Source organism: Alteromonas sp. (genome assembly GCF_984505615.1).
Genome location: NZ_CFHOXV010000018.1, coordinates 1 through 57,671, shown reverse-complemented (window position 1 = coordinate 57,671; position 57,671 = coordinate 1). Strand labels below are relative to the sequence as shown.

The following is a 57,671-nucleotide window of genomic DNA, read 5'->3' as shown; positions in this document are numbered from 1 at the left end:
TTGTTTGCAGCTACAAGCCAGTATTTATCTAGGGAAACAACATCACGAATGAATCCGGGGCCGGAATTTTTCATCCCAGCGTCACCTGACATTAAATCTTTAAAGAGGAATCCGTTACCTGATGTACCGATTAGTAAACTTTCATTATCAGAATAAATAGATGTATATACCTGATATTGGTGAGATATTCCGAAGTCAATTTGCTTTATCCCGGAGTTACCTGCAATCTCGAAAATCCCCACTCCGTCGACGGTCAGGATTAAAGAATCATTTGTCGTTCTTCGTATATTTGAAATGAAATAAGGTAATACTTCTTTGTAGCCATGGCTGAGATTAAGCAACTTGTTCCCTTCTGAATCCTGAACCAGCGCGTAGATTATCCCGCCTACCTCAAATGCCTCTAAAACACTCTTAAAAACTACTTCGTCGATTTTTCCTGATATGCCTGAAGGAGAATAGTTTTCGTTTACTTTTACGTCTAACGGGTAAAGGTTAAACTCTTCATCAAACAGATTTACAGCCTCATGCCCATAGAGCACCCTTCTCCCTTCAACCTGGAAAATAGTATTCTCCATTTCGCTATCTTCCGAAATGTTCGTAACAGCAACTTGAGAATTATTTCTTGAAAGCAGAGTATCTGAATTAGCCATGGATTCTACAGACATTACCTCCTGCCCGGTGAATGGCAGGTTCGTAGCGGAGATGGATTTGATTAAATCAGAAAGGACAACCAGGCCATGGGTTGTATCAACTGCAAATAAATTCCCATATCTGTCTTCAGCCATATCTGTGACTATAAGAAGCTCATTTTCAGCTTGCAAAAATTCGTGTGCTATCAGTTGTTCCTGTTTCGAATCCAGATAATATAAATTTTCTGCTGCCACCCATACCTTCTCATTCTTATCGATGAAAATTGAACGGACTGGTTGTGAATCCTCGTCGGAAATATTTTTGGAACTGACTAATCTCACACCTTTTGTCATCTTATTAAAAATAAGCACACCACTATCTGCGCCAATGTACAGGTGTTCTTCGTCAATGGTCAGTGTATGCAGTTTTTGAGAAGGCTCGATTGAGAGATTAAACTGTGCCCACGATTCGCTAGCAAAAGAATAGAAAAAAAGTCCTTCATCTCTGTCAATCCACCATATTCCGTCTGATGAATCGTCCACTGCCAAATCAACGACCTGGTCACCAATGACAATTCCTTTACCCCTTAAATTTGAACTCTCCTGCATTGTCGCAATATTATAAATGTGGATGTTAGAGAGTGTACTAACGATGATTTTGTCGCGGCCGATATCTGTTTTCCAAAAACCTCTGTTCTTAATACCTGATGTGTTAACAGGCCTTACTTCGTTGCTACTTGTATCCATTAAGTACAAGCCATTTCCATAAACACTTATGAGCAAATAGCGATTATTCAGGCGGTCGATATCAGTCACCCATGTCGATATCCCTGCACTATTTTTTGCCTTTGAGAATTTTAATAATTCTCCGGCCCTTATATCCATTAACCCATTCTCACCGCCGGTCCAGATACCGTCTTCCGATACGATTATCGCAGAGGGAATACCTATGGTCAGGTCAGGAGATTCGTAGGAATAGTCAAGTTCAGACTGGAAACCGGAGGCAATTACACCTAATGAGACATTTAATATACAAAATAGGACAAATAAACCAAAAAACTTCATTTTGGACACTCCATGACCTTTTAAGACAATCCATTGCTCTGGAAAACGAGATAATCATCACGCTTTTAATGAGTTCTTATTTATATTAATCATAAACATGGAGAAGATTACAATGGAAATATTGTATAAAATTAACGCATCGGATGAGTTGGGTAATGCCGATATTTTAGAGTTTATCAGTGGAGGAACGTTACCTGAGACAAATACAATGGAGCAGACTTCGGCCGTAGTGCCAAAGGCTCCGCCTAAGTTACCTGTTTATCCTTCAAGTTTAGATTAAACCAACAACCACTGCATGCCCGCATTTTCTGCGGCCTGCTGATCGTAGATATAGTCTCCCACATAAAGGATATGTGCGGGGGCTATTTGCCATTGTCCGGCAATCATAAGTAGTGCCGTGGGATCGGGCTTGGCAGGGGCGCATTCGCGGGTGAGCACGGTTGAAATGGGGATTTGGTTATTGCTGATTTTAAGCGCTGTGGCCTGTTTGCAGTTGCGGGTAACAATGGCAACGGGCAGATCTGCTTTGATGACGGCATCTACCATGGATTTTCCTGCCGGCAGCCATTTCGCATTCTCAGCATCGGCCATTTCATGATCCAGAATAACCTGATGTGCCGATGCTCTTGAGGTTTCATCAGGCAGGTTATCGATAAAGGTAAGGATATCTTCGCCGGCAGGGCAACCTATTTCCCGGCGCATTTGAGAAAAGTCGAGGACAGACTCCACCAGCGTACCGTCTAAATCAAATATCACTCCGCTGACATTCGTCAAATCTAACTTCATCTCTGTTCTCTCCTTTGTTGCCCGGCATCTGCTGCATCTCTAGTGTAACGAACCATGTCGCTTTTGAATCTAACATTTATGTCATCAACACTGACATTGGGGTAAATGCCGCCAGTTAGTTGTGTACTGAGGAGACAAATACGCCCGCTTCATTCGCCAGGGTTGATGGTCACCTTTCGCCGCGATGCCAATGGTACTGCTGCCGTATTTTCTGTTAATGGCGTCCATGCATGCCATCAGCTTTGTATTCCCTTCGCTTTGTGCGAACAAATCCGGCTGCTTTACATCTTCATCCTGAATTTCAATTGCTCCCACGCCGCACTTATGAAACAACACGCCTTCTTTATATAATGTATCAGCTGCATTACCGGCGGCTTCTGACAGCATTCGCGTGTCAGCGGTGGCAATAGCAAAACGGTGCTGTACAGCTTTATGATAATGCCCGCTGGCAGCGAAAGGGTTCGCATGGGCAAACAGGGTGAGTGTTTTCACGGTACAATTTTGCTTCCTGAGCTTTTCAGCTACCCGCTCAGCATGCCAGCAAAGTGCCTGCCGTAAACTCTGATGGTCCGTAACCGGATGGCCAAAAGCGCGGGTAGCATAGATTTGCTGTTTTTTAGGACGATGACTTTCCCATTCGATGCAGGTAACACCGTTAAGCTCCCGCACGGTACGTTCAATCTCTACAGAGAATTGCTTGCGGATACTTTTAGGCGCTGCGCAGGCAAGCTCCCACGCAGAGCGCACACCACTGCTTTCCAGCTTTTCCGCAATACGCCGGCCAATCCCCCACACATCCTGCGGCGACATTTCCTGTAAGGTGCGCTGGATCTGTGTCTTTTCAGCAAGCACCGCAATGCCGGATTGATCTCCCAGTCTTTTACCCGCATGGCTGGCTACCTTCGCCAGCGTCGGCGTAAGCCCGAAACCCACTCCTACAGGCAGGCGTAACTGCTGCCAGACAGCACGCCTGATAGTTTCACCGTAGGCGTGCCATCCTTCCGGCGGTTGCCAGTTATCAAAATACAAAAAGCACTCGTCGATAGAATACACATGCTGGTGAGGCGCAAAACCGCCAACAATATTCATCATCTGGTTGGACAAATAGTCATACAGTTCATAATTAGACGACCTGATCACTGCCCCTTTTTGTTCCAGCAGTTTCTGTACCTTGTAGTACGGGCCGAATTTCTTTACGCCGAGAGCTTTGGCCTTATCGCACAACGCACAAATGCAGCCATCGTTGTTTGTCAGTACCACCACGGGTTTGTCACGGATAGCGGGGTCAAACACCTTTTCGGCGGACGCATAAAAGCCGTTGGCATCGACTAACGCAAACATTGTCTTAACTGCCTGGTATAGCGATGCATTCTGACAGAACGGACAACAATGCCTTCTTCTTCGAAGGTATCTCCCTCCCCCAACACGTAAGGCTGCTGATGTTTGCCGGGCGATACCAGAACCATAGCTTTGCGATCGAACAGCTTACACACAAACACACCATTCAAATTAGCCACTACTACATCCAGCGAAGTGGGTGCAGCAGCGCGGTCGACAATGAGTAAATCGCCATCGAATATGCCCACGCCGGTCATCGACTCTCCCTGTGCCTGGCCAATAAATGTAGCAGTGGGATGGTCGATAAGCAGCTCGTCGAGATCAAGCCCAAGCTGACGGTATTCGGCAGCCGGGGACTCGAAGCCGGTGATACCAGCCTGTGCAATAACCGGAATAATTCTCAACATAGTACAAAAAACAGTTGCCTCAGATACTGTTTATTTATACAGTAATTATGAATCAGGTTAAAATTAAATTTCATTTTACGTTCGACATCGGAGAACCATCATGGCTATTACAGTGCAATATGTTGTTTCGCATAAAGGGGTAGAAAAGTTGGTCACTACAGACAAGAAGGAAGCTGATCAGTATGACAAAATGCTGGATGCGGCAGACAATCTGGCTGCTTACATCGGTGCGAAAGGTATCAAGCTGGAAGACGACGTGATTGAGAATCTGTCTGTCATGCTGGCAAAGAATAAAGATGCCGTCGGCAAATTGCTCAAAGGCGCTTCTGCTGATGACGTCCTCGACGCCGAATCAGCAGAAGTGGTAAAGCTACAGGCAAACAGTAAGAACTAAAAGCGGGTTACACCACATTCCGCTTATTGGTAAAGCGGGTGATAACCGAGTGAACTTCGTTAACGGTTTTACGCAGACGCTGGCTGGCATCTAAAGATGATTCAGATGCCCGCTGGGTATCTTTGGCACCATCGGCAATTTCTACGACTTGCTGATTGATGTGTTCTGCAACAGAACTTTGCTGCTCTACTGCGGAGGCCATTTCGAAGGTTTGATCTGCAATAACACTCACGGCCTGATTAATATCTGCCAGTGTTTTACGGGTATCTTCGACAATGGCCGTGCCCTGCTCGGCTGACGCCATACCGTCATTGGATACTCTAACAGCACGTTCTGACCGCTCAGCCAGAACATGGATAATATTATGAATTTTATCTGTGGACTCTCTGGTTTTTGACGCCAGTGACCGTACTTCATCAGCGACCACAGCGAAGCCTCGTCCCTGCTCGCCGGCGCGGGCAGCTTCAATGGCAGCGTTCAGTGCCAGCAGATTTGTCTGTTCAGCAATGGTCGATATCAAACTGGCAGCTTCACCAATATCATTCGTGGACTGCGCCAGTTCCTGCACGGTGACCGAAATAGAACTGACCGCTTCTTTCAGTGCCATGATGGCAGATAACGCTTCATCCGCTTTCTGATTACCGGCTTCCACATTTTTAGAAGCAGAGCGGGCGCTGTCTGCATTCATATCAACCCGCTCTGATACGCTTTGAATAGCCTGCGACATCTCGTTAACGGCTGAAGCAATGTTTTGCGTTGCCTCGTTTTGCTGCACGACAGCCGTACTGGTGATTTCGGCCTGCTGATGAGTGGTGTTAGCAATCGTATCCAGCCCCGCGGCAGCATCCTGAATGCGGGCAAGGGCTGTACGGCTGCGCGCAAGCTCGCATCCCAGAACCAGTTTGGCACGTGACCGGTTACCGAAGTCGGCAAAATAGGTTTGCGATACCACCGGATTCGAATAGCTGTCCGGAGAAATATCAATAAGCGCCTGCCAGTCACCTTTAATTTTAGAGGCCATCCAGAAACTACACAGCGCGAAACCTGCGGCAGCGATAACAGCAGGCAACACACCCGTTGTGGCGAATAAAGCCGCTACGGTAATAAGCCCCATTACGATAAATGGCAGGTAATTTTTCATGTAGTGAACGGCCAGTTCACCGGTTGACGTACTGGACTTACCTTCACGTAGCCGCTCGTAACGGTATTCTGCACGGGCAATTTCGTCCGGCAAGGCCGGCACACGAACTGATTCATAACCCGTGATCTGAGAATTTTCAAAAACCGGGGTCACGAAAGCCGAAACCCAGTAATGATCTCCGTTCTTGCGCCGGTTTTTTACCAGTCCCATCCAGATATTGCCGGCAGATAAGGTATCCCACATTTCGCCGAACACACCCGGCGGCATGTCCGGATGACGTACAATATTATGGTTTTTTCCAATCAGTTCATCACGGCTGAAACCACTGACTTCAACGAACTCATCATTGCAGTGCGAGATCACACCACGTTTATCGGTAGATGAAATGAGCCGGTAGTGCTGAGGAATGTTATAAAGCTTCTGGGTAACCGGTTGATTATTTCGCATATAATTGACTCACATCCCTGCTTTCTCAGAAATTGGTTAAGGGTCACCTTAACCTTAGCCTATATTTAGACTTTCGAGTAATTGACCTTTAAAAAAAGAGGGAAGGGAGTTTACAGCCCGGAACTGAGTTTGAAAAGTCAGCATTTACTAATGTAAATACACAGAGTTATCACTGCAGAGGGAAATTGAGGGTCACAGTGGTTCCGGAACCGGTATCGCTCTGAATATCTATCCAGCCATTATGAGATTCCATCAAAGCCTGGGCCACAGAAAGGCCAAGACCTGTGCCGCTGCCGGGAGGGCGGGTAGTGAAGAAAGGCGTAAAGATTAATGGCATGTGCTCAGGCTTTATTCCTTCACCATTGTCTTTTATAAACACTTTAACTGCGCCCGGCAGATCAGCTACAGCGATACTGATTGTGCCGCCGGATACACAGGCATCAATTGCGTTTTCAACTACTGCCTCAAGCACCTGCCTGATTTGCTTCCTGTTAACCAGTACCTGTGAGCGGGAATCCGACGCATCGAAATTAAGAGAAACATTTGCAGGAATTCGCCTGATGATTTCCTCCAGACCAAACTCAAGAAGATCATCTAAATCTTCCCAGTTACGTTCCACGGTAACCGGAGAAGAAAAAATCTGCAGTGAGGAAACAATTTCAGCAATACGGTTAGCGCCTTCCAGAGAGGATTTTTGCATGTCTGAAAGCATTTCTCTCACATCCCGCAGCAAGTATTTCAACTCCATGTCAGCGGGTAATTTAGCTGCAGAGGTGCCGCCCTTTTTTAACTCATCCTTAAGTTCATCCCAGGCATCGAACACATCCTTCAGCATATATTCCTGAATTTCACAGTTACTTTTGATAAAGCCGATGGGGTTATTAATTTCATGAGCAATACCTGCAGCAAGCTGGCTAAGCAGTGTCATACGGTCCACCATGGCTATGCTGTCAGAGGAAGGTTTGGCTGACTGTTTAAATGTATCAGCCTCACTGTCAGGAAGTTGAGACAGCAACTGATGATATATAGCGCGGGTTTCGCTGAGAGCACGACGCAGGTTTTGATTTGCCAGATAGGCATCGCGGGAGTAATTATTGAGCATGTCTTCAGCCGCCGTACGCGCCAGCTGCTCACGACTCAATTTTCTCTGCAACAATGCAATTTGCTGCTGCAACTTCTGAATATCTGAACTCACATTAATCTCCGGCAGCCGGACGCCAAATCCGCGCGTTCAACGGATTTCACAGTCTGCTCTGAAATCATATACAAACCCTGAACTAAAGCATAGCTCCGGGTTGTCCAAACTACCCGGCCTGAACATCGAATTTATTCCAAAGTACACACCGGGATCACAATCAGCCGCGAAAACATTTGGCCTCCGCTTTGATCCAAAGATCGCTTTGATCATTTTTACCCGCAAATCAAGTCTTTTTTATGCACAAGGCTGTGGATAACTTTGTGCATTGTTTGTATACATGGCGTTGATGACTGTATTACCAGTCCCCTCCGGCGCCAACAGATTAAAGCCTTTGATACCATCGCAGCGCAGAAACCGTACGGTGTCTATCAATTCGACAATAATAAATAGTCAACTCTTTTTTGATTGCTTTCCACCAATACCACAAAAGTTTGGCTTGTGGAAATAATCCTACTAATCCTGATCCACAAACAAGGAGATCCGGCAAATACATACCGTCCGGGAGGATCGCTCCCGATCCCGTACCCCCCTATCCGCCACATCAAATAACACTATTGATAATTCCAAATTTCCAATATCCATGCGGCGCCGCAGACTGGTTATGGTTAACAAACCATTAACTTAACAGCCGTCTTAATCCCAGCTTAATGGAACAGGGCGTAACGTTGCATTTAACACAAATGTAACAACGCCTGACAAGAGGAGCAACTAATGAGAATACTTCTTGTAGAAGATGAAGAACTGCTATGCAGCAGTCTTTCACGGGCGTTATGTGAAGAGTGTTACGCCGTAGATACTGCCAGCGACGGAGACAGCGCCGTCTATCATGCCGAAAACTGGAGTTACGATGCAGTCATTCTGGACATTATGCTGCCCGGTTGCTCCGGCTGGAAAGTGCTGGAGCGAATCCGTCGCTTCAGTCATGTACCGGTAATTATGTTAACGGCACTGGACGGACTGAAAGAACGTATTACGGGGCTGGACAGCGGAGCCGATGACTATATCACTAAACCCTTTGATTTATACGAACTGCTGGCAAGACTGCGGGCTGTAATACGGCGGTCTCAGGGTCATTCATCACAAATCATAGAAATAAATGATGTTTGTCTGGACACACAGGCCAAACGCGTCACCCGTTCCGGTGAAGAAATTCACCTCACTGCCAGGGAATATGTGATTTTCGCGCACCTCGCCTGCCGTAAAGGTCACACCGTTACACGAACAGAACTCTATGAACACCTGTTCGACGAAAAAGACGACACGATTTCCAATCTGATTGACGTACATATCTCCAGTTTGCGCAAAAAACTGGGAGCTGAACTGATACGAACCCGCAGAGGACTGGGTTACTTCATCGGAGATGACTTGTGATGGGCCATTCTATCCGGTTTCGTCTTCAGCTATGGATGTCGTGCCTGTTTACCATCATTCTTCTGGTAGCGGGTATCAGTCTTTGCATTATTGATGATAAGGCAAGAATGAACAGCATAGACTCGTCTTTGACCCATAAACTTGCCGCCGTTCACTTCGCAGCCAGAGACAGCCTTGAGTTCAACAAACCTAAAGCTGACTGGCAAGTGCCCCCACATAAAACGGCAAAAGTTTATGATTCCAGAACCCAGAGCCTTAACGATCTGCTTCTTGGCCCCGGCAGCGAACAGTTTTCTGAAGGCTGGGTACAGGAGAAAGCTTACTTCATCGTCTGGGATTCAAAAGGAAAGCGCCTGGTAGCGAGCCGGAATGTCCCCGCTACAGCATCATTGCCAGAAGTCACAGACAAAGGACCGGTTATGTTCAGATGGCAGGAAAGCGACAGAGAAGCGTATCAGGTAACGGCGTCTGATGACATTGTGCTGGTCGGTCAGTCATCAGAGCCTGTCTATGCTGAACAGATAGCATGGATCCAACAGTTAGTGATGTTAGGTACTGCATTGCTTGTCGCTGTTATCTGGGGTGTAAGACGCATTACGGATACGATTATTTCCCCGCTGGAATCCCTGGCTTGTCAGGCTTCAGCTATATCAGCAGATACCATCAGCCGCCATATCAGCGTAGATAACACGAAAGATGAAATAGGTAAGCTTGCCGGCGTACTTAACGAGACTTTCGCCAGACTGGACACTGCTTTTTGCAAGCAAAAGCAATTTGTTGCTGATGCGGCGCATGAACTGAGAACACCGCTGGCAGCGATACGCACCAGCATTCAAACGTCGCTTTCCCGTCCGCGTTCTGCTGATGAATACAGAATGACCCTGGAGGACATATCTAGCAGAACAGATCGCCTGTGCACCCTGAGCGAGTCACTATTGTCTCTGGCAAAACTGGACGAGTCACAGGAACGCCGGCAGGAAACCCCGGCCCTGTGCGCCGCTACGGTTGACCAGTGTATATTCCAGTTGCAGGAGCAGGCTGCGCTCAAAGGTATGCAACTTATCAATGTGACTGCCGGCACCTTACTGGAAATTGATGCAATTCCACTTCAGCAACTCTTTACCAACTTACTCAGTAACGCGATTACCTACGGGGAACCTGATACTGACATCGTCATTCAGTCCTCAGCCTGCGCTTCATTGCCGGGTCAGCTCGTCATTGATGTCATTAATGCCGGGCCAACACTGTCCGCAGAAACTCTGCGCTGCATGTTTGACCGTTTCTACAGAGCCGACCCGGCCCGAGACACCACTAACAGTCATGCCGGTCTGGGACTGACAATCGTTAAAAAAATCGTCGCAGAGTACAAAGGCGCTGTCAGCGTCCGCAGTCACGACAACATCACCACCTTTACCGTCACTTTGCCAGTGGCACAACAAAACACAGTAACTACCGCATCAAAGAACAACAAGGAACACATCCATGACGCACTTATTTAAGCCGCCCTGCCTGACCTTAACGCTGCTTGCTTCAGCGATAACCTGTGCCTTTACTCAGGCGCACGCACAAACTTCCCCTGAAAATTCAGGCGAAATTGAAACCATCATTGTCACGTCGTCCAAAACCGTGAAGTCCATACAGGAAGTGCCTGCCAGTATGGCAGTCGTAGATGAAGAACAAATTTCACAGGCTGCGAGGGTCTCTGCCAGCGATATTCTGTCGAATGTGGCCGGTGTGGAAGTACAGGGCGCAGCGCGGGGTCAGGTGATCGCCATTCGCGGCCTGGGCTCAGACTTACCGCCGGGCGTCGGGGAAAGTTCGGTTTCTACCAATTATGACGAAGTGTACTCCATCCGTGCGGAAGCCGGCCTGCTGGGCTTTTACGACCTTGACCGTGTGGAGGTAATGCGCGGCCCCCAGGGAACATTGTATGGAAGAAATGCCACTGCAGGCGTCGTTAACTTTATTTCCAAAGATCCCACTCTGGATGAAGTAAAAGGTCATGTCACCGGGAGCCTGGGAAATTACAGCTTTAAACGGGCTGAAGGCGCCATCAATATCCCCCTGTCAGACACTCTGGCTGTCCGCGTTGCCGCAACAGGCGTTGACCGCGATGGTTATTTATCTAACGGGCATGCGGATATGAGCGGCAATGGTCAACGTATCAAGCTGCTTTATCAACCGAATGATGACCTGCGCATTCTGGCAGGATACGACCGCATTCATCTGGGTGGTATGGGAAGTGGCGGTGTGGAAGACAGTAACTGGGACGCCGGGCTTTACTACACAACAGCCGATCCGGACATTGGTGACGGACAGGACTACACGGCAGACAAATACTACCTGAAAGCCGACTGGAAACTGGGAGCAGGAACACTCACTATTCTGCCATCCTATCAGGAGGCTTCGGGGACTAATGAGGGCTTTTTCGGCGGACGTGGTTCAAGTGGTTATGACCCGAAAAATGTAGAACAGAATGCGCTGGAAATTCGTTACGCCAGCTTACCCGGCGCACCGGTTGAATGGGTATTTGGCTACTATCATTATGATTATGAACAGTACACAGAAGCATTTGTACTGAACACCGATGGCTCTGTTGCTGACACCGCTGAGTTCAGCAATAACACCGGCGATTCGGATGCTATTTTTGCACAGGCAACATTCCCTTTAAGTGACGACTGGCGGCTGACCACCGGCGCCCGTTACACCAAAGACTCACGGGAGGCTCAGGGCACAGCTCCGCCGCCGGTAAACCTGTATACCGGCGTACGGGAAGATAACTTTTTCGACTGGAAACTGGGTATCGAGCATAACGTGTCTGAAGATACGTTACTGTTTGCTCAGGCAGCTACCGGATTCAGGCCCGGCGGGGTAAATCCGTTTAACGGCGACACCATCGTGCCAGAGGATCTGTTGTCTTATGAAGGCGGCATAAAAACACGGCTTATGGACAACAGATTACAGTTGAATTCCAGCCTGTTTTATTACGACTACGAAGACTTCCAGATCGTCGATTTCTTTATCACAGCCACCGGGTCGAATCTCGTTTTTTACAATGCTGATGCTACGAACTGGGGCGGGGAATTTGAATTGCTGGCGGCTCCGACAGAATACAGCACACTGAATCTGTCGCTGGCTTACCTTAATTCTGAAATTACCTCAGATCTCTGCCTGAATCCTTTCGGCTATGCCGGTGAAGCAGACGCAGCCTGTGCTGCACTCAGTGCCACAGCACTGAATTTCAACGGAGAACGACTCCCCCACTCTCCTGAATGGACACTGAAAGGTGGCTATGAATTACTGCTGGAAGGAGAAGGAGGCTGGTATGTCGTCCCGCGCCTGGACATCAGATATGTATCAGAACAATACGTGGCTCCCAGCAATCAGCCTGCTGCATTGCAGGAGGGCTATCTCACCGGAGACTTCACAGTGACCTGGCATAGCGCAGACGACAACCTGTCCGTTTCTGCCTTCGTCAAAAACATCGCGGATGAAGCCATCAAAACCGCCTATTTCGTTGGTTATTCCATTCCGGGTGCACCAAGAGAATTCGGTATTACGGCGAATTACCGCTTCTGATTTCACTTTCCGGCCTGCCGGCGCGGGCCATCGTTTTCAACAAGGAATTACTATGCTCTCTTCTGAATCAGGATTTTCGCGACGTTTAGCCGCTGCTGCGCTCTCACTGGCGCTGGCGACCACGGCGTTCAACGGCACAGCTCAGGAAGCCATGCCCGGCCCGCCGCCTGCCATGCCTTCAATTAAAGATACGCAGTATCAGTCCATACTGCATATAGACAATGACCGTCTTACCGTTACCGGACGCATAAACAAAGGAAGCGATACCTCGCTATCACAAAATACGGTTTCACATCTGTCCGTGTCGAATAGCAAAGCGGATGTGAACCCGGTGCTGGTTACCGGCGTTAAATCGAATGTCACCATCCGCGATATGACCATTTCTTCAGATGGCGGTGGCAGCAATGACTTTCTGGCCAAAGGAGCAGGACTACTCGCCGCAGAGGGAATCGTCTCAATATACGACTCAAGCATTGAAACCTCAGGCGTGATTTCCAGCGCACTGGTTTCCGCTGAACGGGCCACACTAAAAGCTTTCAACAGCCATTTTGTTTCCCATGGCGGCAAACTGCCTGATGATTATGTTCCTGTTATTGGTCCGGGCATGAAAGAGCCTCCGGCACCGCTGGGCATTAAGGGAACTGCCAGAACTCATCTCACAATGAGTAACGCCCGCAGTTATTTTTATAATTGCACGTTCGAAGCCGATGGCTGGGGAGCTTTGTCCACCGATGCTTCCGGCGGAGAAGCTTACCTGGAGGTGAATGACAGTATCGTCAAGGTAAATAACTCCGGATACGGAGCCTATGCGGATTTCGGAGCGAGAGTGGTTATCAATTCATCCGAACTTCACTCAGCCACTTATACGGGAGTTATTGCCGGTGCAGCAGAAATGCAACTTAACGCCTCAACATCTTCGTCGGGCGCTAATGTGATGATGATTCATTCGGTAATGGGCAACCCCATGGAGCAAGGCAAGCTGATCATAGAAGGCGGCAAACACGTCAGTCAGGGAACGGCACTTTTGATAAAAAGTGCCAATGCAGACATCACCCTCACCGGTACGGAAATCATCGCCGGTGACGGAAAACTGATACAGGCAAAAATTAACGACGACCCGCACAGAACGCGAACCGGAGGTAAACCTGTCCCCGGCTCAGCGGTAACCATTTCTGCCAGCCAGCTTAGCGGAAATATCATCAATGAAGATTCAGAACGATCACTGGCAGTCAGCTTAAAGGCCGGCAGCAGCATCCATGGCGCGATGCAAAATGTCACGCTTTCTGTCAATGAAGACAGCCTGTGGCATGCTACAGAAGACAGTACCGTTGTAATCACAGACCCCGCTGTGCTGGACAGAATAGCGCCGCAACCCGGTGTCAAAGTGATGGCCACCGTGCTGTCTGACTCACCGTCAGTTCCGCGCATTATCAGGAAAGAAAATAACAGCGAAATTATTGTCGCAGCCGCTACCTCAACGAAAGGAATCTTATAATGCATTACGCACTCAAAACGGCACTGACAGGTGCGGCCTTCTTCACGATGTCTTGCATTGCCCTTGAGCAAACTGCGGATTCACTCGTTCTCAAAGCCGGTGAAGTAAAGCCGGTGTTTCAAAATACCCGCTTAAGTACACTGACTATCGCGCCCGGGGCGCAAATTATCAGGCCGGGGAAAGCAGTTACGATGCTCGCTAACGGTGTTGAGACGGCAATGAAGCCCGGCACGTATAAAAATGTCGAACTCGTTATCACATCCCGCTTTCATCACAGCCCCGCAGGTGAGACTGACCGGGGCGTTGATAACTTCCGCACTGCGCTTCTGATAAACGGTGACGGCATGGATACCGGCCGCTCGGTAACACAAGCAATTTCCGCTGGCAGCTATGACGCAAAATCAGCGACTGGCCTGGTGATTGAATCTGACAGCGGTAATTTTAATGGCATCATGGCAGACGGTGATATTGAATACCATGTATCAAATGCCGTATTTAAATTTAACTCAAACAGTAACGGTCTGGACAGCAGTGATTTCAGTGGATACGGAGCCGCATTAGCCGCTTACAATGGCGCGAAACTCACTGTCACGGATTCTGAAATTGAAGTAGGCGGCGTCGCCAGACTCGCTTTTTATGCCTTTGGCGGGGCGGATATTCTTATTGAGGACTCGGAATTTTCAGTCCACGGTGGCAACCTGTACGAAGACTATCCGAACAGTGCCGATTTTTCGGCTATGGTTGCGCCCCCCTGGGTACTGGGTATAACAGGGAGTGCGCGGGGTACCAACATGATGGGAAATAAAACAACCTTCACCATGGTGAGAACCCGTGCAGAAGCAGCAAACTGGGGAGTATTGTCTACCGACCTGGGCGCAGCAATGCTGCTGACCGTTGTAGACTCTTCATTGACCCTCACCGGTGAGAAAACCCCGTTAAGCCCAAAGTATGGCAGCGGTTACGGTACATATATTCTCGGTTCAGAGCACTTCTACTATGGCGTCACGATTAATGCCGGCACCTATGCCGGAATTATCCGCGACGGTGATGCTTACTACGGAGCTTCAAATTTCAAAGAGCCGCTGGCCATTTACCCCAGAGAGCAAATTCCCACCGGCAAAACTGTCAAAGACTTCTTTGGTAATGACAAGCCTGTTTTTGACGTAAAGCCTTCTGAAACTGCAGTGTTCACTGATATAAAGGGTCAGGGTAAAACATCAACGATTTCTTCTGATTTCGCCGGCTGGATGTCTCATGGCGACGGAAAACTGGTTCTGGATGGCAGGACAAGGGTGAAAACAGGAAACGCTGTTTTTTTACTGAAAGACGGCAACGTGGATATTACAGTTAAAGGCGACAGCACACTTGAACCGGCAAACGGCGTGCTGCTGCAGATGATAGATAATGACGATATGCTGGTTGGTCTGCAACAGGACTCTCAGGTCGCAATCCACTTCAATACGGTATTCAATGAACCGGCAGGGTATCCGGGCATTGATTACGAAACAGCGGCTCCATCCACAGATAAACGCCAGCAGGTTTCTCTGACACTGGAAGATACAAAGCTGACCGGTGATATATTTAATGCCACCGGATATGCCGGAGGTCAGCCCGGAGACCATCTGAACATAGCGCTTAATAAGAATGCCAGTTTAACCGGCACGGTCAGTGCCACCAGCGCGATCCATGTTGATGAACACGGAAGCCAGAAAACACACATCCCCATGGAAGAATATTACTACCTTGGCAACGTTGCTAACCGGCAGCATTACAACGGCGTGAATGATATCAAAGTATCGCTGAAATCAGGTTCTGTATGGAAGGTAACATCCCCGGCACTGGTATCAGAGCTGCAAATCGAAAAAGGAGCTTCAATTCTGTCCGCTGGCGGTTCGCCTGCCAGCATTTCAGTGAATGGTAAGCCGGTGAGTCCGGAAGCCGGTCACTACACCGGTGTTATCACTATCCGGTAGACACTAAAAAGCCCGGCGAACCGGGCTTTTTCAATCTGCGGAAAGAAGGGCTTATTTGCCTTCTTCGTAACGCTTGGCGCTGGATACGATTTCAGCTTTCGCTGCTTCTGCATCTGCCCAGCCGTCGATCTTAACCCACTTGCCAGGCTCCAGATCTTTATAGTGAGAGAAGAAGTGCTCAATTTGCTGTTTAGTCAGCTCTGGCACGTCGTTGATGTCTTTCACGTCGCGGTAAATAGTAGACAGCTTGTCTACCGGCACTGCCAGAACTTTCGCATCAGTACCTGACTCGTCAGTCATGTTCAGAACGCCAACAGGACGACACTTGATCACGGAACCGCTGATAATAGGGAACGGCGTCATAACCAGTACGTCAACCGGGTCACCGTCTAAAGACAGTGTGTTATTCACGTAGCCGTAGTTTACCGGATAGTGCATGCAGGTAGCCATGAAACGGTCAACAAACATTGCACCGGTGTCTTTGTCTACTTCATATTTTACCGGGTCAGCGTGAGCTGGGATTTCGATGATGACATTCACCACTTCTGGCATATCTTTACCAGCAGGAACGTTGTTAAGGCTCATGAAATAATCCTTTGATTTGTTAAATTAAAAACGGGATTTGTCCGGGAAAACAAACACACTGTATTCCCTTTCACGGCAAAATCGCGCCTAAGTATACGGTGACTACCGTAAAATAAAAACTGCTTAAGACCCAAGTCTTAAGCAGTCTTCAGTATTTTTGTGCTGAATGTGCGCTATTTCGCTTTAGCGTGATAGTTCAGGCACGTTTCCACTTCTTCTTTGGAACCTAAAATCACCGGTACACGTTGATGAATTTCGGTGGGCATCACTTCCATGATACGACCTGTCCCCGTATCGGCCAGGCCACCGGCCTGTTCCATCAGAAATGCCATCGGGTTGGCTTCGTATAATAAACGCAGTTTACCGGCTTTAGACGGGTTACGGTTGTCATAGGGATACATAAAAATACCGCCCCGGCAAAGCAGACGGTGAATATCCCCCACCATCGCCGCCACCCAGCGCATGTTGAAGTTCTTTTCACGGGGACCGTCTGTGCCCGCCAGCAAGTCAGCAATATAAGCTTTCATCGGCGCTTCCCAATGGCGCTGATTAGACGCGTTGATTGAAAACTCGGATGTTTGCTCAGGCACCTGCACATTAGGGTGCGTTAACAGGAAACCACCGTGGGTTTTATCCAGTGTATAAATATGCGTGCCACGGCCGGTAGTCAGCGCCATCATGGTTGACGGACCATACAGTACATAACCGGCAGCAACCATTTGTGTACCGGGCTGTAAAAACGCAGACGGGTCGTCCGGCTCCATCCACTGCGGTGCATGGGCGATAGAGAAAATAGTACCAATCAGGCTGTTGATTTCAGTATTCGACGAGCCATCCAGCGGGTCAAAACTCACCAGGTAGTTACCTTCAGGGTTACACGGTACCACCGTGTCTTCTTCTTCAGAAGAAATGGCTTTTACATAGCCAGAATCCCGTAAGGTATCTTTCAATATCTGGTTAGAAATCACGTCCAGCTTCTTTTGGGTTTCCCCCTGAACGTTTTCACTCAACGTCGAACCTAATACCCCCGCCAAAGCGCCCTGACTGACACGGAAAGAAATTTCCTTACAGCCCGCCAGCAATGTACGGATAAGCAAAATAAGCTCAAGAGGAGCGCCGTCTTGTTGTAGTTGAGAATTTAAACGTTTCATTGTGTGCAATAGCCTTGTTTATTTATGTAGGGTAATGATTCGCTTTGCGCCGGCATTCCCGCCAGTGTCCAAAAGCCAATCTGAATCACTTTGCTTTATTATTGTATGCCGGTGTTTTCGTTCCACTGGCTGGTAGCAAATGTAATTAAAACGATTGTAACCGCGAATGGACCACAGGGAAACGGCTTATTCTTACATTGCCGCGTACTCTGGTATTGGCGTGCACACCGGGAGTTCTGCTAAAGTAGCCACCTTAATCGTACACAGGATTCTTATGCACGTTCACATTCTCGGCATTTGCGGCAGCTTTATGGGTGGTATTGCCGCAATCGCCAAATCGCTAGGCCACAAGGTGACCGGTTCCGACCGTAATGTTTATCCGCCAATGAGCACTCAGCTGGAAGCGCTGGGCATTGAGTTAACAGAGGGCTATGACCCCGCTCAGTTCGAACCGGCACCGGATATGGTTATCATCGGCAATGCCATGTCCCGGGGCAATCCTGCTGTTGAGTATGTTTTAAACCGCAATCTTCCCTATACCAGCGGTCCTCAATGGCTGTTAGACAACCTGCTTACCTCCCGGTGGGTGATTGGAATCGCCGGCACCCATGGTAAAACCACCACCTCCAGCATGGTAGCGTGGATCCTTGAACATGCAGGCCTGGCGCCCGGTTTTCTGATTGGTGGTATTCCGGAAAACTTCGGCGTGTCGGCACGCATTGGCGAAAGTCCATTCTTTGTCATCGAAGCGGACGAATACGACAGTGCCTTTTTCGATAAACGCTCTAAGTTTGTTCACTACCGTCCGCGTACGCTGATCCTGAACAACCTTGAGTTCGATCATGCGGATATTTTCCCTGATCTTGCAGCCATTCAAACCCAGTTCCATCACTTAGTTCGTATGGTGCCGGAAAATGGTCTGATCCTGTCACCACAAAAAGACAAACCGCTGAAGGCCACACTGGAAAAAGGCTGCTGGTCAGAACAACAATTTACCGGAAAAGACTGGGAAGCCAATCTGCTGACTCCTGATGGCAGTGCTTTTGAGGTACTTTTCCGTGGAGAAAAAGCAGGTACTGTTAACTGGTCTCTGGTGGGCCAGCATAACGTGAATAACGCCCTGATGGCTATTGCAGCAGCGCACCATGCCGGAGTGGCAACAGCGCAGGCTATCGAAGCCCTCGCCACATTTAAAAACGTGAAGCGCCGTATGGAAACCAAAGGTACCGTGAATGAAATTACGGTATACGATGACTTTGCCCATCACCCCACGGCCATCACTACCACCATTCAGGGTTTACGGAACAAAGTGGGTAAAGCCCGCATTATCGCAATTCTGGAACCCCGTTCGAACACCATGAAAATGGGCGTACACGAACATACGCTGGGCAACAGCTGGCAACAGGCTGACGAAGTGCTGCTGTTTGAGCCTGCCGGGATGAAATGGTCACTGGCAGAGACCGCCAAACACAGTGACACACCGGCTTACTGCTATCATGACGTAGAGAGTATTGTCCAGCAGGTGAAATCCATCAGCCGGCCGGGCGACCATGTACTGGTGATGAGCAACGGTGGTTTTGAAGGCATTCACCAACGACTGCTGGATGCACTGGCCAGTGCTGACGTCACACATTCCTGAGGAAGCAGAAAACGCTATGACAAATAAAACCATCACTCTGGCGATTACCGGTGCGTCCGGTGCACCGTATGCCATGCGCCTGCTGGAAATACTGGTCAAAGCCGATTACGACATTTTTGTGCTGATTTCGTCAGCCGCGAAAGTTGTTTTTGCTACCGAAGAAGAAGTGAAAATCCCGTCGAAGCCGGATGCCGCCAGTGCATTTTTCAGTGAACGCTTCGGAGCCCGTGAAAACCAGATCCGTGTGTGTGGCAAGGAAGAATGGTTTTCACCTGTGGCATCGGGTTCTGCAGCACCTAAACAGATGGTGGTGTGCCCGTGTTCAACCGGCACATTGTCAGCTATAGCAACAGGGGCCAGCGACAACCTTATCGAACGTGCTGCCGACGTGGTGTTAAAAGAACGGGGACAACTTATTCTTGTTACCCGTGAGATGCCGCTTTCGTCTATCCATCTGGAAAATATGTTAAAACTGTCACAAACCGGTGCGACAATCATGCCCGCTTCGCCCGGCTTCTATCATAATCCAAAACAAATCAGCGACCTGGTCGACTTCGTGGTAGCCAGAATTCTGGATCACCTGGGCGTCGATCAGACATTAATGATGCGCTGGGGCTATCAACACCATAACGACAAATAAAAGAGGAACTTTCATGCAGGCGTTTGCTAAACGGACTATTGCACTTTCTTTCTGCCTGGCATCGACCATGATGACGAGCCTGCCCGCCTTTGGCTGGGGACAAACCGGTCACCGTGTTACCGGCGCAATTGCAGAAAAACATCTGACTCCCGCTGCCAAAGCGGCCATTGTTAAGCTTCTGCCAAATGAATCACTGGCTGAAGCGTCTACGTATCCTGACGAAATGCGTTCAGACCCCAGTGAATTCTGGCGTAAAACTTCGCCCCCCTGGCACTATGTCACTGTGCCGGAAGGTCATGAATATCATGAAGTAGGAGCGCCCGAACAGGGAGATGCGTACACGGCACTTCAGCATTTCACCACGGTACTGAAAGACACCAAAGCCAGCAGAGAAGATCGTCAGGTCGCACTGCGCTTTATTGTGCATATCATTGGCGATCTCCATCAGCCTTTGCACGCCGGTAACGGGACTGACAGAGGCGGCAACTCGGTCAAGGTACGCTTCTTCTGGCAAGACAGCAACCTGCATACCGTGTGGGACTCAAAAATGCTGGACTCAAAGCAGTTGTCCTACACGGAGTGGACAGACTGGCTGGATAAGAAAATCACCACGAAGAACCTGAAAGACTGGCAGGCGCTTGATGCCAACGTGTGGATAAAGGAAAGCACGGAAATCCGCGATACTATTTATCCTGAAGACGCCAACGACATGTCTTATGACTATGTGTACGACTTTCTGCCCGTAGCAAAAACCCGTTTGCAGCAGGCCGGTGTCCGCATTGCCGCGTACCTGAACAACGTGTTTGCAAACACGAAATAAGTCCATAAAAAAACCTTCCCGGCCAAACCGGGAAGGTTTCTTTTGAAAACTCTGTGAAGCCCGCAGGCTTAGTCTAAATCCAGCGGCTCCGGCGATAATATAACGCCTGTGCTGTCGGCATACAGATGATCTTCCGGCAGGAAGGTTACACCGCCGAAATTAACCGGCACATCCACCTCACCGGTACTTTCCGTTTCCGCGTTCACCGGGATAGACGCCACTGCCAGAATACCAATGTCTAAATCTGCCAGAGTATCCACTTCACGGACACTGCCGTAACAAACAATGCCTTCCCAGTCGTTATCGATTGCAAGCTGGGCTGAAGCGGCATCAAGTAATGCACGGCGGGTAGAACCGCCACCATCAATTAGCAAGACTTTTCCTGCACCGGGCTGCGCCAGTACGCGGTCTATCAACCCGCGATCTTCAAAACACTTAATGGTTGTGACTTCACCACCAAACGAATAACGTCCGCCATAACTGACAAACATGGGGTCGACCACATCTACGCTGTCTGCAAATAAATCGCATAATTCAGAAGTGTTATAGTCCATCACTGTGCCTTAATTACCGGAAAAGAAACACTGACCCGCGATTCCGCCAATACCCTCACAGCCCCCGTTTTTAAAACGGCATGGAAGTTTACTAAGGTGATTGATTGGAAAGAGAAGATGCGTTGTCAGAACTGTTGTTAGCATAGCACTAATTACCATAATAAAAATACCTCGCTTCCGCTTATTTCGGTAAATCTCTGCGGCCTGTCATAAAGGTTTCTTTTTTTTGTCACGGCAGATTCACACATGCTGATTAGCTTATATTGTAATCAATTGTAATGAGGCCAGGGCCGTGCTGAACCGGAAATCCTTGACCAAAGCTGATACTGATTTGTTTTTTTGGCTTTACCGACTCACACAAAAGCGTAACTGTACCGGCGTTATCTGGTTGTCAAAAACCGGAGACGGCTATCTGTACTTCATCATCGGTATGCTGCTGTGGGCTTTCGAGCCTGAACACGGCGAGCTGTTCCTGTATACCGCACTGATGGCCTACGGACTCGAACTGCCGGTATATGTAGTGCTGAAACGTATGTTCAAGCGTCCCCGCCCCTGCGATTTATTGAATAACTTCACGGCCCACGTTACGCCGTCAGATAAATTCAGTCTGCCATCCGGGCACACCGCCGCAGCCTGGCTGATGGCCAGCATCGTAGCGCATTTTTATCCGCCTTTTGCCATTCTGGCTTACAGTTGGGCAGCGCTGATTGGCCTGTCCCGTATTTTGCTTGGTGTGCACTACCCTACCGACGTGATAGCCGGTGCACTTCTGGGCTTAACCATTGCTTCTGCGAGCTTAATGATACTGGGGTAGTATGAGAATTCTTTATGGCGTGCAGGGGACCGGCAACGGTCATATTGCCCGCGCACGCATCATGGCGGCAGCTTTTGCACAGCGCGACGACTTTACCGTTGATTTTGTATTTTCCGGACGGGATGAAGACAAGTACTTCGACATGGAAGTATTTGGTCCGTACCGCACCTTCCGTGGTCTTACTTTTATTACCAGTCACGGTCAGGTAGACCGCATTGCAACACTCAAAGCAAACCGCCCCGGTCAGTTCTGGCAGGATGTGCGTAACTTTGATGTCACCGGCTATGATCTCCTGATCAACGACTTTGAACCGGTCACCGCCTGGGCAGCAAAACGTGCGGGATTACCGTCTATCTCTATCAGCCATCAGGCATGTTTCACTTATACCGTCCCGAAAGCCGGCGACGGTATAATCAATAAGCTCATCCTGAAATACTTTGCTCCCACGCAGGTACAGCTGGGCGTACACTGGTTTCACTTTAACCAGCCCATCGTACCGCCGTTTGTCGCAGATGAGCGTCTGGCCTCACCGTCAAAGAGTCATGTTCTGGTTTATCTGCCTTTTGAACACGTGGATGACATCCGCCTGATGCTGGAGCCGTTAACCGACCAGCAATTTGTGTGCTACCACCCGTCAATCAAGGGCCATTACGAAAGTGGCCATATCAGTTGGAATCCCCCTTCCAAGGCAGGCTTTCAGCATCACTTACAGCATTGTAATGGTGTGATTGCCAACGGCGGCTTTGAGCTGTCCAGTGAAGCATTACATCTGGGCAAAAAGCTGTTGATTAAGCCGTTACACGGCCAGTTTGAACAATTATCGAACGTACTCACGTTAGATAAAATGGGACTATGTCATTCCCTTTTTCAGCTCGACACTGACACTGTGGAAGAGTGGCTGGATGCACCGGAAAATGAGGCCATTCAGTTTCCTCAGGACCCGTCACTGCTGATCAACTGGCTGAAACAGGGTGACCTCAGTGACACCCGTTCTCTGTGCGATGCTCTGTGGGAACAAGTGGAATATGGCGATAAAACGAAAGAGCGTTTATTGACGCTTGCAATTTAACACCGCAGTGCCATCATAGCAGCAATTTTAGTCTTTCTATGCGGGTTCGTTGTGCGCAGAAAACCCTTCTTTTTAATCGTGCTGCTGATATTCATTAGTGGTCTGTCAGCATGCGGCTATCGCGGGGCACTCTATCTTCCAGAAGAGTCTCAGGACAACCAGCAAACTCCAGCCGGAACACCCGCCGACCAATCCGGAGACACTCAGTAATGGATTTTTTCGCTTTTCAAAACGGGCAACTGTTTGCTGAAGATGTAGCAGTATCTAACATCGCTAAAGCACACGGTACACCTGCGTATATTTATTCCCGCGCCACCCTTGAGCGTCACTGGCATGCATTTGACCAGGCACTGGGCGGACACCCTCACCTGATTTGTTACGCCGTAAAAGCCAATTCAAACTTAGGCGTGCTGAGCGTCCTGGCAAAATTAGGTTCAGGCTTTGACATCGTATCCGGCGGGGAACTGGCACGGGTACTGGAAGCCGGTGGTGATGCAAAGAAAGTGGTATTTTCCGGTGTAGGCAAAAAGCCTGAAGAAATTCGTTATGCGCTGGAGAAAGGCATTCTGTGTTTCAACGTTGAGTCTGAGCCGGAACTGGAGCGCATTAACAGCGTTGCCGCAGAAATGGGCGTAAAAGCTCCCATTTCATTGCGTATTAATCCGGATGTGGACGCTAAAACTCACCCGTATATCTCCACGGGACTGAAAGCGAATAAATTTGGTATTCCCCGCGAACGTGCCGTTGCGACTTACGAACTGGCCGCCAGTCTGTCAAACCTTGAAGTAAAGGGCATGGACTGCCACATTGGTTCTCAGCTGACCTCTATTGAGCCGTTTGTTGATGCCCTTGAAAGATTATTAAAGCTCATTGATGAGCTTGCCGCTAAAGGTATTACCATTTCCCACCTTGACGTGGGTGGTGGCCTGGGCGTGACTTACAATAACGAAACACCGCCTCATCCGAAAGAATACGCCGCCGCCATGGTAGAAAAGATGGCTGGCCGCGAAAATTTAAAGATGATCATGGAACCCGGCCGCGCTATTGCTGCGAATGCCGGCATTATGATCACTGAAGTTGAATTCGTGAAAGAAGGCGATGAAAAACACTTCGCCATCGTTGACGCTGCGATGAATGATTTAATCCGCCCGTCGTTATATTCAGCCTGGCAAAACATCGTACGTGTTGAGCAGGAAACCGATGCCACACCACGTATTTACGATGTGGTGGGACCGATTTGTGAAACCGGTGATTTCATCGGTAAAGACCGTGAACTGGCAATAAAACCGGGAGACTTACTGGCGGTTCGCAGCGCCGGCGCCTATGGTTTTGTTATGGCCTCGAACTACAACAGCCGCTGCCGCCCGCCGGAAATTATGGTGGATGGTGACCAGGTAATTGTGGTGCGTGAACGAGAAAATCAAAAAGATCTCTGGAAAGGTGAGTGCAAACTTACGTAAACTAGAGAAATACAAATAAGAAAGATGTGCGCTTAATGCAAGTTCAATTTTCCAAAATGCACGGGCTGGGCAACGACTTCGTTGTCATCGATAACGTTACCCAGAACGTTTTCTTTTCAAAGGAGAAGATTCAGCAACTCGCTGATCGGCACTTTGGTATTGGCTTTGACCAGCTGTTGCTGGTAGAACCTCCCTATGATCCTGAACAGGATTTTCATTACCGCATCTTCAATGCAGACGGCTCGGAAGTTTCTCAGTGTGGAAACGGAGCCCGTTGTTTTGCCCGTTTCGTCAAAATGAAAGGGTTAATCAACCGCAATAAAATTAAGGTCAGCACCAAGGCAGGAAAAATGGTGTTGTACCTGGAAAAAGACGGACAGGTCACCGTGAACATGGGTGTACCTGACTTTGAACCAGCCAGAGTACCTCTGGTCGCCAATAAACAGGAAAAGACCTACATTTTCCGTGTTGAGGAACGCACAGTATTTTTAGGCGCAGTTTCCATGGGTAACCCCCATTGTGTAATGGAAGTCGACGATGTCGATACCGCCGGTGTGCATGAAGTTGGCCCGTTACTGGAACGTCACGAACGTTTTCCGGAAGGGGTGAACGTTGGCTTTATGCAAATACTGTCGAAAGACCATGTGAAGCTCAGGGTATTCGAACGTGGCGCAGGGGAAACCCTGGCGTGCGGCAGCGGCGCATGTGCCGCTGTAGCGGTCGGACAGGTTCAGGGAAAATTGGATAAGGAAGTCAGGGTAGATTTACCCGGCGGCAGTTTACGTATTCGCTGGCAGGGCGAGGACTCGGCACTCAAGATGACCGGGCCCGCTGAGCACATTTACGACGGACAGATTAATCTATGAGTGATGCTTCAGGTCAAAGTAAAAGACCGGTAACACTGGAACCCAATTACGACGAAGCGTTCGGACTGACAGCAGAAGAAGTGCGTGCTTTTTTATTAAAGCATCCCGACTTTTTCGCCAATAATCCGGACATTCTTGAACGGTTGGTGATTCCTCATGAGGAAAAAGGGGCTGTATCTTTAGTTGAACGCCAGAGCGAACAGCTTCGCAAGAAGGTACGTCAGCTAAATTATAAACTCAACCAGCTCATCGGCGTGGCCAAACAAAACGAGAAAATTTACCGCGTTTATACGGATCTGAATGTCGAACTGTTACGCTGTAAATCTGTATCGGAAATCCAGTACAAACTGGAATCTGTTCTGCAGGAACGTCTTAATCTTCACTCAGTAGTGTTGCAACTGTTTAAAGGCCCTCATGCCATGCAGGAGCTGCAACGCAGACTCATCATCGAAAAACGCTTTAAAGACAGCACCTTCTTCTTCGGCCGTTTAAGCCAGCACGAAAGACAAGTGATCTTCGGTGAAGAAACCGCTGAATCTGTCGCACTGATTTTACTGGGTGACAATCACGATATGGGTATTCTGGCTGTAGGCTCTGACGATGCCTCCCACTTTACTCCGGATATGGATACTCTGCTGCTGAAACAGTTGCAGGAAGTGCTGAACATTACCATGCCGGGCATGCTGGGATATTAATGCAACCTGCGGCGCCCGAACCTCGCCTCAGTGATGCATGCCAGCAATGGCTCGACAAATTTCTTTTGCATCTCGATATCGAGCGGGGATTATCAGAGCATACCGTTTCCAATTATCGCCGCCAGCTTACCGCCATTGCCACTGAACTGGCCCTTGAAGACTGGTCAGGACTGACCCCTTCAGATGTTAAGCGGGTCATGGCCATCGCCAAACGACAGGGCAAGCACGCCCGCTCCATCGCGTTACAGCTTTCTGCCCTGCGAACATTCTGTCATTACCTGATGCGTAACGAACAACTGTTCAGCAACCCCGTAGAGGGTATTCAGGCGCCGAAACAGGGTAAGCCTCTGCCAAAGCAAATCAGTGTGGATGACATGCAACAACTACTGTCTTCGCCACAGGATGAAGGCATAGAATGCCGCGATATGGCAATGGCCGAACTACTCTACGGATGCGGGTTACGCCTGAATGAACTGACCGGCCTGCGCCTTGCTGATTGTCAGGGCGACGGCACGCTTAAAGTCACCGGTAAGGGGAATAAGCAGCGTATCCTGCCACTTGGACGCACGGCAACCAAAGCCCTGAATGCCTGGTTAAAAGTACGGGGGCAGTATGCATCGCCCTATGAGCCGGCCGTATTTGTGAGCAAACGGGGGACGAGGATCTCAAACCGTCAGGTGGCAAACCGTCTCAATCAGTTAGCTCAGTCTCAGAATATGAATCAGACTGTGCATCCTCATAAACTGCGCCATTCCTTTGCCACGCACGTATTAGAATCAAGCGGTGATCTGCGGGCAGTTCAGGAACTGCTTGGTCATGAGAACTTATCAACCACGCAGGTCTATACGCATCTGGATTTCCAGCACCTGGCGAAGGTATACGATAACGCGCACCCCCGCGCCAGGAAGAAATAACTTATTAATTAACACTGAGGTCCCATGCGATTTTACCGGCCTTTAGCACCAGTGAAAGCCATGACTTTCGATCTGGACGATACACTTTATAACAATGACCCCATTATCAAACGGGCAGAAGCAACCCTTAAGCATTATATTGCTGCGGAATATCCGCAAACGGCAAAGCTTTCGCCGCAGGAATGGACAGATATAAAGCGGGGTCTGATCAAGGCACAGCCCGCGCTGGCTTCAGATATGGGTCAGTTGCGTATGCATACACTCAGGCAGGCGCTGGAACAGGATATTCAGGATCCTGAAGCACTGGAGGCAGCCGCGAAAGCGTGTTTTGACTGCTTTTATGATGCCCGCAGCGATTTCACGCTGGATGACAGCGTTCACAGCGTACTGGCTCAACTGGCAGAGAAAATGCCGCTGATAGCGATAACCAATGGCAATGTTGACCCGCATAAAACCGGACTGTCAGCGTACTTTAATGTGGTGTTGCACGCCAGTGTAACCCGTCCGGCCAAGCCGTCCGCTCATATGTTCGATGAAGCGGCGGCGATGCTGTCGTTAGCGCCGGGCCAGATTTTACACGTGGGTGATAATCTGGAAAAAGACGTTATGGGTGCAGTGAAAGCGGGATATCAGGCGGCATGGATTGCAGTAAACCGCGACATGCTCCTGAACCGTGAAGCAGCTACATTGCTTCCTCATGTGGAATTATCGTCACTGGATGAATTGCTGGCGTTTACCTGACAGTAAACGCCGTTAAAGCACAGCAGACGACTTCAGGACGACACTGCTGTGCACCGGGCAGGTAAACTATTTACCGGTTGCAGCTTCGCTGTCTTCGAGGAAATTCTGGCGCATGGAATCGCAGGGGCGCTGGCAGGCTGGTTTACCCACAACTTTAGCGGGCACACCGACCACAGTCACATGAGGCGGCACATCGTTCAGCACCACACTGCCTGCTCCCACTTTTGACCCTTCACCAATTTCAATGTTGCCAAGAATTTTTGCACCGGCACCTACCAGCACGCCCTGGCGCACTTTCGGATGACGGTCGCCGGATTCATTACCCGTCCCGCCCAGCGTTACACTCTGCAAAATACTGACATTGTCTTCCACCACTGCGGTTTCACCCACCACAATGCCGGTAGCGTGATCAAACATCACCCCTTTACCAATCTTTGCAGCGGGATGAATGTCGACGCCGAATGTTTCTGAATTCCGGCTTTGTAAAAACAATGCCAGCTGATGACGGCCCCGCTGCCACAGGTAATGTGCCATACGGTGAGTTTGCACAGCGTGAAAACCCTTAAAATACAACAAAGGCGTTAAGTAGTCTTTCACCGCTGCATCACGGTTAAACACAGCTTTGATGTCTTCAATGGCCGCTTCCGTAATGGAGGGGTCAAGCAGGTAGGCTTCATCAAACACTTCACGGATAGCAATGGCCGGCATCACATCGTCAGCCATTTTATTCGCCAGAATAAAGCTCAGTGAAGACTCAAAATTATGATGGGTCAGAATACATGCATGTATATAACTCGCCAGCAAAGGTTCGTTGTCAGCAATGTGCTGCGCTTCGCTTTTAAGCGTAAGCCAGAAGCCGGCGTTTCTTGTTGATACTTGCATAGGTGTTCCTGGTTTTGGCGTAAGTGCGTGAAAGCTTAAAGGCCCCGAAATAAGCCTGAAAGATAAGGGCTGAACGTCACAGATCAAGCACCATGTTATCAACCGGTGAGGATTATCGTTCAACGACATAAATGTCTACTCACATCACCGGCAAACCGATCGCACATTACAAAATTTCAATATCACCGCAGACCGTGAAATCACTGGCCGGCACCGTGAAAGTTCTACATCCTACGCCTGCCCGCCCTCTCCGGCTATAGCGAAAAGGAATATAAAATAACAACCGTAATTCAGAGACTTATTCTCAGTAGCAGAAAACTGGAATAAGAGTTGATTGTGTATGGGTAACTGCCGGCGTAAGACTTCGCAATGAGTTGATTGCACAGTGCGTCAGACAGACCATGCCCGGACCTGTTAAACCGGTCCTGACAGAATTTTGTAACATCATTAAATCTTGAAACAGGAGAAAGATATGAACAGCGATCGTATCGAAGGTAACTGGAAAGAGTTAAAAGGTAAAGTTCAGCAACAGTGGGGAAAACTCACCGACGATGATGTGGATAAAATTGATGGCCGCCGTGAAGAACTGGTAGGCAAAATTCAGAAAGCTTACGGCAAAAGCCGCGATGAAGCTGAAAAAGAAGTGGACCGTTACTTCAACTAGTAGCAATCATCCCTTTTGAATATCTCACATGGAGCGCTTAATGCGCTCCATATTTTTGTTCGCGTGCTGATCACTTCGTCTGACTATCGGAAGGTGAATGGTCAGCCACGTAAGCCCCCCGCTCTCCTTTAGGCTTTTCCTCGCCGGCAGTGCTGTCTTTATCGGTCTGGTATTCGGTAGCTGAATTGAGTTCCGCGCCGAGCAAGATGATGTAAGCACTCAGATAGAACCACATCAGCAGGATAACAATCCCTCCCAGCGAACCGTAGGTTTTGTTATACGAAGCAAATTCGTTCAGATAAACAGAAAACGCAAAGGACGCAATTACCCACACCAGCGAAGCAAACGCCGAGCCTACGGTTACCCAGCGCCACTTTGCCGGTCTCCGGTGGGGTCCGTACCGGTATAGTGCTGCCAGAGCGACATTAAACAGGAATATAAGTACAGGCCAGGTGAGCCAGGTTGCCGCCTTTTCGTTGAGTACAGAACCGGCTAAGTAGCTTATCCATTCGGGCAACACAGAAATACACAGTAATGCGGCGATCACGAAGGCGATAATACCAATGGTCAGTACCAGCCGCGCCAGCAAACCTTTCAGAAACATCCTGCCGTGAGGTTCGTTGTAGGTAATGTTGCATGCCGTGATCAGCGCGTTCGCGCCCTTACTACTGCTCCAGATTGTCAGCAACAAGCTCAGAGAGACCCCCCAACTGAGCGCAAAGTCAGAATTTCCGGTAAGTTTGGTCAGTTGCTCCTCAACAATGTAACGGCTGTCAGCAGGCACCACGTCCACCAGGTGTGCCATATGGCTTTGCAACTGTTCCGGTGTGACCAGCAAACCATACAGAGAGATAACGGCAGTAAGCAGCGGGAATACGGCGAGCAGGAAATAGAAAGCCACTCCGGCGGCGACCAGCGATAAATTATGTGCATTTTGTTTGCTGTAAGTGCGTTTAAGGATTTGCCACCACGCCAGCAAAGAAAAATCTGTCAGGGATGTGGCATCGGTGGAAGATGCCTCGCGGGATTTGAAAAGTTGCACTGCTCGCACGCTCCGGAGTCGAAGATATGCATTTCATACGTACTTCACAGCAGATGGTGCAAACCGGCCCCTGAAAACACCATGCAAGGCGAAACCGGTTACTCCTCTTACTGCAAGTACAGTGACAACAAATTTAAGAACAGGCAGACAGATTAAGCGAACTTCGGTGCAGTACCGGAGAACATGGCCAGCTTATCAATAAGGGTTTCTTCATTTTTAACGCCCATGGCTTTTATCAGACGTTGTACCTGAATTTCCACGTCACCGGTGGTCAGTCCCGCAGCCGCTGCAATATCCCGGTAGGAAGCGCACTTATACAACATGCGCGCAATCAATACTTCCCGCTTGTTCAGCGCATAGCAAGACTGAATGTTCTGCCAGTCCGGCTTTCCTCTGGACACAATATTTACAACGGCTAACGGCTCACGCCGCTCCTCTTCTGCCTGAGAGGCAAGCCGGTGAATATGGAAGATTTCAATCACGTCCACGTTATCATCAACAACGTGCACCACCTCGTCCTTCTCAGCTCCGGAGAGGCAAGCCTGAACTTTGTCGCAAAAGCGGGTGTGCTGGTGCTGCATGGCAAAAACAAGACGTCTTTTGTTGAGTGCAACGGCTTTACCTGAATTCAGGTACTGCTCTGCCTGACTGTTACAGGCCTGCACCCTTAACTGGCTGTCGCAAACTACAAACGCCGTTTTAATGTGCTCGTAAACACCCTGCGCCAGTTGTCTTTGTTGGCGAAATATTTCTTCATCACGGAAGAAGCGGGCTGCACGGACAAAGTGCGGCACTAAACGTTTGAAAGCAACTTCTTCGTATTTTGAAAAATCGTCATCCTGCTCAGAGCGGCAAACACCGAGATATGCTTCATAGCGTTCGTCCCGCAACACCAGTGCTGCCAGTGTTTTTTCTGCATCCAGCGGAGTCAGTACTTTCCCTGCAATCGCAGTAAAATGTTCTGAACTTCGAAATGCGGGTGAACAGGTATCAAAGATATCCCCTTCATGGAGCCGGAAGAAAAAAGGTTTAAGGGCGGAAAGTGAAGATAAATCCACTTCTGGGGGAAAGGACGGGCAACCCTCACCGGCGGTCTTCATACGCCAGGCAACTTCTCTGTCGTTGATCACATCGCGCAGAACAAGAAATGTTTTGTTGGCCAGAAACACTTTGTTGCACTGCGCCAGCACCCTGCCCCATTTACGGGTTAGTGCAGCGTCATAAATTTCAATAATCAGTTTATCGAAATCAATGGTTTCGTTATCTACGTTGTAATCCATGACTATCCCGTCATTTACGGCGCGGCGGAGCAAGGTTACTTACCCTTTGCGTATAGCCGCTTTATTTACGCTACGCACCCGACACCGTGAATACTATTTCCTGTGTGAATAGCACTGTACAGGTAAACTTTAACAAAGTGTATATTTTCCACATACTTAGCCTTTAGTCTAATTTTGAGACTTCTTTTTAACATCAGTCACATGGCACGGTAGAATAATGATTCCCTTTGCCTTACTGTATAAATTCACAGCCTGCTCTGGCATAATCTGCCGGTCTGAAATTAATTACGCTGGTGATCTGCCCGATGGATGTATCTTTACTTCTCGACGACCTAAATGACAAACAACGCGAAGCCGTTGCTGCCCCTCAGTCGAACATGCTGGTGCTTGCAGGCGCCGGTAGTGGTAAAACACGGGTACTGGTTCACCGCATCGCCTGGCTGATGGAAGTAGAGAACATCGCGCCTTTTTCAATTCTGGCGGTAACCTTTACAAATAAAGCAGCCAAGGAAATGCGCGGCCGGATTGAACATCTGATGAAGCGCAGCATGCACACCATGTGGATGGGTACCTTCCACGGTCTGGCGCATCGTCTACTCAGAGCACATCACGCCGAAGCCGGCTTGCCGGAAAATTTCCAAATACTGGATTCCGACGACCAGTACAGGTTGATCCGCCGTATTCTGAAAGCGCTGAATCTGGATGAGAAGCACTGGCCGCCAAGACAGGTACAGTGGTACATCAATGGCAATAAAGATGAAGGCTTAAGACCTCAGCACATCGATACCCATAACGATCATACCCAGCAGAAGATGCGCGATATTTATGCGGCCTACCAGGAGTCCTGTGACCGCTCCGGGCTGGTTGATTTTGCCGAACTGCTTTTGCGGGCACATGAGTTGTGGGCCCGTAATCCCGAGATTCTGGCTCACTACCAAAAACGTTTCCGCGCGGTACTGGTCGACGAATTCCAGGACACCAATAACATTCAGTACGCCTGGCTGCGCATGCTGTGCAGCACCGGCGAAAACACCATCATGATTGTGGGCGACGACGATCAGTCAATTTATGGCTGGCGTGGTGCAAATGTCGATAATATACATAAGTTTCTGAAGGACTTCCCGAAGCCGGAAACCATCCGTCTTGAACAGAATTACCGCTCCACCAGCACAATTCTGAAAGCCGCAAACGCGGTGATCGACAACAACACCGACCGGCTCGGCAAAGAGCTCTGGACTGACGGTGCTGACGGTGAACTGGTATCTGTCTATGCCGGTTTCAACGAACTGGATGAAGCCCGCTTTATTGTGTCGCAAATTAAGAGCTGGCTGCAGCAGGGTAATGCCCTCAGTGAAAGTGCCATTCTATACCGCAATAATGCTCAGTCCCGTGTACTGGAAGAAGCGCTGTTGCATGAAGGACTGGCTTACCGGATTTACGGTGGTCTGCGATTCTTCGAACGCCAGGAAATTAAAGATGCGCTGGGTTATCTGCGCATGGTTAACCACCCTCATGATGACGCTGCCTACGAGCGGGTAGTTAATACACCCAGCCGCGGCATGGGTGAGAAAACCCTGTCAGCCATTCGTGAGACGGCCAGAGCGCACAACAGCTCGTTGTGGCAGGCCAGCAATTTGTTACTTACCGACGGTTCCCTGAAAGGCCGTGCAGCTAACGCCTTGCAGAGTTTTATTGTACTGATAACCGATCTTGAACAGGCAATGGCAGATTTACCACTGGAAGAACAGGCCGACAAAGCTATCAAACATTCCGGCCTGTATGCCATGTACCAGGCTGAAAAAGGTGAGAAAGCTCAGGCACGCCTGGAAAACCTTGAGGAACTGGTCACCGCTTGTAAGCAGTTTATCGTGCCGGAAGAAGCCGATGAAATGACGCCGCTGAGTGCATTTCTGGCTCATGCCTCACTGGAAGCCGGTGAAACACAGGCTGACACCGACCAGGATGCGGTTCAGATGATGACCATTCACACCGCCAAAGGCCTGGAGTTTCCGCTGGTCTTTATGGCCGGTGTTGAAGAAGGCATGTTCCCCAGCCAGATGACCAATGATGAGCCAGGCCGAATGGAAGAGGAACGCCGTCTGGCCTACGTGGGTATGACACGGGCCATGAAAAAGCTCTTTATTACCTATGCGGAAAGCCGCAGGCTTTATGGTCAGGACAAGTATCATACGGCGTCGCGGTTTATCCGCGAAATTCCGTCGGAATGCGTGGAAGAAGTACGGTTAAAATCCACGGTATCCCGCCCTGTTCATAACCGCTTTTCACGGGCGACGTCCCACGAAAGTTTTGAACAAACCGGGTTTCAGTTGGGTCAGCGTGTCATGCACCGCAAATTCGGTGAGGGCGTTGTGCTCAACTATGAAGGTTCCGGCGATCACGCCAGAGTGCAGGTGAATTTCGACGAGTTCGGCAGCAAATGGCTGGTACTGGCCTATGCTAAATTGCAGCCACTCTAAATTTCACCTGCGGTCAGCCGATATTATTTAATTAACCGCTAAAGAAGCGATTTCATTCAACTGAGGCACGATATGCAAAGAAAAGTACTGGTCATTGAAAATAGCCAGAAAAGCTTGCAGCTCGTGTCCAAACTGGTGAAAAAAGCCGGTTTAATTCCCGAAGGGGCAAATTCTCTCAGCGAAGCACAGATGCGCTTTTCTGCGTCTATGCCTGAAGAGTATCTTTGTGCCGTCGTAGCCTATGCGCTGCCTGATGCGCCTCACGGAGAAGCCATTGATTTCACCATCAATGCTTTTGTGCCCACCATTGTCGTTACCGACAGCGCCAGCGACGATACCCGCAAAGCGATACTCAGCAGAGAAATTGTGGATTATCTGGTAAAGGAAAATCATCAGATCTATGACTATCTGAGCCGCCTTCTGGCCAGACTCGATAAAAACAAAAGTGTGGGTGTACTGGTGGTGGACGACAAGCGCAGCAGTCGTCAGGCCATGGTTTCCCTGCTCCGCCGACATAACTTCCTGGTTTACTCAGCCAGCGGACAAGCGCAGGCGCAGGAGCACCTTGCTGAACACCCCTACATTCAATTGATGCTCATCGACTATACGATTGATGATGACCAGGGCGTCCAGTACATTGCGGAATTACGCCGCGCATATGCTAAAGAAGAAATGGCGATTATCGGCATTGCGTCAGGAAAATCCGGTATTTTGCCGGCAACATTCCTCAAAAGCGGTGCCAATGACTTTCTGCGCAGCCCCTTCTGTCACGAAGAGTTTCTGTGCAGGGTGATGCAAAACCTTGAATTGCTGGAAAGCGTGGAAACCATCCGCCGGGTCGCCAATTCTGACTATCTGACAGGCCTGCCGAACCGCCGTCACTTTTTCTACACGGTAGCCACCCGCTACCGCCAGCATGTGGAACGCCAGTCACTGGCCCTTGTAGACCTTGACCATTTCAAACGCATTAATGACACCTACGGCCACGATGCCGGTGATGCCGTGCTGAAAACGGTGGCAGAGTTAATCAGCTCGCTGTTTAACGATGTACCGGCAGCACGATTCGGCGGTGAAGAGTTCTGTATTTATCTGCCGGATATGGCGCCTGAAGATGCCCTCAGGCGGATGGAAAATTTCCGCGCCGTAGTTGCAGAAACCCCAGTACTCTACAAAGATAAGTTGCTTAGTGTGACAGCCAGTATCGGCTTAATCAGTGCTTTTGATGACAACCTTGAAACCCTGCTCGGCGATGCAGACAAACTGCTTTACACCGCCAAATCTCAGGGTCGTAATCAGGTTTGCTCCCGCGCAATCTGAAGCTTTTTCCGCTGCTGACGGTAGGCCCGTAACGAATCGGTACTGAATACCACCAAAGCCAGCCACACAAAAACAAATGTCACCATTTTGGTCATATCAAAGGGCTCGCCGTAAACAAACAGCGCCAGCATAAACATGATTGACGGTCCGATATACTGGAAGAACCCCAGCGTGGAATACATGATACGGCGGGCTGCGGCAGTAAAGCACAGCAATGGCGCAGTGGTTACAATACCCGCCGCAAACAGCAGTGCATTAAGTTGCCAGTCATTATGCAACATATTGCTGTGTTCACTGGCAAACCCTACCCAGTAAATCAGCGCGAAAGGTAACAACAGGGTTGTTTCAATGAAGAGTCCGGGCAATGAGTCCACCGCCACTTTCTTTCTCAGCAAACCATACACACTGAAAGTCATCGCCAGCACCAGCGCAATCCAGGGAAGTTGACCATAAGTCACAATAAGAATAGTGACGCCGGTTGCAGCCAGACCAACCGCCACTTTCTGCGCCGGACGCAACACTTCACCCAGGAACAAACGGCCGAAGAACACATTGATCAGCGGATTGATATAGTAACCCAGACTGGCATCAAGCAAATGGTCATTGTTAATCGCCCAGATAAAAAGCAGCCAGTTTGCTCCCAGTAGTAAACCCGCAAAAAACAGCACCCGCATCACTTTGCGACTGCGCAATGCTGCCATCACCTTTGGCCCCTGCTTCAGTGCCAGCACTAACACCAGCAGAATGACCGCAGACCAGATAATTCTGTGCATCAGCACATCCATGGCCGGCAGAACCTGAAGCTGTTTAAAGTAAACCGGCGCTACGCCCCACATAATGTAGGCTGCGATGGCACAAATTACACCGGTACGGGTAACGCGGGATGCTGCAAGGCTTTGCAAGTCGTTCAATGACGTTCCTTGTTAGAAGAGAAAGTGACATTGTCTCCTGCCGGTACAAACTGAAGCAAGTCTGTACCGGTAAAATGCCGGCCACTTGTGATGGTCTGCCGGCGCTAGAGCAGAAACAGAGTACCCAGGCCAAGAAAGGCAACAAATCCGACAATATCGGTCACGGTGGTGAGGATTACCGAGCCGCTGAGCGCAGGGTCGATATTCAGCTTTTCCAGCAACACAGGCAGAAAGACACCGGCCAGTGCTGCTGACACGATGTTCACCAGAATTGCCAGACAAATCACCACGCCCAGCGCCGCATTTGAGAACCAGAAGGACGCCACTATGCCAATGATGATGGCCCAGATCACGCCGTTCAGACCGCCAACTTTAAGTTCTTTCATCATCAGGGCACGGAAGTTAGCTTTGGTGACCTGCCCCAGTGCCAGACCACGGACAATCAGTGTGAGCGTCTGGCTGCCGGCAATACCACCCATACTGGCAACCACCGGCATCAGCACCGCCAGTGCCACAACCTGTTGTAACGTGCCTTCAAACATACCGATAAACCAGGACGCCAGAAACGCTGTGAGCAGGTTGATACCCAACCAGAGTGCACGGTTGCGGGCACTCTTTGCGACAGGCGAGAATAAATCCTCGTCTTCATCCATACCGGCAGATGCCATCACCTGACGTTCGTAATTTTCATTCACCAGCTCACTGGCAGACGTAACATCCAGACGTCCCAGTAACTTATTGCTGTCATCCACCACCGGTAATGATGCAAAGCCCGAACGTTGTAATTGCAAAGAAGCCGCAGTGGTATCGTCGGTCCCCTTTAGTACAGGCATATTCTCAACCGTCAATTCCACCAGAGGCACATGCTCCGGCGCGCCGAACACTTTGGTTAGCTTTACCGCTGCTGAAAACTGACCGGAGCGGTTGGTCAGAAAAAGGGTGTCACAATGCCCCGGCACATTACGGCGGATGAGTCGCAATGCATCACGCACTTTTGCGTTGATAGGCAATACCAATTGTTCGTGGGAGAGCCAGTGACCGATTTCATCATCACTGAACTGTGTCGCTTCACGGAAGAATGCCTGTTGCTGGGTATCCAGTGCTTTAAACGCGAGATCAATCAACCGTGACGGCAGTGAATCCATCAGTTCCAGCAGTGATTCGGCTTCGATGTCGGCAAACATCAGTGACCATTCACTGTCAGGCGTGGCGTCGATGAGGATTTCCCGCGGATCGCTACGCATCTCTACCAGCACGTCGATTTTTCTGTCCCGGGGCAAGCCTTCCCAGGTGGCAATCCGGTGCTCTACCGGTAACGATTCGAGGACTGTTGCAACGGAAACATCGTCTTCACTGGCCAGTGTGGTTAATACGGCAGCGGGATCGTCGTTTTGCGCCTCTGATACGAGTTCTTCAATCAGATCGGGTAACGGTTCAGCCATATTACTCTCCTTCACATTCGATGCTGCTGATGTTAGCTTTTTTTTCCGCTAACACAACAACATATAGCAAACTGTACTGCAAATGCCGTGAACACTTGCGCGAAAACACGTAAAATCCCCCGGCAATGACGATTATCGAATCCCCCACCCCTGAAAAATTGCCGGAAAGCGATACTGCGACACCGCTTGAAGTGCTGTCGAAGGTATTCGGCTACAACAAATTCAGAGACGGCCAGGAAGCCGTTATCAATGCGGTGGTTGATGGCCGGGATGCTCTGGTGTTATTACCTACAGGCGGCGGCAAATCCCTTTGTTACCAAATCCCTGCGCTTGTTAGAGAAGGGGTTGCGGTAGTAGTTTCTCCGTTGATTTCACTGATGCAGGATCAGGTCGAACAACTGCGGGAAGCCGGGGTGAGTGCTGCGTACATTAACTCCACACAGGATCAGGAACAGCAGCAATCAGTACTCAGCCGCATTACCGGGTGCACGTTGCAACTGTTATACGTCTCGCCGGAAAAATTGCTCACTCCCTGGCTGATGTCTTTTCTGCAGTCGCAAACGGTTTCACTGTTTGCCGTGGATGAAGCGCACTGCGTGTCTCACTGGGGTCATGACTTCAGACAGGATTACCGAGCTCTCGGTCTGCTGAAACAACGCTTTCCTTCTATTCCGGTAATCGGATTAACCGCCACGGCAGATGCAGCTACACAAGCCGATATTCTGGTGCAGCTCAATCTGCAGGATCCGTTTGTGTACAAAGGCAGCTTCGACCGGCCGAATATCCGCTACCGTGTCATGCCCAAATATAAAGCCTTTGACCAGGTTCGTGATTACGTAAAACAGCAGGATGGCAGCGGTATTATTTACTGCAACAGCCGCGCGAAAGTGGACGACCTTCATGCAAAACTACACCGTGAAGGCATCAGCTGTGCCGCCTATCATGCCGGTAAAGATGCAGACGAGCGGGAATATGTTCAGCGCCGTTTCCTGAATGATCAGGTGGACATAGTCATTGCCACTGTGGCCTTCGGCATGGGCATTAACAAATCTAACGTGCGGTACGTGGTACACCATGATGTACCGCGAAGTATCGAAAATTACTATCAGGAAACAGGCCGCGCCGGACGTGACGGACTGGAGTCTGAAGCCATGTTGTTGTTCGATGAAAAGGATGCCGCCAGGGTACGCCAGTGGATTGAGCAGGGAGAAGCAACGGACCGGCTGGATGTGGAGATTCAAAAGTTTGCGTCAATGGAAGCATTTGCCGAAGCGCAAACCTGTCGCCGTCAGGTGCTGCTGAATTACTTTTCTCAGTACAGTGATACCGCCTGTGGCAACTGCGATATATGCATTGACCCGCCGAAGCTGATTGACGGGCTGGTTATCGCCCAGAAAATCCTGTCCTGTATTTTACGCCTGAATCAGCAGGCCGGTTCGCAGTATGTTATCGACGTGATACGGGGCAAGGCACTGAAGCGCATTCAGGAAGCCGGCCACCACCAGCTCAGCACCTATGGCATTGGTAAAGAAAAGCCTGACGGATACTGGCACAGTATGATTAACCAATTAATCCATAAAGGTCTGGTGAGAGTCGATTTAACCGCCGGTGCCATGCTCAGACTAAACGAGAATGCCCGTTCTGTACTTAAAGGGGAAGTCCCTCTTGAACTGGCAGTGCCGAGGCTCAGCTTTAAACCTGACGCACGGGTAAGTAAAGCGCCCGCTGTTTACGATAAGGCACTGTTCAAGCGCCTTAAGCATTTGCGTAAATCACTGGCTGAAGAGCACAGCGTACCGCCTTACGTTATTTTCAGTGATGCAACGCTGGCAGATATGGCGGCGAAAACCCCGACTACGGTTAACGATTTCCTGGATATCAGCGGCGTGGGTAAAACCAAACTGGAACGCTATGGTGAAGCGTTCCTGCAGATGATAAATGACTATCTGGAAAGTACTCTGAACGACTGAGCCGGCACACCGTTACGTCTGAAATCTCAGGCGTAGTCGTACTCACCGCCTTTTTCCAGCGCCCGCTGATAGGCAGGCCGGTCATGAATTTTTTTCACCCACGCCTTAATCGCCGGATAATTATCAGCCTGCCCCATGGCAACCAGTGTTTCCAACGGAAACAGCATCTGCACATCAGCGCCGGTGAGTTCCGTACCTGCGAACCAGGCATGATTCTGCAGATGAGATTCCGTGAATTTTAAACTCTGGATAAGATTCGGCTTGTAGTAAGCGTCCATAATGCCGTCGAGGATTTTTTTCGCCAGTGGTCTTAACAGTGCCGGTACTTTCTGTTTTGCTTTTGAGAACACTAGCATCGCCACTCTGGGAGGCATCAGCGATCCCTCAGCAAAATGCAGCCAGAACAGATATTGCTGGTAGCTACTTTCTTCCTCCGGCACAGCAAATGCGCCATTTCCGTAATGCCGCACCACGTATTCAACAATGGCACCGGACTCTGCCAGAGACACATTCTCAGTGGTCAGAACCGGTGAACGGCCAAGTGGATGAACAGCCTTCAGCTCCACCGGCGCAAGACCCGTCTTCGCATCCCGCTGGTATTTCTCCAGTTTGTACTCAACATTCAGTTCCTCCAGTAACCAGAGTAACCGTTGCGACCGCGAATTATTTAAATGATGAATCGTTAACACGTCTCAATACTCCTTGTTGAGTGGGATTGCCGTGGTTAGTGGGATTATTATTGATTACGCTCTCTTCCGGGGCTGAGTTTATAATTAATTTTTAGTAATCTACATAGCCTGATGTCAACTGGAAATCAGTATCAAAACACATCAGACTAATTTTCCCGAATTTCTTAAGGCCCCCATGAAGCTTACTCACAGTTATGCCAGCGCACTGTCATCCATGGTTTCCCCTGTAAAACCAGCAGTGCTTAAGCAACAACAATTGCGCCTGGTGAACCGGCCACTGGCGGCACAATTAGGCCTGCCTGAGGCATGGTGGACAGATAATCACATTACCACGTTACTGGCGGATGAAAGCTCAGCACTTTGCGAAAGCGCAGTGGCTCAGAAATATGGTGGTCATCAGTTTGGCCAGTGGAACCCTTTTCTTGGCGACGGCCGCGGCTTACTGCTGGCAGAAGCGGTGGATACAGAAGGCAAAGTAACAGACCTGCACCTCAAAGGCGCCGGTCCGACACCTTATTCCAGAGGCGCAGACGGCCGCGCGGTATTACGCTCAACGATCCGCGAATATATTGGCGGCGAAGCATTGCATGCCCTTGGTATTCCCTCATCACGAAGTTTGTGTCTCTTCAGCAGCGCAGAAACCGTTTTCCGGGAGCAGCCGGAACAGGGAGCGATGATGATCCGCACCTGCCCCAGCCATCTGCGCTTCGGGCATTTTGAATACTTCTTCCACAGCGGCGAAAAAGACAAGCTCAATGCACTGTTTGACTACACTCTGGCAACGCATTTTCCGGAATGCCTGGATGCTGCAAATCCTCATCTTGCCCTGCTGACGGCCATCACTTTACGTACCGCACGGCTGATTGCGTTGTGGCAAACTCACGGTTTTGTCCATGGCGTAATGAATACCGACAACATGTCTGTGCACGGGATTACCTTTGATTACGGGCCCTACGCATTTATGGACGGGTTTAAGGCTGATGCCGTCTTTAACCACTCTGACCATCAGGGACGCTACGCATTTGATCAGCAACCTGGTATTGGCCTGTGGAATCTGAATGTACTGGCGCATTGCTTTTCTGACCACTGCTCCGTTGATGAAATCCGCTCTGCTCTGCAACGCTACGAACCGGCGTTTATTAACCAGTTCGGCGATGCGATGTGCCGGCGGATGGGACTGGACAGCGCTTCCCCCTCATCCATGCCAGTCGTTAATCAGTGGCTTAATATGCTGGAACAGCAACAGTCTGACTATATTTATTCTTTCAGAAAGTTGGCACTTACAAACCTTTCAGATATTAGCTGTCCGCTACGTGATGATTTTGCTGATCGTGAGACGTTTGATAACTGGTGGCAAAATTACCGTTCATTACGATTTGAACAGTCGACGCAGCCTGAGGATATCCGCCCGTTTAATCCGGCGGTGATCCCGCGAACCCATCTTCTACAACAAGCCATTGAAGATGCAGAAAGCGGCGACTTTACAACCTGTGAGCAATTGCTGGAGGCATGTACTTCGCCCTTCGATACGCGATGGGACTGCCACCCTTTCAGTACACCATCAAAACAAACCCGCGGAGGTATGCTGTCGTGCAGCAGTTAACAGCAGAAGCTCTGAAACAACAAGCCAAAAGGCAGGACGAACTTATTTTACTGGCGTTTCCCCTGCCTGATACACCGGCCAGAGCAACCCAATTTGCTAACCGGTTAGGTGCACTACTGGATGCTGTGCCCCAGCCTCCTGAATGGGGCGCAGATCGTATGCAGGTCATTTATTCTGCGGGAGAGTTACGTTTTCTTCTTTGCATTGAATGGTTATGTGATGCCATGTGGCTGGAGCCCGCTGGCGGCGTCGCGAGTAATACAGACACTTTATGGCAGCACATCAACTCAAAATAGGATTCGTGATCCTGCAAGGTTTGTATTAGTATAAAAAACAATCAAAACAAGATGGTGCGAGCAGGGAATGAGACGTGCTGAGCGGGCGGGAGCCGGCAATTTTTTTGTCACAGTGTTACTGATAATAACCGGGCTGTTGTTCAGTCCGCTGTGCAGTATCGCCGCCGATAAACTTCTTTCCCGCGATTTTGTGTCAGTCAACCTGAATGCCGAAGTACCGGTTTATGTTGCCGGCGACAACCTCACTCCCTCAGAAGCTCTACAGAACCGCTCAAACCTGCCTGTCAGCGATTCATTGATGCCCCTTGAGGATGGCGAGGCGTTATGGCAGTTCATTGATGTCCATTCCGTTCTCGACCGTGCGTCGTCACTGGTAGTCAGTATTGAAAAGCCCGGCGTTGATGAGGCCGGTGTCTACACGCTGGACGCCCGTGGCAACCTGCTAAGCGCCACGGTTTTAACCGCATCTGAACCGGCAGCAGAGTATTACCGGCAGGGCGCACTGGTTATTCCTGTAACCTTACAGGCCGGTGTCACTACCACACTGGCTGTCAGGTTGAAAGATCATGGCTTCCGCGCATTTCCGGTGTATTTATGGGACACCCAAAAGCTGGCGGAGCGGCAACAAAATAATTTACTTCTTTTCGGCCTTACCACAGGTTCACTGACCGTGCTGTTCGGCTATTTCTTGCTGACCTGGTTGTATAAACAAACCCGCAGCAGATTCTGGCTGTCAGCACTGGCCGCAAATTGCCTGTTGATTCTGGTATGGGTACAAGGGGAACTGGTTATTACCAGCGGCCTGCAACAACACTTTGAAATTATATTCACTCTGCTGATGCTGATGGTGTGTTTTGTTCTTTTGAAGCTGACCCGCCACTTCTTCACCCGTGTGCCTCAGCGTGTCCATCTTCTCCAAAGTATCGCCCTTGGCGCACTGGCTATTGCCGCACTGGCATTAGGTAATCCGTTCTTCACGTTCAGTACAGGCTGCTTTGCAATGCCTGTGTTTACCACTCTGTTTGCCCTTGAAGCACTGATATATCGCGATCGCCGTATTCCGTCCCTCACCTTCATATACCTGCTGGCCTGGGGGCTGTTCATGGTGGCGTTTACCCATTGTTTTTCTAACATGGTAAACGGGATATCTTTTGACGATGTGTCACCGGTCCCGGAAATCCTTATCGTGGTGCTGTCGGTGATGGCACTGGGAATTGGTGCTGAAATACAAGAGCGCACGGTGAGTGATGATCAGCTCTCTACCCAGCGCCGCCGGATATCTGATCTCCAGCGCTTTTACGACCTGTTCCGCACTGCCGCAGAAGGGCTGTATACCTCTACCCTTGATGGCAAGCTCAAAACGGTCAACCCTGCTATGTGTGCCGTATTTGGCTATGACAGTGAAGGGGATATGCTCAAATCTGTCACCAACACAGCCACCTTCTATGCCGATGAAAATGACCGTAAAGCCCTGGTCGCCGAGTTGCTTGAGAAAAATGTGATTCTGGGAAAAGAAATCCGCGGTACCCGGGCTGATGGCAGTGAGTTCTGGTTTTCTCTTTCCTGTCAGTTAAAACGGGAAAGTGACGATATTTATCTTTACGGTTCGGTATTTGACATCACCAGCCGCAAAGAAATGGACTTAAGCCTGCAATACCTCGCCAGCCACGATTCCCTCACCGGCGCGATGAACCGCAGAGAGTTTGAATTGCAACTGGCCAGCGCGATGCAGGCACGTACAGAAAACTCTCCGCCAGTTATCCTGCAATATCTTGATCTGGACAGATTTAAAACAGTTAACGATACCTGCGGTCATAAAGCAGGTGACAGACTCATTAAAGAAATTGCCAGCCTGCTGAAATCCACATTAGGCAACCGGGGCCTGCTGGCCAGGCTGGGAGGCGATGAATTTGCGGCGTTATACACAACCGAAACTGAAGAATCAGCATTCTTGTGTGGTAACAAGATGCTGAATGCGGTGCAGGCTTACCGGTTTGTCTGGGATAACCAGGTATACAACCTGGGGGTCAGTATCGGTATGGTGAACAGCGATCAAATTGATGCCAGTGCGGAGCATCTGTTAAGTCTGGCAGATAATGCCTGCTATATGGCCAAGCGGAACGGCAGAAATTGCATACATCAGTTAAAAGGTAATGACGAGGCGCTGCAACGTTATACCGAAGAACTCGACTGGGTGAAGCGCATTCAGTCTGCCCTGCAATCCGGTGGCTTCGAACTTTATTACCAGCCGCTCATGCCTCTGCAAACGGAAGCCGGCGGTGATTACTTTGAAATTCTTGTGCGCATGAAAGGAGACCGGGGTCAGATATACGAACCGGCGGCATTCCTGCCAACAGCGGAAAGATACGACCTTTCTCCCCTCATTGACCAGTGGGTTGTTACCCATACGCTCAACTGGCTGGGAGCGCATCCCGTTCAACTGGCTAACCTTGCCCAGTGCAATATTAATTTGTGCGGCACGGCACTGGCAGATGAAAATCTAAAACTGCAAATCCTGAAAGCCTTTGAGCAACACAATGTGCCTTACAGTAAAATTTGTTTTGAAATTACTGAAACGGCCGCCATCGTGCAGATGGACAGAACATTAGAATTTATCCGCACCTTTAAACAGTTAGGCTGTAAATTTGCCCTTGATGATTTTGGTACCGGATTCTCGTCCTACGGCTATTTACGGGATTTGCCGGTTAACTGCGTGAAAATTGATGGCAGCTTTGTTCAGGACATGCATACCAGTCCGGTGAATAAGGTACTGGTGTCGTCTATCAATGATGTGGCCAAGGCCATTGGCATGTCGACAGTCGGCGAATACGTAGAAAGCGCGCTGGCGATGGAATCCCTGCGTGCCATTGGTGTGGATTTCGCTCAGGGCTTTGCAATTGCCCACCCCGCTCCGCTGGATAATTTTGTCAGGTTGTAACTGTCAGCACTATTTCATAAACAATTGCTATAATATCACACTCACTATCTTGTAAAATGTCACATCATCCCCACATTACCGTGGATGTAATAGCAGGCATAGAAGTGCAATGACCAGTAAGCAACCTAAATACGAATATATCAGTTCCGCCAAACTCCCTACCCGTATGGGTGAATTCCGCATTCACGGCTTTGTTGAATTAAGCGGACAGGAACATGTGGCATTATCTTACGGCTCGTGGAAAGAAAGCGACACCGTGCCGATTCGTATTCATTCAGAATGCCTTACCGGTGATGCTTTATTCAGTACACGTTGCGATTGTGGCTTCCAACTGGAAAAGGCCATGCAGAATATTGTCGACCACGGTTTCGGCGTGATTCTGTATTTGCGCCAGGAAGGCCGCGGCATTGGCCTGTTGAATAAAATACGCGCTTACAACCTGCAGGACAGCGGCATGGATACCGTAGAAGCGAATGAGCATCTGGGTTTTGATGCAGATTTACGCAGCTACGATATCTGTAAACTCATGCTGGACACACTGAAAATCGGCAAAGTGGAGCTGATGACGAATAATCCGCGCAAACTGAAAGCGCTGGAAGACTTAGGCATCGAAATTGTTGCCAGAAAGCCTATCGATCACGGCATGACCAAAGACAACAAACATTACCTGAAAACAAAAACCGAAAAGCTCGGCCACGTTTTCGACCCCTACATGTTCAAATAATTCTGACAAACCTGAACCACCCGTAACGGGTTGGTTCAGGTTTGGTTAATGTATAACCGGCTATAACGTTTCATATACTGACTACATTCCGTGATATTTTGCGGAATAACGGAGTGACTATGAAACCTGTTACCTTTGCCGTTATCGCTTCTCTGGCTGCCGGAGCCCTTGTACTGCCGTCCACAGCACTCAGTGCTGAAACACAGCAGATACAGCAGCAGAATGCGACCTATACCGATGCTGAACTCGACAGTTTGCTGGCGCCGGTTGCCCTCTATCCGGACACCATTCTTACTCACATTCTCATTGCATCCACTTATCCTCTGGAAGTGGTGGCTGCTGACCGCTGGCGTCAGGCTCATGCAGAAATGGACAGTGAGGAAGTGGAAGACGCAATTGAAGATTTCAACTGGGATCCCAGCGTTAAAGCAATCGTACCTTTCAGCGACATACTGCATACTTTAAGCAATGATCTCGACTGGCTACAGGCCCTTGGCGACAATGTACTAATCAGTCAAAGCCGTGTACTGGCCAGAGTTCAGGTATTGCGCCAGCACGCACTGAATGCCGGCACATTGACGGACAATGAATATCAGCGCATTGAGCGTGACCGCGAAGTGATTGTTATTGAACCGGTACGCAAAGAGATTGTGTATGTTCCCTACTACGATACGCGGGTGGTTTACGGCAGCTGGTGGCATCCGGCCATCGCGCCTGTGTACTGGCACCATCCGGTTCACTACCATCAAACCGCGTCTTTCTACTGGAATCCCGGGATCCGGCTGTCTACCACTTTCTATTTCGGTGGTATCAGCTGGCACGACCGCCATGTGATTGTCACCCGCCGGCCGGTGAAGCGCTTTTACTATGGTAGTGACATCAAGCGGTCTTACAGCCGCGATTATCAGCCGTGGCAACATAGTGCAGAGCACCGCCGGGTGCGCTATTCAGACCGCGTGGTCAGCACGAAGAACACGCGTTACGTTAATGATGCGCGGCCTGTGAGGCATAAAGTGGACTACAACAGTTCTCTCCGCAGCGCGCCTGCAGTAGTAAGCCGCTCTGTTGTTAACAGACAGGAGCCGGTCAGTCAGAAACATGTGAAACAGTATACCGGCAATGAAACAGTTAAGCGCAGTACTCCGGACAAACAATACCGTCAAATTGAGCCACGGGCCAAAAGGCTGGAAACTAACAACATTGTACGCCAGTCACCGGACGTAAAACGCTACACGCAGCCGGTACAGCAGGACCGTCAGGTTAAACAGTACAGGGCTCAGAACAGTTATAACGCACAGGGAAATGGCAGAGACGCAGCCGCGAGCAGAAATCAGTATGCGGGGAAAAATAATGTCTCCCGCCAACAACCTGCTCCACGGCCGCAATATCATCAGCAAAGCCGGGAGAAAGTAAGTAACGGCGCAAGAATGCGGGACAAAGATTAACGCCGCGTTTTAGTAAGAAGGGCTCAGTCCGGCTGCAGCCCTTTTTTGTTTCCTTCAGCCTTTACCGTGACGGCTTACAAACACATCAACAAAACGGGCGGCGGAGGATTCATCAATATTAAAATAGAGCGATGGCTCAATGAGCTCCAGCTCCATAATTGCCCAGCCTGTATCAGTCCGGATGAGGTCGACTCTCGCATACAGATAGCTGTCAGGCATAGCATTGAGTGCTGCTTCACAAACACTTAGCATGTCAGCATCCGGGGTAAAAGCGGATAACCTGCCACCGTGTTCTTCCTGCACCCTGAAGTCGCCCGCCTTTGGTTGCTTTAATAACGTGTGACTGTACTGCCCGCCAAAGTAAAAGAGTGAGTACTCACCCTCGCCGGTAACACTTTGTAAAAAAGGCTGCACCATCAACTTGCGGTTGTGAAAAAGCTCATTCAGTTGAGCGGTGTAGTCTGCTGCATCACCACGATGTATGCGAAACGTATCGTCAGCATTTGCGCTCAGCGCCGGTTTGATCACCAGTTCGTCTGTTTTGAATACTTCAAATTGCTTAACAAACCAGTCTGCCGAAAATGAGTCTGCCCAACTTGTGGACACTACCGGTACGCCCTGACTTTCCAGTGCCTGCAGATACGTTTTTTCAATGTTCCACTTCATGAGTGACAAGGGGTTGTGAAGCGTGGCCTGTGAAGCTTCAATGCGCTCAAGGCACGCAATAAATCCATCTGGATCCTGCTGATAATCCCAGGGACTTCTCACAATCACATGGCTAAATCTGTTCCAGTCCACGGATTCATCCCGCCAGGCAACGGTTTCAACATCGTAGCCATGTGCATTGAAATGAGGGATAAGCATTTCATCGTAAACGAAGAAATCTTCAAGGGCCGACGTGTCCATTGAAAGAAAAGCAATCACAGACATAACTACTCCGTCCGGACAGATTAAAATTCGATAACCAACTGACCACTTTCCACCCGCATATCCCGTGGCAAACGGTTACCCAGTATGGACAGGTTCAGATCTTTAAAATTCACCAGCAGGATAACCGGTGCGGACTGCCCTTTAAGCTGTTCAGCCCAGCGCAGGATGTCCTTCTCGTTATCCAGTGTGCTGCTCAACACGTTAAAATCATCCAGTTTGGGCCGGATGATTTGCAACTCGCCTTTACTGCCGTCATAAAACAGTTCACCACTTAATCTGGCTGCCGCTTCCATCTTCTGACCGCCCTGCGTACCCAGCAAATTCACTTCTACAGCCACGTTATTATTGGCTTGCAGAAACAATGACGGATCGCTGATAACAACCTTCATATCCTGGTAATACTGTGTTTGCGGAAAGGTCATCCGCACAACCTGATTCAGATCCTGCTGAGACAAACGAAACGTAAATGCCTGTGCCTGCGTAACAAAAAACATCATTGCTACAGTTAAGGCAAAGGAGAAACGGGTTAGATTACGCATAAGACCTCGTGGTAAATTTAGCTCGCGCTACTTTAACACAGACACAAAAATTAACGCAGCACAGGGAGCCCATATTATGACGGGTACAGCATTTTTAACCGCCTATATTATTTCAGCAGACGGCCACGCCCGGGCGCTTGAGCAAAACGAGCTGACGAAGCCCTGTCAGCCTGATGAATATAAATGGGTGCACGTACAAAGTGACGCCCCGGACTCAGCGACTATTCTGGCAGATTTATCAGTAACCAGTGCCATCAGTGATGCGCTGTGCGCACCTGAAACCCGCCCGAGGGCTATGCAGCTGGATCATGGCGTACTGATATACCTCAGGGGAATCAATAAAAACCCCGATGCTGACCCGGAAGATATGGTGTCGTTACGGATCTGGTGTGAGAAAAACCTTATTGTCACTGCCCGCAGGAAAGACCGCCGCCTGCTATCGGTTCAAAATCTTCAGGACGATGTGACATCTGGCAATGCGCCCACCTCCCCGTCAGATTTGCTTCTCGACCTGGTGATGCGTATTGCTGATCGTATTCACGACGCTGTTGACGAAATTGATGAAGCACTGATCGCTTTTGAAGAGGATATTTCACTGAACAAACAGGACCGTCAAAGTCTCGCAGACCTGCGCCGGCAGGCAGCGACAATCCGGCGCTTTCTGGCACCACAGCGGGACGCGCTGGACACCCTGTTTCGTTTCTCAGGATTTCTGGAGCAAGACCAGGCATTCTTTTTACGTGAACAAACTGACCGCATAGCCCGCTACGTCGAGGACCTTGATTTAGCCCGCGAACGGGCTGTTGTTCTGCAAGACGAGTTGAGAAACCGGATTGCTGACCAGCAAGGAATGCGAATGTATGTGCTGTCTATGGTCACCGCCATCTTCCTGCCTCTGTCTTTTCTTACCGGTGTATTCGGCATGAACGTGGCCGGACTACCGGGGACAGAATCTCCGGACGCGTTTACCCTGTTGATGAGTGCAATGGGCGGACTGGCCGTGGTTATGCTGATTGCGATGCTGTGGAAGCGGTGGCTGTAATACAAACAATATAAGCGACAATTGCGCCTGATTAGACAAAAGTGCCATGGAGCAGTACACATATGCGTACTATGCTATGCGTTAATTTGATCTGGCGCACATCGTTGACAGAAAGTTGACCTATACTCAGTGCGTAGATAGTTACATTGAGGACGCACCATGCAATATCCCTGGATTCTTGACGGTCACAGAATCTTTCGCATTATATTGCCCGTACAGTTTGCGCTTGCAGTAGCCATCGGTTTTTACACCGGCGAACTGTTACCCGCCTTTATGTTCGGTTTACCTATTATTGCGCTACCGCTGTTTTTCAGTTTTACCCAACCGGGCTCTCTGTTAAGCCGGGCGACAATCGCCATTGCCGTGCAGTTGATGACAGCACTGCACATTAACCAGACCTTTGGCCTCATTGAGTGGCACTTCGAAATATTCGTTCTTCTGGCCATCCTTGTTGTATTCCGGGACTGGCTGGTAATTGGCATTGCCACCGCCGTTGTAGCGGTTCATCACATCGGCTTCTTCGTTCTGCAGACTCAGGGAGCGGGTGTTTTCATTTTTGAAGAAGGGCACATCACTTTCTTCATTCTGGTTTTACATGCACTGTTCGCTATTGCTGAATGTGTGGCGCTTATGTATGTTGCCAAACGCTCCCACGACGAAGGCGTCAATGCGTTTGCCCTCAGTAACACAGTGTCTCAGGTTCTCGCACAAAGGGACCGCATTGACCTGACTATTAAAATCCCGCAGGACAACAAAGGCATCAGTCAGTTTGCTGATTTGCTCATGCAAATTAAGTCTCTGGTGGCCAACGCCCGCCAGTTAACTGACAAAGTGGCCTCGTCCAGTGAAGTGATAAAGTCAGCCACGGTAGAACTGAGCCGTACCAGTGCCGAAAGTGCCAATGAGGTCAGCAGCGTTTCATCCGCTTCTGAAGAAATTGCAGTGTCGATGCAGCTGACGACAGAAAGAACCCAGCTTGCCAACGATAAAACCAGTCAGGCCTCCTCACTCACCGGCGATTCCAAGCAGGCCATAGATGCAACGGCAAACTCCATCGCTTCGCTTAAGAGCGTGCTGACTCAGGCAGCAAAAACCAATGCCGAACTCAATGAACGGTGCAGTAACATTTCAGATGCCATGCGCTCTATCACCGCGGTAGCCGAGCAAACAAACCTGCTGGCACTGAACGCGGCAATTGAGTCCGCCCGTGCCGGCGAACATGGTCGCGGTTTCGCTGTGGTAGCAGACGAAGTTCGCACGTTGGCAATCCGCTCGAAAGAAAGTGCGGATGAAATCACTACGATTACCGAACAGTTAGTTGCCAGCACCGCCAGCTCCGTGGAGCAGATGCAGACCTGTATTACGCTGGTAGACAAAGCCGTAGAAGATTCATCCAATGCCAGCTCAGCCATGTCTGAAATTGAAGGACAAATTACGTCGGCCTCTGAGCACATGACTGAAGTGGCAAGTTCTGCCGTTGAACAGGAAGCCGCTTCCCAGTCTATTGCGGAAAGTACGGCGAAAATGCACGAACTGTCTCAGGAAGAAGCCGCCACAGCAGCGCAACTTGAGCAACAGGTAGTACAACTTTCTTCACTGTGCAGGGACATGCAGGCAGCCATACAGAAATTCAGCGTATGATGAAGGGCAAAGCCAGCTGGCTGTTGATGATTGTCTGGCTTTGCGTACTAATGACCGGTCTGTTGGTATACGGCGGGAATCAGACAGTCCCTTTTGATCCCGATCTTACCCTCACATCCGCCTCGCAGGACAAAGACTTCGACACACGTTTTGTTTCTGAAATGGCAAAGGCCGGCATCACTCCCGGCACCATCGTCCATTTCGAGGCAGACACACCCTGCTTCTGCAATTCCCTGAGCCGGCAGCATCAGAAAGAGCTGACAAACCTGCTGCAGGATAGCGGCTACAATTTTAAAACACTGAACATCAACGAATATTCTTCGCTCGCCGCTGAAATCCCCAGCTTTCCAGCCGTTGCCGTCATCGACAGTAAAAACCAGCTCCGGTATCTGGGTGCTTATGCAACAGGACTCGGCTGCTATACCGGCGATGATCTGGTCACCACTATCGCCGCAGAAGTACAGAAACCGGATTTCAACGGCGCCATGCTTAACATAGCCGGCGAAGGCTGCTATTGCGCAGTCAGAAGCTGACGGCGGGGTGGTTCGCAGAGCGGGGAGCAAAGTAACCCGCAAAACTCGCTGTAAATCCATCCCTGGAAGCTCGGCAGCCGCATCCATGCGGCTGACGGTTTTGCGGATTACTTTGCTCCCTGCGGCTCTTTACGAACACATGCCGTAGTAAGTTTTGCAGGCAACATCTCTCCCCGCACGCGAAAATGACCACCACGGTTAATCAGGCTTTACCGGTTTTGCGGGTTACTTTGCTCCCTGCGGCTCTATACGAACACATGCCGTAGTAAGTTTTGCAGGCAACACCTCACCCCGCACGCGAAAACGACCACCGATGCTAATCAGAATCACGCGCCGCCGGTTTCGTTGGCGTCGCCCTGTAAACCTTTGATGTGAGCGACAACAGAGCGGGCCAGGGCGCTGTGGTTGTAGCCACCTTCCAGTGTGCTCACGATTCTGCCGTGGCAACAGGCATCAGCGACTTTTCGCAGTTCTGCGGAGATCCACTTGTAGTCATCTTCCCGCAAGCGTAAGTGCGCCATGTGGTCTTCTGCATGGGCATCGAACCCCGCAGAAATCAGGATCAGCTCGGGTTTATAGTTCTTCAGTGCATCGAACCAGTAAGACACTTTTTCCCGGAATGCTTCACCCGTAGCTCCCGCGTCCAGTGGCACACCGAGAATGTTGCTGGCAGAAACCGGTGCGCCGCTATGGGGATAGAACGGGTGCTGGAACGATGAGCACATCATAATGCGCTCATCGCCGGCAATAATATTCTCCGTGCCGTTACCGTGGTGTACGTCAAAATCCACAATGGCTACCCGGCTTAAGTCATATTGTTTCAATGCGTAACGGGCGGCGACAGCAATATTGTTAAACAGGCAGAACCCCATGGCCGAGGCGTATTCTGCGTGGTGGCCGGGCGGGCGCACGGCACAAAATGCCTGCCGGTCTTCTCCGTCCATTACCCAGTCTACTGCGTCTATGCCTGCACCGGCAGCATACAGCGCAGCGCTCAGCGTAATGGGGGTCATACCGGTATCGTCTTCCACCCACACCAGACCCGTTTTCGGCGAGCGTTCAAAAATACTGTCGACATAGTAGGGGTCATGGGCTAAGACCAGATGTTCCTTTTTACAGGGTTTAGCATCGGCGTGCTGGCAGGTCATTTCCAGTCCTGACGCCAGTAACTGATCGTCGATGGCATACAAGCGGTCCGGCGACTCCGGATGGTCATGCCCCACATCATGATGCAGGCAGTCCTTGCCACGAAATATCCTCACTGTCACGCTTCATCCTCCAGTTTCAATTCCAGTTCAACATCGCTGGGATCACTGGAAAACAGGCGCTTAAAATTAGCATTCTCGAAAATCGCAATCATCGGCTTATTTTCAGCCCGCACATAGGCCAGCATGCGGCGCATCTTTCTTGCTTTGGCGATATCAATCAGGCGGGACAACAGCAACTTGGCCATGCCCTTCCCTTGCTGATTTTCACGGGTAACAAATGCCGCTTCGCAGGAATTATCTTCAGGATTAAAGTAGAACCGGCCCACTGCGTGAATCGTGATCCGCGAACCTTCCTGACGCACAATGCACAACGCCGCATCAGTGCGCTGATCCACACTCACCAGATTACAGGATTTCTCCCGTGACATTTGTTTAGGGTCATAGTTGTAACGCAGGCGCAGCGTCTCTTTCGTATGGGAATAGAAAAACTCCTGAAGACGGCGTTCATCTGCCGGATTCAGCGGCCGCAGATAATAGGTCTCACCCTGGATCACCAGCTTCTGTAACTGAATTGCGCCCAGTTCAGGAATATCCGTCGGGTACTTTTCCTGATAATGGGGCACCCAGTAATTCTTGCGGACTTCTTCCAGTAACTGACCCCGGAATTTCGGGTGCGCCACACGGATAAGCTCCATGGCGCGCTCGCGGATACTCTTGCCCCGCAAAGACGCCACGCCGTATTCCGTTACCACGTAGTGTACATTTCCCCGGCTGGTCACCACGCCCGCCCCCTCTGTGATACAGGGTTTTATACGGGATACCGTTTCGTTCTTTGCCGTAGAAGGCAAAGCAATGATGGGCTTGCCGCCTTTGCTCATAGACGCGCCACTGACAAAATCAACCTGTCCGCCAATGCCGCTGTAAAAATCGTAACCAATGGAATCAGCCACCACCTGTCCGGTGAGATCCACTTCAAGAGCGCTGTTTATGGCTACCATTTTGTCGTTTTTGGCGATATTGGTAGGCTTATTCACATAACTGCTGGGATAAAACTCAATATGCGGGTTATTATCAATGAAGTCATATAATTTGCGGGTACCGATAGCAAAACTGGTCACCACTTTGCCAGGGTGAAAAGTCTTCTTCCGGTTGGAAATCGCGCCGGATTCAATCACTTCAATAATACTGTCTGTGAGCATTTCACTGTGAATGCCCAGGTCTTTATGGTGCAGCAAGTATTTTAATGTGGCACTGGGAATCTTACCGATGCCGAATTGCAGGGTTGAGCCGTCTTCCACCAGCATCGCCACATATTGCCCAATCCTTTCAGTAATGCTGTCTATGGGTGGCGGGGCTACCTCAACCAGCTCCTGGTCCGCCTGAATACATGCAGTAATTTCACTGATGTGAATGTAGGAATGTCCTGATGTGCGGGGAACAGACTCATTGATTTGCGCAATCACAATATCGCAATGCCGGACTGCCGACATGCAGATATCCACCGATGCACCCAACGAGCAGTAACCGTGCTCATCCGGCGGACTCACGTTTACCAGCACCGCATCCAGTTGTAGTGTGCCGTCAGTAAACAGACTGGATATTTCAGATAAGAACACGGGCGTGTAGTCGGCCCTTCCTTCATCTACAGCACGACGCACTTCTTCGCCACCGATAAAAAAGGTGTTTACCTTAAACAGCTGCCGGTGTTGCTCCTTTGCCCAGCGCGTGTCGCCCAACGCCAGCATGTGCACCATTTCAATGTCACTGAAGCCTGTACTGTGATCGATAAGATCCTGAATGAGAGCATAAGGTACAGAGGCATTACCGCCTACAAATACACGACAGCCCGATTTGATGAGTTGGTTCCATACCGGTTTTGGAGGTAAAACCACAGCCATGTCAGCATTCTCCGCATCAATACGTTTTACAGCTTTAGCGGCATCTTGCCATATTCTGCTCTGAAGGTATTGATCGGAATTAATTTTTAAGACTAAAAGCGGACACGCAAGGCGTTTAAAAGGCGGGAAATAAAAACGCCGCCCTGCAGGCTGCAGGGCGGCGTCATTCAGAAGTGCTACGGATTACTCTTCTTCAGTGGCTTTCTTTGCGCCAAACCACTTCACGACCATCACATAGAACATAGGTACGAAGAAGATAGCAAGGAAAGTTGCCGCGAACATACCACCCATTACAGCGATACCGATAGCGTTCTGGCTTTCAGAGCCCGCGCCGGAGGAAATAGCCAGCGGCGTTACACCCAAGATGAAGGCCATGGACGTCATCAGGATAGGACGGAAACGTTGCCTGGCGGCAGTCGATACAGCTTCCATTAAATCCATGCCGTGCTCGTACTGTTCCTTAGCGAATTCCACAATCAGAATGGCGTTTTTCGCTGCCAGACCTACTGTGGTTAAGAACGCTACCTGCAGGTAAACGTCGTTCGGCAAACCGAATAACCAGGCCGCAACTACCGAACCCAGAATACCTAACGGTACTACCAGCATAACGGCGAATGGTACAGACCAGCTTTCATAAAGTGCAGCCAAACACAGGAATACCACCAGAATAGACAATGCATAAAGCATAGGCGCCTGCGAACCGGCGGCCTGTTCTTCATAAGACAAGCCGGACCATTCCAGACCGAAGCCCGGTGGTAACTGCTTCACCAGTTCCTGTGCCACGGCCATTGCCTCACCTGACGATACGCCCGGTGCGGGACTACCCTGAATATTCACAGCAGAGACACCGTTGAAACGTTCCAGTTTAGGCGAGCCGTAATTCCACTCCACTGTAGAGAACGCGCTGAACGCTACCATGTCACCATCACTGTTGCGCACGAACCATTTTTCCAGATCTTCAGGATCCATACGGTAAGCGGCGTCAGCCTGCATATACACACGCTTGATACGTCCGGCGTCAATGAAGTCATTCACGTAAGTAGAACCCCAGGCGATGCTGAGCGTGCTGTTAATATCACTGAGTGACAGGCCAAGTGCAGACGCTTTTTCACTGTCGATGTTAATCTTGAACTGAGGCACATCGCTCAGGCCATTCGGACGTACACCCACCAGCTTCGGATTCTGCGCCGCCATGCCCAGGAACTGGTTACGGGCATTCATCAGGGCTTCGTGGCCGTTACCGGCGCGATCGACCAGTTGGAAATCAAAGCCCGTTGCGTTACCCAGTTCACGGATTGGTGGCGGTAAAATCGGGAATGCCATGGCATCTTCGATTTGCCCCAGAGCACCGTAGGCCTGGTTAATAACGGTAAACGCACTGCTGGACTCGTCCCGTTTCTCCCAGTCGACCAGGTGAGCAAAGGCCATCCCTGAGTTCTGTGCAGCACCGGTGAAACTGAAGCCGACAATGGTAAACATGTCTTTCACCACATCGCCTTTGGTATCCAGGAAGAAATCTTCCACCGTCTTCATCGATTCCAGCGTACGGCCGGCAGTTGCGCCCGGAGGAGCATTAACCAGTACCATTACCCGCCCCTGATCTTCATCCGGTAAGAACGAGCCTGCCAGCTGACTGAAAATAAACGCCATGCCGCCAACCAGTACCACGTAAATCAGCAGGAAGCGTTTGATTTTACCCGCCATACCCACAGCCGCGCGCTCGTAGCCGTCACGACCTTTGTTGAAGTTACGGTTAAACCAGCCGAAGAAACCTGTTTCACGCTTGTTCATCACATCTTTTTTGCGCAGCAGTACGGCACACAAAGACGGGGACAAGATAATTGCCACCAGTACCGAGAAGGTCATGGCTGCAACAATAGTGATTGAGAACTGACGGTAAATCGAACCGGCAGAGCCGCTGAAGAAAGCCATCGGGATAAACACGGTGGAAAGCACCACAGCAATACCCACCAGCGCGCTGGTGATCTGTCCCATGGATTTGCGGGTTGCTTCCCTGGCAGAAAGCCCCTCTTCTTCCATGATACGTTCAACGTTTTCTACCACAACGATGGCATCATCCACCAGCAGACCGATAGCCAGAACCATAGCAAACATGGTCAGTACGTTAATGCTGTAGCCGAAGGCAAACAGAACCGCGAATGTTCCCATCAGTACCACAGGTACGGCAATAGTGGGAACCAGTGTCGCCCGCCAGTTTTGCAGGAACAGCAGCATCACGAAGAATACCAGTACAATGGCTTCCAGCAGGGTTTTAACCACTGATTCAATAGACAGTTTGATGAACGGCGAGCTGTCAACCGGATACACCACCTCAACACCGTCAGGCAGGTTCACTGCCATTTCTTCAACTTTCGCTTTTACCCGCTCAATGGTGTCCAGAGCGTTGGCACCGGTCGCCAGAGATACCG

General features: G+C 49.9%; 49 protein-coding genes (1 of these 49 running past the window's edge). 29 read left to right on the top strand and 20 right to left on the bottom strand.

Annotation, left to right across the window (positions count from 1 at the left end; genetic code table 11):
* From AC4PME_RS11670 to AC4PME_RS11655, 4 genes are all read right to left on the bottom strand, one after another.
* Positions 1–1,694 carry the 5' end (the start) of a hybrid sensor histidine kinase/response regulator transcription factor gene (locus AC4PME_RS11670; protein ID WP_491045959.1) on the bottom strand. The gene continues 2,221 nt to the left of window position 1, outside the view, so 1,694 of the gene's 3,915 nt are visible here — the first part of the coding sequence; it begins with the start codon at positions 1,692–1,694; its stop codon lies beyond the left edge, outside the window.
* Positions 1,695–1,970: 276 nt separating this feature from the next.
* On the bottom strand, positions 1,971–2,480 hold the full coding sequence (locus AC4PME_RS11665; protein WP_491045960.1) for an HAD family hydrolase: 510 nt from the start codon (positions 2,478–2,480) through the stop codon (positions 1,971–1,973).
* A gap of 84 nt (positions 2,481–2,564) precedes the next feature.
* Entirely contained in the window at positions 2,565–3,821 is a 1,257-nt protein-coding gene (locus AC4PME_RS11660) for a Y-family DNA polymerase (protein ID WP_491045961.1), read from the bottom strand.
* Positions 3,809–4,225 (bottom strand): S24 family peptidase, encoded by a 417-nt coding sequence (locus tag AC4PME_RS11655; protein WP_119499814.1) that lies wholly within the window; start codon positions 4,223–4,225, stop codon positions 3,809–3,811. The genes AC4PME_RS11660 and AC4PME_RS11655 overlap by 13 nt, the downstream gene beginning before the upstream one ends.
* Before the next feature lie 100 nt (positions 4,226–4,325).
* On the opposite strand from AC4PME_RS11655, the gene AC4PME_RS11650 reads away from it, so the two are divergent.
* The gene (locus tag AC4PME_RS11650) at positions 4,326–4,619 is read left to right on the top strand and encodes a YebG family protein (protein ID WP_119499813.1); all 294 of its coding nucleotides are present in this window, start codon (positions 4,326–4,328) and stop codon (positions 4,617–4,619) included.
* 7 nt (positions 4,620–4,626) lie between these two features.
* Here AC4PME_RS11650 and AC4PME_RS11645 read toward each other — a convergent pair whose 3' ends face one another.
* Together AC4PME_RS11645 and AC4PME_RS11640 are read right to left on the bottom strand one after the other, a co-directional pair.
* A complete protein-coding gene (locus AC4PME_RS11645; protein ID WP_491045962.1) occupies positions 4,627–6,207 on the bottom strand; it encodes a methyl-accepting chemotaxis protein in 1,581 nt (526 codons plus the stop codon).
* 169 nt (positions 6,208–6,376) lie between these two features.
* Positions 6,377–7,402: a sensor histidine kinase gene (locus AC4PME_RS11640; RefSeq protein ID WP_491045963.1), complete on the bottom strand. Its 1,026-nt coding sequence runs from the start codon at positions 7,400–7,402 to the stop codon at positions 6,377–6,379.
* Between the two features lie 714 nt (positions 7,403–8,116).
* Between AC4PME_RS11640 and AC4PME_RS11635 the strand changes: the two genes are divergently transcribed.
* Genes AC4PME_RS11635 through AC4PME_RS11615 form a run of 5 tightly spaced genes read left to right on the top strand, consistent with a single transcriptional unit; the run spans position 8,117 to position 15,823 of the window.
* Positions 8,117–8,776 (top strand): response regulator transcription factor, encoded by a 660-nt coding sequence (locus AC4PME_RS11635; RefSeq protein WP_491045964.1) that lies wholly within the window; start codon positions 8,117–8,119, stop codon positions 8,774–8,776.
* Positions 8,776–10,275, top strand: coding sequence for an ATP-binding protein (locus AC4PME_RS11630; protein ID WP_491045998.1), 1,500 nt, complete (start codon positions 8,776–8,778; stop codon positions 10,273–10,275). Before AC4PME_RS11635 ends, AC4PME_RS11630 begins: the two co-directional genes overlap by 1 nt.
* Positions 10,259–12,355, top strand: coding sequence for a TonB-dependent receptor (locus AC4PME_RS11625; RefSeq protein ID WP_491045965.1), 2,097 nt, complete (start codon positions 10,259–10,261; stop codon positions 12,353–12,355). Before AC4PME_RS11630 ends, AC4PME_RS11625 begins: the two co-directional genes overlap by 17 nt.
* 52 nt (positions 12,356–12,407) lie before the next feature.
* Positions 12,408–13,850 (top strand): hypothetical protein, encoded by a 1,443-nt coding sequence (locus tag AC4PME_RS11620; RefSeq protein ID WP_491045966.1) that lies wholly within the window; start codon positions 12,408–12,410, stop codon positions 13,848–13,850.
* Complete coding sequence (locus tag AC4PME_RS11615; protein ID WP_491045967.1) at positions 13,850–15,823, top strand: hypothetical protein; 1,974 nt, start codon at positions 13,850–13,852, stop codon at positions 15,821–15,823. The genes AC4PME_RS11620 and AC4PME_RS11615 overlap by 1 nt, the downstream gene beginning before the upstream one ends.
* 51 nt (positions 15,824–15,874) lie before the next feature.
* On the opposite strand, the gene ppa is transcribed toward AC4PME_RS11615, so the two are convergent.
* Positions 15,875–16,408, bottom strand: coding sequence for an inorganic diphosphatase (gene ppa / locus AC4PME_RS11610; protein ID WP_119499810.1), 534 nt, complete (start codon positions 16,406–16,408; stop codon positions 15,875–15,877).
* A gap of 173 nt (positions 16,409–16,581) precedes the next feature.
* Positions 16,582–17,559, bottom strand: a complete 978-nt coding sequence (locus AC4PME_RS11605) for a class 1 fructose-bisphosphatase (protein ID WP_491045968.1) — start codon at positions 17,557–17,559, stop codon at positions 16,582–16,584.
* 274 nt (positions 17,560–17,833) lie between these two features.
* Between AC4PME_RS11605 and mpl the strand changes: the two genes are divergently transcribed.
* Genes mpl through AC4PME_RS11590 form a run of 3 tightly spaced genes read left to right on the top strand, consistent with a single transcriptional unit; the run spans position 17,834 to position 20,658 of the window.
* Positions 17,834–19,198, top strand: a complete 1,365-nt coding sequence (gene mpl / locus AC4PME_RS11600) for a UDP-N-acetylmuramate:L-alanyl-gamma-D-glutamyl-meso-diaminopimelate ligase (RefSeq protein WP_119499808.1) — start codon at positions 17,834–17,836, stop codon at positions 19,196–19,198.
* 16 nt (positions 19,199–19,214) lie between these two features.
* Positions 19,215–19,838 (top strand): flavin prenyltransferase UbiX, encoded by a 624-nt coding sequence (locus AC4PME_RS11595; protein ID WP_119503262.1) that lies wholly within the window; start codon positions 19,215–19,217, stop codon positions 19,836–19,838.
* Between the two features lie 13 nt (positions 19,839–19,851).
* Complete coding sequence (locus AC4PME_RS11590) at positions 19,852–20,658, top strand: S1/P1 nuclease (protein ID WP_491045969.1); 807 nt, start codon at positions 19,852–19,854, stop codon at positions 20,656–20,658.
* A 68-nt stretch (positions 20,659–20,726) separates the two neighbouring features.
* Here AC4PME_RS11590 and rraA read toward each other — a convergent pair whose 3' ends face one another.
* Complete coding sequence (gene rraA, locus AC4PME_RS11585; RefSeq protein ID WP_119499806.1) at positions 20,727–21,212, bottom strand: ribonuclease E activity regulator RraA; 486 nt, start codon at positions 21,210–21,212, stop codon at positions 20,727–20,729.
* Positions 21,213–21,522: 310 nt separating this feature from the next.
* On the opposite strand from rraA, the gene AC4PME_RS11580 reads away from it, so the two are divergent.
* The 8 genes from AC4PME_RS11580 to AC4PME_RS11545 are packed head-to-tail and all read left to right on the top strand — an operon-like array spanning position 21,523 to position 27,771.
* On the top strand, positions 21,523–22,026 hold the full coding sequence (locus tag AC4PME_RS11580) for a phosphatase PAP2 family protein (RefSeq protein ID WP_442858437.1): 504 nt from the start codon (positions 21,523–21,525) through the stop codon (positions 22,024–22,026).
* A gap of 1 nt (position 22,027) precedes the next feature.
* Positions 22,028–23,095, top strand: a complete 1,068-nt coding sequence (locus AC4PME_RS11575) for an MJ1255/VC2487 family glycosyltransferase (protein WP_491045970.1) — start codon at positions 22,028–22,030, stop codon at positions 23,093–23,095.
* A 51-nt stretch (positions 23,096–23,146) separates the two neighbouring features.
* Positions 23,147–23,305 carry an LPS translocon maturation chaperone LptM gene (gene lptM, locus AC4PME_RS11570; protein ID WP_119499804.1) on the top strand — a complete coding sequence of 53 codons (159 nt, stop codon included), beginning with the start codon at positions 23,147–23,149 and terminating at the stop codon, positions 23,303–23,305.
* On the top strand, positions 23,305–24,555 hold the full coding sequence (gene lysA, locus AC4PME_RS11565) for a diaminopimelate decarboxylase (protein ID WP_491045971.1): 1,251 nt from the start codon (positions 23,305–23,307) through the stop codon (positions 24,553–24,555). The genes lptM and lysA overlap by 1 nt, the downstream gene beginning before the upstream one ends.
* 35 nt (positions 24,556–24,590) lie before the next feature.
* A complete protein-coding gene (gene dapF, locus AC4PME_RS11560; protein WP_119499802.1) occupies positions 24,591–25,421 on the top strand; it encodes a diaminopimelate epimerase in 831 nt (276 codons plus the stop codon).
* Positions 25,418–26,116 carry a DUF484 family protein gene (locus AC4PME_RS11555; protein WP_119499801.1) on the top strand — a complete coding sequence of 233 codons (699 nt, stop codon included), beginning with the start codon at positions 25,418–25,420 and terminating at the stop codon, positions 26,114–26,116. Before dapF ends, AC4PME_RS11555 begins: the two co-directional genes overlap by 4 nt.
* Positions 26,116–27,030, top strand: coding sequence for a tyrosine recombinase XerC (xerC, locus tag AC4PME_RS11550; protein ID WP_491045972.1), 915 nt, complete (start codon positions 26,116–26,118; stop codon positions 27,028–27,030). The genes AC4PME_RS11555 and xerC overlap by 1 nt, the downstream gene beginning before the upstream one ends.
* Positions 27,031–27,054: 24 nt before the next feature.
* Positions 27,055–27,771, top strand: coding sequence for an HAD-IA family hydrolase (locus AC4PME_RS11545; RefSeq protein WP_491045973.1), 717 nt, complete (start codon positions 27,055–27,057; stop codon positions 27,769–27,771).
* A 66-nt stretch (positions 27,772–27,837) separates the two neighbouring features.
* Here the strand turns inward: AC4PME_RS11545 and cysE are convergent, their stop codons facing one another.
* Positions 27,838–28,653: a serine O-acetyltransferase gene (cysE, locus tag AC4PME_RS11540; protein ID WP_303573561.1), complete on the bottom strand. Its 816-nt coding sequence runs from the start codon at positions 28,651–28,653 to the stop codon at positions 27,838–27,840.
* A 472-nt stretch (positions 28,654–29,125) separates the two neighbouring features.
* On the opposite strand from cysE, the gene AC4PME_RS11535 reads away from it, so the two are divergent.
* The gene (locus AC4PME_RS11535) at positions 29,126–29,317 is read left to right on the top strand and encodes a CsbD family protein (protein WP_119499797.1); all 192 of its coding nucleotides are present in this window, start codon (positions 29,126–29,128) and stop codon (positions 29,315–29,317) included.
* A 70-nt stretch (positions 29,318–29,387) separates the two neighbouring features.
* Here AC4PME_RS11535 and AC4PME_RS11530 read toward each other — a convergent pair whose 3' ends face one another.
* Positions 29,388–30,359 (bottom strand): YihY/virulence factor BrkB family protein, encoded by a 972-nt coding sequence (locus AC4PME_RS11530; RefSeq protein WP_474843632.1) that lies wholly within the window; start codon positions 30,357–30,359, stop codon positions 29,388–29,390.
* Between the two features lie 152 nt (positions 30,360–30,511).
* Positions 30,512–31,639 carry a hypothetical protein gene (locus AC4PME_RS11525; RefSeq protein WP_491045974.1) on the bottom strand — a complete coding sequence of 376 codons (1,128 nt, stop codon included), beginning with the start codon at positions 31,637–31,639 and terminating at the stop codon, positions 30,512–30,514.
* A gap of 305 nt (positions 31,640–31,944) precedes the next feature.
* On the opposite strand from AC4PME_RS11525, the gene uvrD reads away from it, so the two are divergent.
* Together uvrD and AC4PME_RS11515 are read left to right on the top strand one after the other, a co-directional pair.
* Positions 31,945–34,116 (top strand): DNA helicase II, encoded by a 2,172-nt coding sequence (gene uvrD, locus AC4PME_RS11520; protein WP_491045975.1) that lies wholly within the window; start codon positions 31,945–31,947, stop codon positions 34,114–34,116.
* A 72-nt stretch (positions 34,117–34,188) separates the two neighbouring features.
* Entirely contained in the window at positions 34,189–35,433 is a 1,245-nt protein-coding gene (locus AC4PME_RS11515) for a GGDEF domain-containing response regulator (protein ID WP_491045976.1), read from the top strand.
* Here AC4PME_RS11515 and rarD read toward each other — a convergent pair.
* The gene (rarD, locus tag AC4PME_RS11510; RefSeq protein WP_491045999.1) at positions 35,409–36,335 is read right to left on the bottom strand and encodes an EamA family transporter RarD; all 927 of its coding nucleotides are present in this window, start codon (positions 36,333–36,335) and stop codon (positions 35,409–35,411) included. The genes AC4PME_RS11515 and rarD overlap by 25 nt on opposite strands.
* A gap of 113 nt (positions 36,336–36,448) precedes the next feature.
* Positions 36,449–37,786, bottom strand: coding sequence for a magnesium transporter (locus AC4PME_RS11505; RefSeq protein ID WP_491045977.1), 1,338 nt, complete (start codon positions 37,784–37,786; stop codon positions 36,449–36,451).
* Positions 37,787–37,911: 125 nt separating this feature from the next.
* Here AC4PME_RS11505 and recQ point away from each other — a divergent pair, with 125 nt between their 5' ends.
* Positions 37,912–39,756, top strand: coding sequence for a DNA helicase RecQ (recQ, locus tag AC4PME_RS11500; protein WP_491045978.1), 1,845 nt, complete (start codon positions 37,912–37,914; stop codon positions 39,754–39,756).
* A gap of 26 nt (positions 39,757–39,782) precedes the next feature.
* Here the strand turns inward: recQ and AC4PME_RS11495 are convergent, their stop codons facing one another.
* Positions 39,783–40,445, bottom strand: coding sequence for a glutathione S-transferase (locus AC4PME_RS11495; protein WP_491045979.1), 663 nt, complete (start codon positions 40,443–40,445; stop codon positions 39,783–39,785).
* Between the two features lie 175 nt (positions 40,446–40,620).
* On the opposite strand from AC4PME_RS11495, the gene AC4PME_RS11490 reads away from it, so the two are divergent.
* The 5 genes from AC4PME_RS11490 (at position 40,621) to AC4PME_RS11470 (ending at position 47,451) form a co-directional block, all read left to right on the top strand.
* Positions 40,621–42,048, top strand: a complete 1,428-nt coding sequence (locus AC4PME_RS11490; protein WP_491045980.1) for a protein adenylyltransferase SelO — start codon at positions 40,621–40,623, stop codon at positions 42,046–42,048.
* Positions 42,036–42,344, top strand: a complete 309-nt coding sequence (locus AC4PME_RS11485; protein ID WP_474843646.1) for a hypothetical protein — start codon at positions 42,036–42,038, stop codon at positions 42,342–42,344. The genes AC4PME_RS11490 and AC4PME_RS11485 overlap by 13 nt, the downstream gene beginning before the upstream one ends.
* A 67-nt stretch (positions 42,345–42,411) precedes the next feature.
* On the top strand, positions 42,412–45,282 hold the full coding sequence (locus tag AC4PME_RS11480; RefSeq protein WP_491045981.1) for an EAL domain-containing protein: 2,871 nt from the start codon (positions 42,412–42,414) through the stop codon (positions 45,280–45,282).
* A 109-nt stretch (positions 45,283–45,391) separates the two neighbouring features.
* Positions 45,392–46,006 carry a GTP cyclohydrolase II gene (ribA, locus tag AC4PME_RS11475; RefSeq protein WP_491045982.1) on the top strand — a complete coding sequence of 205 codons (615 nt, stop codon included), beginning with the start codon at positions 45,392–45,394 and terminating at the stop codon, positions 46,004–46,006.
* A gap of 119 nt (positions 46,007–46,125) precedes the next feature.
* Positions 46,126–47,451, top strand: coding sequence for a DUF3300 domain-containing protein (locus tag AC4PME_RS11470; protein WP_491045983.1), 1,326 nt, complete (start codon positions 46,126–46,128; stop codon positions 47,449–47,451).
* A 54-nt stretch (positions 47,452–47,505) separates the two neighbouring features.
* On the opposite strand, the gene AC4PME_RS11465 is transcribed toward AC4PME_RS11470, so the two are convergent.
* Both AC4PME_RS11465 and AC4PME_RS11460 read right to left on the bottom strand, forming a co-directional pair.
* Positions 47,506–48,381, bottom strand: a complete 876-nt coding sequence (locus tag AC4PME_RS11465; protein WP_491045984.1) for an ATP-grasp domain-containing protein — start codon at positions 48,379–48,381, stop codon at positions 47,506–47,508.
* A gap of 20 nt (positions 48,382–48,401) precedes the next feature.
* Entirely contained in the window at positions 48,402–48,920 is a 519-nt protein-coding gene (locus AC4PME_RS11460) for a YceB family lipoprotein (protein WP_119499783.1), read from the bottom strand.
* 76 nt (positions 48,921–48,996) lie between these two features.
* On the opposite strand from AC4PME_RS11460, the gene AC4PME_RS11455 reads away from it, so the two are divergent.
* The 3 genes from AC4PME_RS11455 (at position 48,997) to AC4PME_RS11445 (ending at position 52,136) form a co-directional block, all read left to right on the top strand.
* Positions 48,997–49,962 carry a zinc transporter ZntB gene (locus AC4PME_RS11455; RefSeq protein WP_491045985.1) on the top strand — a complete coding sequence of 322 codons (966 nt, stop codon included), beginning with the start codon at positions 48,997–48,999 and terminating at the stop codon, positions 49,960–49,962.
* Between the two features lie 159 nt (positions 49,963–50,121).
* Positions 50,122–51,603 (top strand): methyl-accepting chemotaxis protein, encoded by a 1,482-nt coding sequence (locus tag AC4PME_RS11450; protein ID WP_491045986.1) that lies wholly within the window; start codon positions 50,122–50,124, stop codon positions 51,601–51,603.
* Positions 51,600–52,136, top strand: coding sequence for a DUF6436 domain-containing protein (locus tag AC4PME_RS11445; protein WP_491529596.1), 537 nt, complete (start codon positions 51,600–51,602; stop codon positions 52,134–52,136). Before AC4PME_RS11450 ends, AC4PME_RS11445 begins: the two co-directional genes overlap by 4 nt.
* Before the next feature lie 326 nt (positions 52,137–52,462).
* On the opposite strand, the gene AC4PME_RS11440 is transcribed toward AC4PME_RS11445, so the two are convergent.
* The 3 genes from AC4PME_RS11440 to AC4PME_RS11430 form a co-directional block, all read right to left on the bottom strand.
* Positions 52,463–53,404, bottom strand: coding sequence for a histone deacetylase family protein (locus tag AC4PME_RS11440; RefSeq protein ID WP_349583351.1), 942 nt, complete (start codon positions 53,402–53,404; stop codon positions 52,463–52,465).
* The gene (locus AC4PME_RS11435) at positions 53,401–55,242 is read right to left on the bottom strand and encodes a GNAT family N-acetyltransferase (protein ID WP_119503259.1); all 1,842 of its coding nucleotides are present in this window, start codon (positions 55,240–55,242) and stop codon (positions 53,401–53,403) included. The genes AC4PME_RS11440 and AC4PME_RS11435 overlap by 4 nt, the downstream gene beginning before the upstream one ends.
* Before the next feature lie 183 nt (positions 55,243–55,425).
* A partial coding sequence (locus AC4PME_RS11430; RefSeq protein ID WP_491529595.1) for an efflux RND transporter permease subunit occupies positions 55,426–57,671 on the bottom strand: 2,246 nt, incomplete at its 5' end.

Coding starts and splice junctions, on each gene's coding strand:
- AC4PME_RS11665 (WP_491045960.1), bottom strand. CDS start 2,480: ATGAAGTTAGATTTGACGAATGTCAGCGGAGTGATATTTGATTTAGAC.
- AC4PME_RS11660 (WP_491045961.1), bottom strand. CDS start 3,821: ATGTTTGCGTTAGTCGATGCCAACGGCTTTTATGCGTCCGCCGAAAAG.
- AC4PME_RS11655 (WP_119499814.1), bottom strand. CDS start 4,225: ATGTTGAGAATTATTCCGGTTATTGCACAGGCTGGTATCACCGGCTTC.
- AC4PME_RS11650 (WP_119499813.1), top strand. CDS start 4,326: ATGGCTATTACAGTGCAATATGTTGTTTCGCATAAAGGGGTAGAAAAG.
- AC4PME_RS11645 (WP_491045962.1), bottom strand. CDS start 6,207: ATGCGAAATAATCAACCGGTTACCCAGAAGCTTTATAACATTCCTCAG.
- AC4PME_RS11635 (WP_491045964.1), top strand. CDS start 8,117: ATGAGAATACTTCTTGTAGAAGATGAAGAACTGCTATGCAGCAGTCTT.
- AC4PME_RS11630 (WP_491045998.1), top strand. CDS start 8,776: ATGGGCCATTCTATCCGGTTTCGTCTTCAGCTATGGATGTCGTGCCTG.
- AC4PME_RS11625 (WP_491045965.1), top strand. CDS start 10,259: ATGACGCACTTATTTAAGCCGCCCTGCCTGACCTTAACGCTGCTTGCT.
- AC4PME_RS11620 (WP_491045966.1), top strand. CDS start 12,408: ATGCTCTCTTCTGAATCAGGATTTTCGCGACGTTTAGCCGCTGCTGCG.
- AC4PME_RS11615 (WP_491045967.1), top strand. CDS start 13,850: ATGCATTACGCACTCAAAACGGCACTGACAGGTGCGGCCTTCTTCACG.
- ppa (WP_119499810.1), bottom strand. CDS start 16,408: ATGAGCCTTAACAACGTTCCTGCTGGTAAAGATATGCCAGAAGTGGTG.
- AC4PME_RS11605 (WP_491045968.1), bottom strand. CDS start 17,559: ATGAAACGTTTAAATTCTCAACTACAACAAGACGGCGCTCCTCTTGAG.
- mpl (WP_119499808.1), top strand. CDS start 17,834: ATGCACGTTCACATTCTCGGCATTTGCGGCAGCTTTATGGGTGGTATT.
- AC4PME_RS11595 (WP_119503262.1), top strand. CDS start 19,215: ATGACAAATAAAACCATCACTCTGGCGATTACCGGTGCGTCCGGTGCA.
- AC4PME_RS11590 (WP_491045969.1), top strand. CDS start 19,852: ATGCAGGCGTTTGCTAAACGGACTATTGCACTTTCTTTCTGCCTGGCA.
- rraA (WP_119499806.1), bottom strand. CDS start 21,212: ATGGACTATAACACTTCTGAATTATGCGATTTATTTGCAGACAGCGTA.
- AC4PME_RS11575 (WP_491045970.1), top strand. CDS start 22,028: ATGAGAATTCTTTATGGCGTGCAGGGGACCGGCAACGGTCATATTGCC.
- lysA (WP_491045971.1), top strand. CDS start 23,305: ATGGATTTTTTCGCTTTTCAAAACGGGCAACTGTTTGCTGAAGATGTA.
- dapF (WP_119499802.1), top strand. CDS start 24,591: ATGCAAGTTCAATTTTCCAAAATGCACGGGCTGGGCAACGACTTCGTT.
- AC4PME_RS11555 (WP_119499801.1), top strand. CDS start 25,418: ATGAGTGATGCTTCAGGTCAAAGTAAAAGACCGGTAACACTGGAACCC.
- xerC (WP_491045972.1), top strand. CDS start 26,116: ATGCAACCTGCGGCGCCCGAACCTCGCCTCAGTGATGCATGCCAGCAA.
- AC4PME_RS11545 (WP_491045973.1), top strand. CDS start 27,055: ATGCGATTTTACCGGCCTTTAGCACCAGTGAAAGCCATGACTTTCGAT.
- cysE (WP_303573561.1), bottom strand. CDS start 28,653: ATGCAAGTATCAACAAGAAACGCCGGCTTCTGGCTTACGCTTAAAAGC.
- AC4PME_RS11535 (WP_119499797.1), top strand. CDS start 29,126: ATGAACAGCGATCGTATCGAAGGTAACTGGAAAGAGTTAAAAGGTAAA.
- AC4PME_RS11525 (WP_491045974.1), bottom strand. CDS start 31,639: ATGGATTACAACGTAGATAACGAAACCATTGATTTCGATAAACTGATT.
- uvrD (WP_491045975.1), top strand. CDS start 31,945: ATGGATGTATCTTTACTTCTCGACGACCTAAATGACAAACAACGCGAA.
- AC4PME_RS11515 (WP_491045976.1), top strand. CDS start 34,189: ATGCAAAGAAAAGTACTGGTCATTGAAAATAGCCAGAAAAGCTTGCAG.
- AC4PME_RS11505 (WP_491045977.1), bottom strand. CDS start 37,786: ATGGCTGAACCGTTACCCGATCTGATTGAAGAACTCGTATCAGAGGCG.
- recQ (WP_491045978.1), top strand. CDS start 37,912: ATGACGATTATCGAATCCCCCACCCCTGAAAAATTGCCGGAAAGCGAT.
- AC4PME_RS11490 (WP_491045980.1), top strand. CDS start 40,621: ATGAAGCTTACTCACAGTTATGCCAGCGCACTGTCATCCATGGTTTCC.
- AC4PME_RS11480 (WP_491045981.1), top strand. CDS start 42,412: ATGAGACGTGCTGAGCGGGCGGGAGCCGGCAATTTTTTTGTCACAGTG.
- ribA (WP_491045982.1), top strand. CDS start 45,392: ATGACCAGTAAGCAACCTAAATACGAATATATCAGTTCCGCCAAACTC.
- AC4PME_RS11470 (WP_491045983.1), top strand. CDS start 46,126: ATGAAACCTGTTACCTTTGCCGTTATCGCTTCTCTGGCTGCCGGAGCC.
- AC4PME_RS11465 (WP_491045984.1), bottom strand. CDS start 48,381: ATGTCTGTGATTGCTTTTCTTTCAATGGACACGTCGGCCCTTGAAGAT.
- AC4PME_RS11460 (WP_119499783.1), bottom strand. CDS start 48,920: ATGCGTAATCTAACCCGTTTCTCCTTTGCCTTAACTGTAGCAATGATG.
- AC4PME_RS11455 (WP_491045985.1), top strand. CDS start 48,997: ATGACGGGTACAGCATTTTTAACCGCCTATATTATTTCAGCAGACGGC.
- AC4PME_RS11450 (WP_491045986.1), top strand. CDS start 50,122: ATGCAATATCCCTGGATTCTTGACGGTCACAGAATCTTTCGCATTATA.
- AC4PME_RS11445 (WP_491529596.1), top strand. CDS start 51,600: ATGATGAAGGGCAAAGCCAGCTGGCTGTTGATGATTGTCTGGCTTTGC.
- AC4PME_RS11435 (WP_119503259.1), bottom strand. CDS start 55,242: ATGGCTGTGGTTTTACCTCCAAAACCGGTATGGAACCAACTCATCAAA.